Below are 53,059 nucleotides of genomic sequence, written 5' to 3' on the forward strand. Positions count from 1 at the left end.
AAGACCGATCCTGACTGGGTGGCGATGGATCTGTTCTCGCAAGCCGAGCACGATGAACTGGCGCAAGCCATCCTGTTGTCGCCGGACGGCGCATTCCTCGACCGCGTGCAAGCAAGCATCGATAAACTGATCAAGGAAATGCCGCGAGCGGAAATCATCCGCACCTCGCTGGAGAATCGCGGCGCGCTGATTCAGGTACGCGATCTCGACGAGGCGGCCGAAATCGCCAACTATATTTCGCCCGAACACCTGGAATTGTCGGTCGAGGATCCGATTACGCTGACCAGGCAGATCAAGCACGCCGGCGCCATCTTCATGGGCCGCCAGACCTGTGAATCTCTGGGCGATTACTGCGCCGGCCCCAATCATGTGCTGCCGACCTCGCGTACCGCGCGCTTCTCTTCGCCGCTTGGCGTATATGATTTCCAGAAGCGCTCCAGCCTGATCATGGTATCGGCCGAAGGCGCGCAGACACTGGGCAAGATTGCCGGCACGCTGGCATATGGCGAAGGCTTGCAGGCGCATGCCCGTTCCGCCGAATACCGACTGAAATAAGGGTCTATCTTGAGCAAGTTCTGGAGCACTACCGTCGAGCGGCTGACGCCTTATGTGCCGGGCGAACAGCCCAAACTCGCCAATCTGGTCAAGCTCAACACCAACGAGAACCCTTACGGGCCCAGCCCCAGAGTGCTGGAAGCGTTGCAAATGGAGGTTGCCGAATCGCTGCGTCTGTATCCGGACCCGGATTCCGAGCGTTTGCGCGGCGCGATTGCCGAGTACTACGGCCTGAAGCCAGCCAACGTCTTTGTCGGCAACGGTTCCGACGAGGTGCTGGCGCATATTTTTCAGGCCCTGCTGAAGCACGACCAACCCATACTGTTCCCGGATATTACCTACAGTTTTTATCCGGTGTATAGCGGGCTTTATGAGGTGGGATACCAGAGGATTCCGCTGACCGCATCCTTTGAGATCGACGTCAGCGACTATATCCAGCCCAACGGCGGCATCATTTTCCCCAACCCGAATGCGCCGACCGGACGATTGCTGGCATTGGGCGAGATAGAACGTCTGCTGCAAGCCAATCCGGATTCGGTCGTGGTGGTGGATGAGGCTTATATCGACTTTGGCGGCGAATCGGCGATTCCGCTGATCGAAAAGTACCCGCAACTGCTGGTGGTGCATACCTTGTCCAAGGCGCGCTCGCTCGCGGGCTTGCGCGTCGGTTACGCGGTCGGCCATCCCGATCTGATCGAAGCGCTGGTCCGCGTCAAGGACAGCTTCAATTCCTATCCGCTGGATCGCTTTGCGCAAGCCGGCGCCGCAGCGGCGATGGAAGACCACGCCTATTTCGAACAGACGCGCCGGCAGGTGATGGCGACCCGCGAGAAACTGGTTGCCGATCTGGAGTCGTTGGGATTTACGGTGCTGCCGTCCAGCGCCAATTTCATTTTTGCCCGATACAAGGAACGCGATGGCGCCGAACTGACCGCGGCACTGCGCGAGCGCAGCATTATCGTGCGCCATTTCAAGAATCCGGCCCGCATCGCGCCGTTCATGCGCATCACGATAGGCACTGACGAGCAGTGTCAGCAGCTGGTGTCGGCATTGCGCGAGATTTTGCGGTAGAATGAGCCCATTTTTCAGCGACTTAACCATGCGAACCGCTCAAGTCAGCCGTAACACATTGGAAACACAGATTTCCGTGTCATTGAACCTCGATGGCACCGGCGTTTCCGAATTTGCGACCGGCCTTCCTTTCCTCGATCACATGCTCGATCAGATTGCACGCCACGGCATGATGGATATTTCCGTCCAGGCCAAGGGCGATTTGCACATCGACGCGCATCACACTGTGGAAGACATCGGCATCACCCTGGGTCAGGCGTTCGCCAAGGCTGTCGGCGACAAGAAGGGAATTCGCCGCTACGGTCACGCCTACGTCCCTTTGGATGAAGCGCTGTCACGCGTGGTGCTGGATATTTCCGGCCGTCCCGGCCTGGAGTTCGGCGTCGAATTCACGCGTGCCCGTATCGGCGATTTCGATGTGGACCTGTTCCACGAATTCTTCCAGGGCTTCGTCAATCACGCCCTGGTGACGCTGCATATCGACAATTTGCGCGGCGACAACGCACACCATCAGGCCGAAACGATCTTCAAGGCGTTCGGACGCGCGCTGCGTGCGGCCGCCGAAGCCGATCCGCGCATGGCCGGCGTGATGCCTTCTACCAAGGGAACGCTATAGCCGCCTTCGCTATATTTGCAATCGAGATTGCAGATTTCGAATTCACATTTCTGAATGCTGACGCTGACAGCTGACCATCATGACTGATATTGCAGTAATCGATTACGGCATGGGCAACCTGCGCTCGGTGGCCAAGGCGCTGGAGCACGTTGCTCCTGACCGTTCCATTGTAGTCACCAGCGATCCCGCCGAGATCGCCGCTGCCGAGCGCGTGGTATTCCCCGGCCAGGGCGCGATGCCGGATTGCATGCGCGAACTCGACAGCCGCGACTTGCGCCGTGCGGTGCACGAAGCTGCGGCGAGCAAGCCCTTTCTCGGCATTTGCATTGGTCTTCAATTGCTGTTCGAGCACAGCGAGGAAGGCAACGTCGACGGCCTCGGCATTCTGCCAGGCAGGGTCAAGCGCTTTCCGCAACCGCGTATGGTCGATGCCGATGGCAACAAGCTCAAGGTTCCGCACATGGGCTGGAACGAAGTCCATCAGATGCGCAGTCACCCGATGTGGGCTGGCATCGCTCCGGATGCGCGCTTTTACTATGTCCACAGTTATTACGTGGAACCGACGGATGCGGCGTTGGAGACTGCCTATACCAACTATCCGTTTCGCTTTACCGGCGCGGTCGGGCGCGATAATATTTTTGCCGTGCAATTCCACCCGGAAAAGAGCCAACAGGCTGGATTATCCTTACTTTTCAATTTCGTCAATTGGGACGGTCGTCCCTGATTTTATTGCCCACTTATCATGCTGATTATTCCTGCGATTGATCTCAAAGACGGCCACTGCGTGCGTCTCAAACAAGGCCTCATGGAGGACGCCACGGTGTTTTCCGAAGATCCTGCCGCGATGGCGCGGCACTGGGTGGAAAAAGGCGCGCAGCGCCTGCATCTGGTGGACCTGAACGGCGCCTTCGCCGGCAAGCCGGTGAACGAAGGGGCGATCAAATCCATCGTGGCCGCAGTGGGTGGAGATATCCCGATCCAACTGGGCGGCGGCATTCGCGACCTGGATACGATAGAACGCTATCTGGATGACGGCATCAGCTACGTCATTATCGGCACCGCCGCGGTGAAGAACCCCGGCTTCCTGCATGATGCCTGCTACGCCTTCCCCGGCCACATCATGGTCGGGCTGGATGCGAAGGATGGCAAGGTGGCGGTAGACGGCTGGTCCAAGCTGACCGGTCACGACGTGATCGATCTTGGCAAAAAGTTCGAGGATTATGGCGTCGAAGCCATTGTGTATACCGATATCGGCCGCGACGGCATGCTCAACGGCGTGAATATCGAAGCCACGGTAGCACTGGCGCAAAGTCTGCGCATTCCGGTCATCGCCAGCGGCGGCATCACCAATCTGGAAGACGTCAAGCGCCTATGTGCTGTCGAGGAAGAGGGCATCATGGGCGCCATTACCGGCCGTGCGATTTACGAAGGCACGCTGGATTTCGCCGCCGCGCAAGCGCTGGCGGAAGAACTGAGTGCCTGATGGGCCTCGCCAAACGCATCATTCCTTGTCTGGATGTGACGGATGGCCGCGTGGTCAAGGGCATCAATTTCGTTGAGCTGCGCGATGCCGGCGACCCGGTGGAAATCGCCCGGCGCTATGATGAGCAGGGTGCCGACGAGCTAACCTTCCTGGATATCACCGCCAGCTCGGATAATCGCGGATTGATCCTGCACATCATCGAAGAGGTCGCTTCGCAGGTATTCATCCCGTTAACCGTCGGCGGTGGCGTGCGCGCCGTCGAAGATGTGCGTCGCCTGCTGAATGCCGGTGCCGACAAGGTCAGCATGAATACCGCAGCCGTGGTCAATCCGCAACTGGTGGCGGATGCTTCCAGCCGTTTCGGTGCGCAGTGCATCGTGGTTGCGATCGATGCGAAGCAAGTGGGTGACCACTGGGAAGTGTTCACCCACGGCGGGCGCAAACCTACCGGACTCGACGCTGTGGAATGGGCGAAAAAGATGGTCGAACTGGGGGCGGGCGAACTGTTGCTCACCAGCATGGATAGGGACGGTACCAAAAGCGGTTTCGATCTTGCGCTGACGCGTGCCATCAGCGACGCCGTGGATGTCCCCATCATCGCCTCCGGCGGGGTTGGCAATCTGGATCATCTGGTGGATGGTGTCAAAAAAGGCGGTGCGGATGCCGTGCTCGCGGCCAGCATTTTCCATTTCGGCGAGTATTCGGTGAGCCAGGCCAAGCATTACATGGCCGATCACGGCATAGAAGTGCGACTCTAAGACCCTATCTCAGCAGAAAACGAAAGATGCGTTTGAACACAAAAGGGATGAATGCAAGGCGCGGGGCGCGGCCAATGGCTATTCCATTGGCAAGCTTCGCAACGCCGCAGGCGCCCTTTTGTGTTCAAACCCTCCGGGCCGGCCATGCATTGCGCGCATGGCGTTGTTGCTCGTCGCTCATTTGGAATATCAAATTTCGCAACTCTCGCCTAGCCACGCGCGCAATGCATGGCCGGCGCACATTCGTTTCCTGCTGAGATAGGGTCTATGAGCGAAAGCTGGCTTAACAAGGTTAATTGGACGCACGACGGGCTGGTGCCGGTTGTTGTGCAAGAGGCCGGGACCGGGCAAATGCTGATGTTCGCCTGGATGGACCGCGAGGCGCTGAGGCTCACGGAGGAGACCGGTCATGCGGTCTACTGGTCGCGTTCCCGCAAGAAGCTGTGGCACAAGGGTGAAGAGTCCGGTCATGTGCAGCTCGTCAAGGAAATCCGCCTCGATTGCGATGAGGATGTGCTCCTGCTGACGGTGGAACAGATAGGCGGTATCGCCTGTCATACCGGGCGTCATAGCTGTTTTTTCCAGAAGCTGGAGAACCGGCAATGGATTTCGGATCAGCCGGTGCTGAAAGATCCGGAGGAGATTTACCGCCATGAGTGATACGCTCAATCGACTCGCCGAAGTTCTCGAGAGCCGCAAATCCGCCGACCCTCAGTCTTCCTATGTCGCCAAACTGTATGCCAAGGGCCTGGACAGCATACTCAAGAAGGTCGGGGAAGAGGCTGCGGAAACGATTATTGCCGCCAAGGATGGCGATCCGCAGAAGATCATCTACGAAACCGCCGATCTCTGGTTCCATACGCTGGTGATGCTTGCGCACGTCGGGCTGCACCCGGACGATATCCTCAACGAACTGGCGCGGCGCGAAGGCCTGTCAGGCCTTGTCGAAAAGGCCTCCCGGCCGTCCGAATAAGCATGGCGCAAGTCCTTGAACCGCCCATAAGGAGAAATGAATGAGCGATTGCATTTTCTGCAAGATCATAGCCGGGGATATTCCGAGCAAGAAAGTGTATGAAGACGACGAGGTCGTTGCGTTTCACGATATTCGCCCTATCGCGCCAGTACATTTCATGCTTGTTCCGAAGCTGCATGTCGCCAGTCTGACCGAATGCAACGAAAGCCATCGTGATTTGTTGGGCCGATTGTTGCTTTTGGCGCCCAGGCTGGCGAAAGAGCAAGGATTGGAAACCGGCTTCCGCACCATGATCAATACCGGGCATGACGGCGGCCAGGAAGTTTTCCACCTGCATATTCACGTATTCGGAGGCGGTGCTACGTTGCCTAAAACGTAGGCTGCCTCACTTTGAGGAGATAGATGATGGGTTCATTCAGTATTTGGCATTGGCTGATCGTGCTTGTGGTGGTATTGCTGATTTTTGGCACCAAGAAATTGCGCAATGTCGGCGGCGATCTCGGTGGAGCGGTAAAAGGATTCAAGGACGCCATGCGTGAAGAGCAATCCAAACCCAAGCTTGAAGACGAAACCGAACGGTCCAAAACCGTTGAAGGCGAAGTGACCGAGAAAACCAGGCATTAAGCTGTGTTCGATGTTTCCTTTGGCGAGATCCTGATCATCGCCGTCGTGGCGCTGCTCGTGATCGGCCCGGAAAAGTTGCCCAAGGTAGCGCGCACCCTGGGTCTGCTCGCTGGGCGCATGCAGCGCTATGTGGCGACCGTGAAAGGGGACATCGAGCGCGAATTGAAGGCGGACGAGTTGCGCAAGATACATAGTGACGTAACGAATGAGATGACCGCCCTGGAGTCGGAAATGACGAATGAAGTACGGAAGGCCGACAGCACCGCCAACTCCATTCTCAACGATATCGAGTCTTCAGCTGCCGACCAGAAAAAGCCGGGCGCCTAGCCGCGCTGGATCATGGATACCTCAGATACCTTCATCTCCCACCTGATCGAACTGCGCGACCGTCTGCTACGGATCGTGGCCGGGATTGTGCTGGCGTTCATTTGCCTGTTTCCGTTCGCCAACAAGATATATTCGCTGCTGGCAAACCCGTTGCTGAGTCAACTGCCGCAAGGCGGGCAGATGATTGCAACCGCAGTGACCACGCCTTTTTTCGTGCCGATGAAGGTCGCCATGCTGGCGGCCTTTGTGATTTCGCTTCCCTATACCCTGTATCAGATCTGGGCCTTCATTGCGCCCGGTCTTTATCAGCATGAAAAGCGTTTCGCCGCGCCCATGGTGGTGCTCAGCACGCTGCTGTTTCTGATAGGCATGGCGTTTGCCTATTTCCTGGTATTTCCGGTAGTTTTCGGATTTATTGCCGGTACGGCACCTGAGGGCGTGGCGGTGATGACGGATATCGGCAACTACCTCGATTTCGTCATCACTCTTTTTCTGGCTTTTGGTATCGCGTTCGAGGTTCCCGTGGCCGTGGTGATACTGGTCAGGATGGGAATGGTAAATGTAGCGACATTGAAAGAGATACGTTCTTACGTGATTGTCGGCGCATTCGTCGCCGGCGCCATCCTGACGCCGCCGGATGTGATTTCCCAGTTCATGCTGGCGGTGCCGCTTTGGCTGCTTTATGAGGCCGGCATTCTGGCTGCCGGCTTTCTGGGTTCAAAGTCGGAGAGCTACAGCTAGCTTCAACCGCAGATCGAGCCTTAATTCACCCTGGCTTGCAGTTTCGGCCGTTTGCCGATCGGAATGCTCAACTTCTGCTCTGCCTGATTGCGCACGATCTTGACCGTTGCGAGTTGCCCCGGCTTCAGGCTGGAGATCAGGTTAAGCATGTCGGAGCTATCCATTACCGCATTCCCGTTCACCTCCAGCAGAATATCGCCCGGCTTGATGCCAGCCTTGTCCGCCGGTCCTCCGCGCATTACACCCGCAATCAGGGCGCCGCGCACTTCCTTGAGTTTGAACGATTCCGCCAGTTCCGGCGTGATGTCCTGCGCTTCAATGCCGATCCAGCCACGCGTGACGCCGCCCTGGCGGATGATCTGCTCCATCACTTGCTGCGCCAGGCTGACGGGAATGGCGAAGCCTATGCCCATGGAGCCGCCGCTGCGTGAGTAAATGGCGCTATTGATGCCGATCAGGTTGCCTTCGGTGTCCACCAGGGCGCCGCCCGAGTTGCCCGGGTTGATGGGGGCATCGGTCTGAATGAAGTTCTCGAACGTATTGATGCCGAGATGGTTGCGGCCCAGCGCGCTGACGATCCCTTGCGTTACGGCTTGTCCCACGCCGAAAGGATTGCCGATAGCGAGCACCACATCGCCGATGGCGAGCTTGTCCGAGTGGCCGAACGTCACGGCGGGAAGATCCTTCATGTCGACCTTGAGTACCGCCAGGTCGGTCTCGGGGTCGCTGCCCACGACGCGCGCCGGTACAGTGCGGCCGTCTGCCAATGCCACCTCGATTTCATCGGCGGCTTCGATCACATGATGGTTGGTCAGGATCAGGCCGTCGGTGGTGACAATGACGCCGGAGCCGAGGCTGTTCTCGCGTTGCGGAATATCATTGAACTGGTCGCCGAAAAAATGCCGGAACAGGGGGTCGTCCATGAAAGGCGATTCGTTGGCCTGCGACTCCTTGCTGGTAAAAATATTGACTACCGAGGGCATCGCCTTCTTGGCGGCGGCGTTATAGGAAGTAATATTCTGACGCGATATGGCGGGTGTCGGCTCGACCTGCGTGACGGTGATTTCCGCATCGTTGCCGTTCAGCAAGTCCGGCCGAAAAGTCTGCAGAACGAACAGGGCGGCGAGACTGATCGTTACGCTTTGTGCAAAAATGAGCCAGAGTTTTTTCATGGTTTTTAAAATAGCTCCACGCGTTGTTCCATGAGGGACCAAACCGTTCAGACGAATGATTCGAAAGCAGATGGGGAAAGTTAATGAAACTATCCGAGTTGGTTGATTATACCGGACAATTATTGCAGGTTGAGCGCTACCGGGATTACTGCCCGAATGGACTACAGCTTGAGGGTCGGCCGGATATCCATGTCATCGTGAGCGGCGTCACGGCAAGCATGGCTTTACTGGAGCGCGCGGCTGGATTGGGTGCCGATCTGGTGCTAGTGCATCACGGATATTTCTGGAAAGGGGAGGACGCACGTGTAGTCGGCATCAAGCGTAAGCGATTGAAGTTTCTTCTGGAAAATGACATAAGTCTCGCCGCCTATCATTTGCCGCTGGATGCGCACCCGGAGTTCGGAAATAACGTCAGACTGGCGGATTTGCTAGAGTTCAATATCGACGGCTGGTTTGGCGAGCAATCCATCGCGGCCCATGGTGTATTGAGGCAGCCGATGACACTGGGCGAATTGGGAAGATCCATCACGGAAAAGCTGGCGCGCGAGCCCATGCTGGTCGGGGATCCACATAAAAACATACGCCGTGTCGCCTGGTGTACCGGCGCCGCTCAGGATTATCTGGAGTTGGCCGTGGCATTGGGCGTGGATGTTTTCGTGACGGGAGAGGTGTCGGAACGTACCGTGCACATCGCGCGCGAATCGGGCGTGGCTTTTATCGCCGCCGGACATCATGCGACGGAACGCTACGGTATTCAGGCGCTGGGCGAACATCTTTCGCAACGCTTTGGTATTAGTCATCATTTTGTCGATATCGATAACCCTGTTTAAGCTGTTTTGCCGTTTAAGTTTTGTTTAGAAAACTGTACAATCACGTCCTTTTAGAAAAACTCCAAGGTATTGCGATGGCTAACCAAGAAGTGGATCACAGCAAGCGGCGCTTCCTGATTGCTGCGACTGCGGTGGCGGGAGGTGCGGCGACCGTGGCCGTGGCAGCTCCATTCGTCATGAGCATGTTGCCCAGCGAACGCGCCAAGGCCGCCGGCGCTCCGGTGGAAGTGGATATCGGCAAGATCGAGCCGGGTTCGATGATTACAGTCGAATGGCGCGGCAAGCCGGTCTGGATTGTTAACCGTAATCAGGAAATGCTGGATCAACTCGGCAAGATCGACGACAAGTTGAGCGACCCCAAGCTTGAAGTTCCGCAGCAGCCTGTCTATACCAAAAACGCAACGCGCTCCATCAAGCCCAACCTGATGGTCGTCGTCGGTATCTGCACCCACCTCGGATGCTCTCCTTCCTCCAAGCTCAAGCAGGGTGAGGACGGCATGGGCAGCGATTGGCCGGGCGGTTTTTTCTGCCCTTGCCATGGATCCAAGTTTGACCTGGCCGGCCGCGTGTTCAAGGGGTCGCCTGCCCCGATCAATCTGGAAGTGCCGCCGCATCACTACCTCAGCGATGCACGCCTGTTGATCGGCGAAGATGCCAAGGGAGCGTAACGAATGAATAAATACCTGACCTGTGCGCTGAACTGGGTGGACGAGCGGTTCCCGCTGACCGCCAACTGGAAGGCACATCTTTCCGAATACTACGCGCCGAAGAATTTCAATTTCTGGTATTACTTTGGTTCCCTGGCCATGCTGGTGCTGGTGCTGCAAATCGTCACCGGCATCTTCCTGACCATGCACTACAAGCCGGATGCCGCCCTGGCCTTTGCCTCGGTTGAATACATCATGCGTGACGTGTCGTGGGGCTGGCTGATCCGCTACATGCACTCGACCGGCGCTTCGATGTTCTTCGTCGTGGTTTACCTGCATATGTTCCGCGGCCTGCTTTACGGCTCGTACCGTAATCCGCGCGAACTGATCTGGCTGTTCGGCGTGGCGATTTTCCTGTGCCTGATGGGCGAGGCATTCTTTGGCTACCTGCTGCCGTGGGGTCAGATGTCTTACTGGGGCGCGCAGGTGATCGTGAACCTGTTTGCGACCATTCCCTTTGTTGGTCCTGATGTCGCTGAATGGCTGCGCGGCGATTATCTGGTGTCCGATGCAACCCTCAACCGGTTCTTCGCATTCCACGTGATCGCGTTGCCGCTGGTGTTGCTGGGGCTCGTGGCTGCGCACATCATCGCGTTGCATGAAGTGGGTTCCAATAATCCTGACGGTATCGAGATCAAGAAGAACAAGGATCCTGTGACCGGCATTCCGCTCGACGGCATTCCTTTCCATCCGTATTACACGGTAAAGGATATTGTCGGCGTGGCTGTCTTCCTGATCGTGTTCTCGGCGATTGTGTTCTTCGCTCCCGAAATGGGCGGCTATTTCCTCGAAGCCAATAACTTCGTGCCGGCCGATCCGCTGAAGACGCCGGCTCACATTGCGCCTGTCTGGTACTTCACGCCCTATTACTCGATCCTGCGTGCGGTTCCGCCGCTCTTCAACTCGCAGTTCCCAGGTGTCGTTGCCATGGGCCTGTCGGTGATGATTTTTGCGGCCTTGCCCTGGCTGGACAAGAGCCCGGTCAAGTCCATCCGTTATCGTGGCGCCCAATACAAGGGCTGGCTGGCCGCATTCGTGGTGAGCTTCCTGATCCTGGGTTACCTGGGTACGGAACCCTCTAACGTGTGGGGGCAATTCGGTGCGAATGTGCCGTTGCTCGGCGGTGCGGATCGCGCTACGGTGGTGGCGCGAATGTTGACGGTGGTGTATTTCCTCTTTTTTGCACTGATGCCGTGGTACACCAAGAGAGACAAGACAAAACCAGTGCCGGAAAGGGTGACGGGATAATGAAAAAACTGCTATTCATGTTCGGGCTGTTGCTGTCCCTGACAGTGCAGGCCAATGAGGATGTGCATCTGGACAAGGCGCCGATCAATCCTTCCAATCTGCCTTCCTTGCAGCGCGGCGCAAAGGTGTTCGTGAATTATTGCCTCAACTGTCACAGCGCGACCTCGATGCGATATAACCGTCTCAAGGATATCGGCCTCACGGACGAGCAGATCAAGGCTAACCTGCTGTTTGCCGGCGAGAAAGTGGGAGAAACGATGCAGGTCGGCATGAAGCCGCGCGACGCTAAGGCCTGGTTCGGCGCACCGCCTCCGGATCTTTCGGTGATCGCCCGTTCGCGTACGCCTGATTGGTTGTATACGTATCTGCGTGGTTTCTACCGTGACGAGACACGTCCTACCGGATGGAATAATGTCGCGTTCGCGAATGTCGGCATGCCGCATGCGTTATGGGAATTGCAGGGCGAGCAGCACCTGCAGGTTCAGGAAACCAAGGATATCGAAGGCAATGCAGTTGTGTCGCATCACCTGGTGTTGGCAAAGCCCGGCAAGATGGCGCCGGCTGAATATGATGCCATGGTGGCCGACCTGGTGAATTACCTGACATTTATGGCGGAACCTGCCAAGTCCAAGCGCCTCCAACTCGGAATCATCGTGTTGCTGGCGCTGGCGTTCTTTTTCATGATCGCATTCGCGCTCAAGAAGGAATTCTGGAAAGACGTTCATTAATTATTTTTGACGTTACGGGAGGTTCCGGTTTTCCGGAGCCTCCCTTTTGCTTTTAATCGAGATCGGACAAAGCTTATGATGACCTTATATTCGGGCACGACCTGCCCTTACAGCCAGCGCTGCCGTATTGTGCTCTTTGAAAAGGGCATGGATTTCCAGGTGATCGACGTCGATATGACCAACAAGCCGGAAGATCTGGCGGTTATCAACCCATACAATCGCGTGCCGGTCCTGGTCGAGCGCGATCTGGTGCTGTATGAGGCGAATATCATCAATGAATACATTGACGAGCGCTTTCCTCATCCACAGCTGATGCCGGCTGATCCGGTGATGCGTGCTCGCGCTCGCCTGTTCCTGCATAACTTCGAAGATCAGCTGTTCGACCATATTGCCGATATCGAATCCGATAACGCCAAGGTGGCCGATAACGCGCGTGCCATCGTACGTGACAACCTGACGCAGATCGCACCCATCTTCAATAAGCAGGAATACATGCTGGGCGACGAGTTCTCGATGCTGGATGTGGCGATTGCGCCTTTGCTCTGGCGTCTCGGCCACTACGGCATTGAACTGCCGAAACAAGCTGCGCCATTGCTCAAGTACGCCGAGCGCATTTTCTCGCGCCCGGCTTATATCGAAGCAATGACGCCGTCCGAAAAGGCGATGCGCAAATAAATGGCGAACGAGCCAAGCTCCACGAAGCCGTATTTTCTGCGCGCCATGTATGAGTGGTGCCTGGACAACGGCTTCACGCCACATCTGGTGGTGGCCGTGAATTCGCGTACGCGCGTTCCGCAGGGATACGTCAAGGATGGAGAAATTGTCCTTAATATCAATTTCTCCGCTACCAAGGATTTGCTGATCGGTAACGAAGCGGTCACGTTCTCCGCCCGGTTCGGCGGTAACCCTTTCGATATATACGTGCCTGTCGACGCGGTGCGAGGAATCTTTGCCCGCGAAACCGGCCAGGGTATGTTTTTTGAGGCGGATGAAGCGGCAGCCCTGCTTGCGGAAGGTGAGCCGGAAGATCCGCCGGATGGCCCACCGGATGAGCCGGCGCCACCCACAGGCAATAAAAGGCCAGCGCTTAAGCTGGTAAAATAGCAATCTTCGTATGGCGGCACTTGCTGTTCGAGTGAATGTAGGTATAATCGCCGCCGCGCCGGATTAGCTCAGTTGGTAGAGCAGCGCACTTGTAATGCGAAGGTCGTCAGTTCGATTCCGACATCCGGCACCATTCAATGTTATTGGTGGATGAGTTTGACAAGTTGCGGTAAAGGCCCGATAATCTCGGGTTCGGCAGGGAGAGGTGCCCGAGTGGCTAAAGGGGGCAGACTGTAAATCTGTTGGCTTACGCCTACGCTGGTTCGAATCCAGCCCTCTCCACCAAAAGCTGTTCTGGAGCCGAATGTTTGGCTTCGAGTGCATGGCTTCTGGCCGGTTGTGCGGGTGTAGCTCAGCTGGTAGAGCACTTGCCTTCCAAGCAAGATGTCGCGAGTTCGAACCTCGTCGCCCGCTCCAGTTGCGAATTTTTTAGTATTTTAGAGCGCCCATGTGGCTCAGTGGTAGAGCACTCCCTTGGTAAGGGAGAGGTCGCGGGTCCGATTCCCGCCATGGGCACCATTTTTTTAACTTGATGAGTTAAAGGGATCGGGAATGGCAAAAGGCAAATTTGAGCGTACCAAGCCGCACGTGAACGTGGGGACGATTGGACACGTTGACCACGGCAAGACGACGCTGACGGCGGCGATCACCACGATACTGTCGAAGAAGTTTGGCGGCGAAGCCAAGGCCTACGACCAGATCGACGCAGCGCCGGAAGAAAAGGCGCGCGGCATCACCATCAACACCGCCCACGTGGAATACGAAACGGCCAACCGCCACTACGCCCACGTTGACTGCCCCGGCCACGCCGACTACGTCAAGAACATGATCACCGGCGCCGCACAAATGGACGGCGCCATCCTGGTGGTGTCCGCGGCTGACGGTCCCATGCCGCAGACCCGCGAGCACATCCTGCTCGCCCGTCAGGTGGGCGTACCGTACATCATCGTCTTCATGAACAAGGCCGACATGGTCGACGACGCCGAACTGCTCGAACTCGTCGAAATGGAAGTGCGCGAACTGCTCAGCAAGTACGACTTCCCGGGCGACGACATCCCCATCGTCAAGGGCTCCGCCCTGAAGGCGCTGGAAGGCGACCAGTCCGAGATCGGCGAACCCGCCATCCTCAAGCTGGCCGAAGCCCTGGACTCCTACATCCCCACCCCGGAACGCGCCATCGACGGCACCTTCCTGATGCCGGTGGAAGACGTATTCTCCATCTCCGGCCGCGGCACCGTGGTGACCGGTCGCGTTGAACGCGGCATCATCAAGGTCGGCGAAGAAATCGAAATCGTCGGCATCAAGCCCACCCTGAAGACCACCTGCACCGGCGTGGAAATGTTCCGCAAGCTGCTCGACCAGGGTCAGGCCGGCGACAACGTCGGCGTGCTGCTGCGCGGCACCAAGCGTGAAGAAGTCGAACGCGGCCAGGTGCTGGCCAAGCCCGGCTCCATCACCCCGCACACCAAGTTCGCCGCCGAGATCTACGTGCTGGGCAAGGACGAAGGCGGCCGCCACACCCCGTTCTTCAACGGCTACCGTCCGCAGTTCTACTTCCGTACCACCGACGTGACCGGCGCGGTTGAACTGCCGGCCGGCACCGAAATGGTGATGCCTGGCGACAACGTCTCCATTACGGTTGCGCTGATTGCGCCGATCGCGATGGAAGACGGTCTGCGCTTCGCGATCCGCGAAGGCGGCCGTACCGTCGGCGCCGGCGTCGTTGCCAAGGTCATCGAGTAATAGCAATACCCGAGGCGGCTGGTGCTTGACGTTAGTCTTGCGGCAGCCGCCGACAGCTTTAATACAGGCCAGTAGCTCAATTGGCAGAGCGTCGGTCTCCAAAACCGAAGGTTGGGGGTTCGAGACCCTCCTGGCCTGCCACATAACATAACTGCATAACGACAATATGACCGAAAAAATCAAGCTGGCGCTGGCATTGCTGCTGGTAGCAGCTGGGCTTGGCGCTTTTTATCTGCTGGCCGAGCATGCGATGGTGTTGCGCGTTTTGGCAGTGCTTGTCGGTATAGGTGCGGCAGTGGCCATCATGTTGACGACATCGATGGGTCAGGCCGCTTTTGCTTTTTCCAGGGAAGCCTTGGCTGAGGCGCGCAAGGTTGTCTGGCCGACTCGCAAGGAAACCATCCAGACCACTGCGGCGGTGTTTGCGCTGGTGGTGGTGATGGGCATCTTCCTGTGGATCGTGGATGCGGCGTTGCTGTGGGGTGTGCAATTTTTGATGGGACGGAGTTAGTAATGACGATGAAGTGGTATGCAGTACAGGTCTACTCCGGCTTCGAGAAATCGGTTCAGCGCGCTCTTGAAGAGCGCGTAAGCCGTTCTACCCTGCAAGACAAGTTTGGCCAGATTCTGGTCCCTGTCGAAGAAGTGGTCGAAATGAAGGGTGGTCAGAAGACCATCAGTGAGCGCAAGCTTTATCCGGGCTATCTGCTGGTGCAGATGGCTATGGATGATGATACCTGGCACCTGGTTCGCAGCGTGCCGCGTGTTTCTGCCTTTATTGGCGGCACTGCGCTGAAGCCAACGCCGATCAAGGATGCTGAAGTCGATATCATCCTGCATCGCATGGACGAGAGCAAAAGCAATCCGACGCAAAAGCTTACCTTCGAGAAGGGCGAGATGGTGCGTGTCATCGACGGTCCGTTCAAGGATTTTTCCGGCGCGGTCGAAGATGTCAATTACGAAAAAAACAAGCTGCGGGTATCGGTGGTCATTTTTGGCCGTGCGACACCGGTGGAGCTGGATTTCAGTCAGATCGAAAAAGAGGTCTGACGAAAGCGCGCCTTCGGGCGCTTTTTGGTCGGGGAGCGCCGGATTTTCGGTGCGTTTGAACCCATTTTAGGAGCAAGCAAATGGCAAAGAAAGTTATAGGCTATATCAAGCTGCAGATCCCTGCAGGCAAAGCCAATCCCAGCCCGCCTGTCGGTCCCGCACTGGGCCAGCGCGGTCTGAATATCATGGAATTCTGTAAGGCGTTCAACGCGGCAACCCAAGGCATGGAGCCGGGTCTGCCGGTGCCGGTGGTCATCACCGCGTTCGCCGACAAGAGCTTCACCTTCGTGATGAAGACGCCTCCGGCGACTGTACTGATCAAGAAGGCAGCCAAGATTGACAAGGGTTCTGCTCGCCCGCATACCGATAAGGTAGGCAAGATTTCCCGTGCGCAAGCCGAAGAAATCGCCAAGACCAAGATGCCCGATCTGACCGCGGCAGACATGGATGCCGCCGTGCGTACCATTGCCGGTAGCGCTCGCAGCATGGGTATTGAAGTGGAGGGCGTATAAATGGCTAACGATTCCAAGCGTCTTCAGGCACTGCGTGCCAAGATTGACCGTAACAAGGTTTACCCGCTGACCGATGCCCTGGCGCTGGTCAAGGAAACCGCAACTGCAAAATTCGACGAATCCGTGGATGCCGTGATCAACCTCGGCATCGATGCGCGTAAGTCCGACCAGCTGGTTCGCGGCGCGCTGGTGCTGCCCAAGGGTACTGGCAAGACCAAACGCGTTGCCGTGTTTGCGCAAGGCGCGGCAGCGGAAGCTGCCAAGGCTGCCGGTGCTGACATCGTCGGTTTCGAAGACTTGGCCGAACAAGTCAAGGGCGGCATGCTGGATTTCGACATTGCGATCGCAACGCCGGATGCCATGCGTATCGTCGGCCAATTGGGCCAAGTGCTCGGCCCTCGCGGCCTGATGCCTAACCCGAAGGTCGGTACCGTTACTCCCGATGTCACGACCGCTGTGAAGAATGCCAAGGCCGGTCAGGTTCAATACCGTACCGACAAGGCCGGTATTGTGCACTGCACCATCGGCCGCGCTTCATTCGAAGTCGATGCACTGAAGGAAAACCTGCTGGCACTGATCGATGCGCTGAACAAGGCCAAGCCTTCTTCCAGCAAGGGTCAGTACATGAAGAAGGTATCCGTTTCCAGCACCATGGGTGCCGGTGTGCGGGTTGACCAGGCTAACCTGGCGTAAGTAATGCAACAGGCGGGCGCTTCGGCGTCCGTAGCAAAGGGCTTTGGGCCTGCCGTTTAACCGCGGCAGGGTTATCAAAGACCGTAGGTACCCGCAAGGGTTTAATCGACCGTCAAAGGCGCATGCAGGTTGTGCGAGGAGTAGCGGAAGTCCTACGCAGATGGCGTTCCCGGAACAGGATAATCCTGATGAAAGGTCGCCGTGGGTAGGTTCCCGTACTTTATAACTGAAGTGCGGGAGCTCAATTAACGGAAGGAGGTAAGACCTTGAGTCTTAATCTTGAAGAGAAAAAGGCAGTGGTTGCCGAGGTTAGCGAGCAAGTCTCCAAGGCCCAGTCGATCATTCTCGCCGAGTATCGCGGCTTGGAAGTGGGCGACATGACCAAGCTGCGTGCGCAAGCCCGGAATTCCGGCGTGTATCTTCGCGTTCTGAAGAATACGCTGGTGCGTCGTGCCGTTGACGGCACGCCGTTCTCCGACTTGTCCGCGCAAATGGTTGGCCCGCTGGTGTTCGGTATCTCTACCGATCCGGTTGCTGCGGCAAAGGTGCTGAACGACTTTGCCAAGGGTAACGACAAGTTTGTGATCAAGGCAGGCGCGATGCCGAACCAGGTCATGGACGCCAATGGCGTCAAGGCCCTGGCATCCATGCCGAGCCGCGAAGAGCTGCTGTCCAAGCTGCTGGGTACCATGCAAGCACCGGTTGCCAAGTTCGTCCGCACCCTCAACGAAGTCCCGACTTCGTTCGTGCGTGGCCTGGCTGCCGTTCGCGACCAGAAGCAAGCCGCTTAATTCATATTTAAACTTTTATCAGGAGTAATACAAATGGCTCTGTCCAAAGCAGAAATTCTCGACGCAATCGCTAGCATGACGGTTCTGGATCTGTCCGAACTGATCAAGGAAATGGAAGAAAAGTTCGGCGTGTCCGCTGCCGCTGCCGCTGTGTCCGTCGCAGCTGCTCCGGCTGCTGCCGCTGCTGCTGTTGAAGAAAAGACCGAATTCGACGTCATCCTGACCGGTGCCGGCGACAACAAGGTCAACGTCATCAAGGCCGTTCGCGAACTGACCAGCCTGGGTCTGAAGGAAGCCAAGGATCTGGTTGACGGCGCTCCGAAGGCAATCAAGGAAGGCGTGTCCAAGGCTGATGCTGACGCTGCTGCCAAGAAGCTGATCGAAGCCGGCGCTACCGTCGAAGTCAAGTAATAGAAGTTTGCTGTAAAAGGCTGGCGGGAAACCGCCAGCCTTCACCATTTTCAGAGGCCAGAAGACAGGGAATCGCACGTTTTCTGTCTTTTGCCCTCTAAAGCCCAGTGGAGAGACCATGAGCTATTCCTTTACCGAAAAGAAACGTTTACGCAAAAGCTTCGCCAAACGTGACAGTGTGCAGGAAGTCCCGTACCTGTTGGCGATGCAGCTGGAGTCTTATGCCAGCTTCCTCCAAGCCGAAGTTCCGCAGGATAAGCGCAAGAACGATGGTTTGCAGGCGACGTTCAGTTCGGTGTTCCCGATTGTCAGCCATTCCGGCAACGCACGTCTCGACTACGTGAGCTACAACCTCGGCGATGCGCCGTTCGATGTCAAGGAATGCCAACAGCGCGGCCTGACCTTCGCTGCGCCGCTGCGCGTCAAGGTGCGTCTGACCATCATGGACAGGGAAGCTTCGAAGCCCACCGTGAAAGAAGTCAAGGAGCAGGAAGTCTACATGGGCGAACTGCCGCTGATGACCGAGAATGGCTCGTTCATCATCAACGGTACCGAGCGCGTCATCGTGTCCCAGTTGCATCGCAGCCCGGGCGTGTTCTTCGAGCACGATCGCGGCAAGACTCATTCGTCCGGCAAGCTGCTGTTCTCCGCACGCATCATTCCTTACCGCGGTTCCTGGCTGGATTTTGAATTCGATCCCAAGGACTATCTGTACTTCCGCGTCGACCGCCGCCGCAAGATGCCGGTGACGATATTGCTGAAGGCGTTGGGCTACACCCCCGACCAGATCCTCGAAACGTTCTACGATGTGGACAATTTCCACATCGCCAAGAAGGGCGTCCAGTTTGAGCTGGTGCCCGAGCGCTTACGCGGCGAAGTTGCCAAGTTCGACATCGTCGACAAGGAAGGCAAGCCTATCGTCACGAAGGATAAGCGCATCACCATCAAGCATATCCGCGACATGGAAAAGGCCGGTATCAGCAAGATAGCCGTGCCGGAAGAGTTTATGCTCGGCCGCACCATTGCCGATAACATTATCGACAAGGAAAGCGGCGAAGTCGTAGCCAACGCCAACGATGAGATCACTGAATCTCTGCTCGAGAAGCTGCGCGATGCCGGCGTGACCAAGATCACGACGCTGTATGCGAATGACCTCGACCACGGCGACTATATTTCCCAGACGCTGCGCATCGACGAAATCCCGGATCAATATGCCGCTCGCGTTGCGATCTATCGCATGATGCGTCCTGGCGAGCCGCCGACCGAAGAGGCGGTGGAGGCACTGTTCGACGGCCTGTTCTTCAATGACGAGCGTTATGACCTGTCCGATGTCGGCCGCATGAAGTTCAACCGCCGTGCCTATCCAGAAAAAATTGAGGATCGCACCGCAGGCTGGCTTAAGCGCTTCTATGAAAAGGTCGGCCCACAAGGCGCCGAGGGCAAGCCCACGCTGTCCAATGAAGACATCCTGGCCGTCATCGGCGTGCTGGTCGAACTGCGCAACGGCCGTGGTGAAATCGACGATATCGATCACCTCGGTAACCGTCGCGTGCGTTCCGTCGGCGAATTGGCGGAAAACCAGTTCCGCGCCGGTCTGGTGCGTGTTGAACGCGCCGTGAAGGAGCGCCTGTCGCAAGCGGAATCCGAAAATCTGATGCCGCATGACCTGATCAACGCCAAGCCGGTCTCCAGCGCGATCCGCGAATTCTTCGGCTCGTCGCAGCTGTCCCAGTTCATGGACCAGACCAATCCGCTGTCCGAGATCACCCACAAGCGTCGTGTTTCGGCCCTTGGCCCAGGCGGTTTGACCCGTGAGCGCGCCGGCTTCGAGGTGCGCGACGTACACCCGACGCACTACGGTCGCGTGTGCCCGATTGAAACGCCGGAAGGTCCGAACATCGGCCTGATCAACTCGCTGGCGCTGTACTCGCGCACCAACGAATACGGCTTCATGGAAACGCCGTACCGCCGTGTCGAGAACGACAAGGTCACCGACAAGATCGACTTCCTGTCCGCGATCGAGGAAAGCCAGTACGTGATCGCCCAGGCCAATTCGGACCTGGACAAGAATGGCCAGTTCACCGACGACCTGATCTCCGCACGTCACCATAACGAATTCACGATGTCCACTGCGGACCGCATCCAGTACATGGACGTGGCTCCGGGTCAGATCGTGTCCGTTGCGGCTTCGCTGATTCCATTCCTGGAACACGACGACGCGAACCGTGCCTTGATGGGCGCCAACATGCAACGTCAGGCCGTGCCTTGTCTGCGTGCCGAAAAGGCCGTGGTTGGTACCGGCATTGAGCGTACCGTGGCAGTCGACTCCGGCACCACTGTGCAAGCGCTGCGTGGCGGCTTGGTTGATTACGTCGACGCTGGCCGTATCGTGGTGCGTGTGCACGATGCCGAAGCCGCTGCTGGCGAAGTCGGTGTGGACATCTACAACCTGACCAAGTACACCCGTTCCAACCAGAACACCAATATCAATCAGCGTCCGCTGGTCAAGGTGGGCGACGTGATTGCTCGCGGCGACGTGATTGCCGACGGTGCTTCGACCGACATGGGCGAGCTGGCGCTGGGCCAGAACATGCTGGTCGCATTCATGCCGTGGAACGGTTATAACTTCGAAGACTCGATTTTGATTTCCGAGCGCGTGGTTGCCGACGACCGCTACACTTCGATCCATATCGAAGAGTTGTCCGTGGTCGCTCGCGACACCAAGCTGGGTGCCGAAGAAATCACCCGTGACATCTCCAACCTGTCCGAGCGCATGCTCGGTCGTCTGGACGAATCCGGCATCATCTACATCGGCGCTGAAGTCGAAGCGGGCGATGTGCTGGTCGGTAAGGTAACCCCCAAGGGTGAAACTCAGCTGACCCCGGAAGAAAAACTGCTCCGCGCGATTTTCGGCGAGAAGGCTTCCGACGTTAAGGACACAAGCTTGCGCGTGCCGTCCGGCATGTCCGGCACGGTGATCGACGTGCAGGTGTTCACCCGCGAAGGCATCGAGCGCGATGTGCGTGCGCAGCAGATCATCGACGACCAGCTGGGCCACTACAAGCAGGATCTGGCCGACCAGATGCGTATCGTGGAAGACGACGCATTCGGCCGTATCCGTCGCCTGCTGGAAGGCAAGGTTGCCAACGGCGGTCCGAAAAAGCTGAAGAAGGGTGAAACCCTCAACGCTGAATATCTGGACGGCGTGGCGCGCCATGACTGGTTCGATATCCGCCTGGCCGACGAAGAAGCCGCGCGCCAGCTTGAACAGCAGAAGGACAGCCTGGCTCAGGCACGCGTTGAATTCGATCATCGCTTCGAAGAGAAGAAGCGCAAGCTGACCCAGGGCGACGAATTGCCGCCGGGCGTGCAGAAGATGGTCAAGGTCTACCTGGCCGTGAAGCGTCGTATCCAGCCTGGCGATAAGATGGCCGGCCGTCACGGTAACAAGGGTGTGGTCTCCAAGATCGTGCCGGTGGAAGACATGCCGCACATGGCCGACGGTACCCCAATGGATATCGTGCTCAACCCGCTCGGCGTGCCGTCGCGGATGAATATCGGTCAGATTCTGGAGGTGCATTTGGGCTGGGCAGCCAAGGGCTTGGGCCTGCGCATCGAAGAGATGCTGGCAGCACAAACCAAGACCAATGAACTGCGCAAATTCCTGGAAAGCATCTACAACGATGCAGGAAAGGCCGAAGACATCAAGTCGTTGACGGATAGCGAAGTATTGGAATTGAGCCAAAATCTGAAGGCCGGCGTGCCGTTCGCGACACCGGTGTTTGACGGTGCAACCGAAGCTGATATTCGCGCCATGCTCGATCTGGCATTCCCGGACGATGATCCGCGTACCAAGCAACTGCAGTTCTCAGCCGGCAAGACGCAAGTCAAGCTGTTCGATGGCCGCAGTGGCGAAGCTTTTGAGCGTCCGGTTACCGTGGGTTATATGCATGTGCTGAAGCTGCACCATTTGGTCGACGACAAGATGCACGCCCGTTCCACCGGCCCGTACTCGCTGGTGACCCAGCAGCCGTTGGGCGGTAAGGCTCAGTTCGGTGGTCAGCGCTTCGGTGAAATGGAAGTGTGGGCACTGGAGGCTTATGGCGCTTCCTACACCCTGCAGGAAATGCTCACCGTCAAATCCGACGACGTTTCCGGCCGTACCAAGGTCTACGAAAACATCGTCAAGGGCGAACACAAGATCGATGCCGGCATGCCGGAATCCTTCAACGTGTTGGTGAAGGAAATCCGCTCGCTCGCTATCGACATCGACCTGGACCGTAATTAAGGAGAATCGCGTGAAAGCATTACTCGATCTATTCAAGCAAGTAACTCAGGAAGAAGAATTCGACGCGATCAAGATTGCGTTGGCTTCTCCCGAGAAGATTCGTTCCTGGTCCTACGGCGAAGTCAAAAAGCCGGAAACCATCAACTATCGTACGTTCAAGCCGGAACGCGACGGCCTGTTCTGCTCGAAGATTTTCGGGCCGATCAAGGACTACGAGTGCCTGTGCGGCAAGTACAAGCGCCTGAAGCACCGCGGCGTGATCTGCGAAAAGTGCGGCGTCGAAGTGACATTGTCCAAAGTGCGTCGCGAACGCATGGGCCATATCGAACTGGCCTCGCCGGTTGCACACATCTGGTTCCTGAAGTCCCTGCCCAGCCGTCTGGGCATGGTGCTCGATATCGCGTTGCGCGACATCGAGCGCGTACTGTACTTCGAAGCATTCATCGTCATCGATCCGGGTATGACCCCGCTCAACCGTTGCCAGCTGCTGACGGAAGACGACTACCTGGCCAAGGTGGAAGAATACGGCGACGAGTTCAGCGCTCTGATGGGTGCCGAAGGCGTACGCGAACTGCTGCGCACCATGGACCTGCACAGCGAAGTGGAAAAGCTGCGTCGCGAGCTGTCCGAAACCGGTTCTGAAGCCAAGATTAAGAAGATCGCCAAGCGCCTCAAGGTGCTGGAAGCCTTCCAGAAGTCCGGCATCAAGCCGGAATGGATGATCCTGGAAGTGCTGCCGGTGCTGCCGCCGGAACTGCGTCCGCTGGTTCCGCTGGACGGCGGCCGCTTTGCGACCTCCGACCTGAACGATCTGTATCGTCGCGTCATTAACCGTAATAACCGTTTGAAGCGCCTGCTCGAACTGAAGGCGCCGGAAATCATCGTGCGCAACGAAAAGCGCATGCTGCAGGAATCCGTGGATTCGCTGCTGGACAACGGCCGCCGCGGTAAGGCGATGACGGGCGCCAATAAGCGTCCGCTGAAGTCGCTCGCCGACATGATCAAGGGCAAGGGTGGTCGTTTCCGTCAAAACCTTCTGGGTAAGCGCGTCGACTATTCCGGCCGTTCCGTGATCGTGGTGGGTCCGACGCTCAAGCTGCACCAGTGCGGCCTGCCGAAGAAAATGGCGCTGGAGCTATTCAAGCCTTTCATCTTCCACAAGCTGGAAGTGCTGGGCCTGGCGACGACCATCAAAGCCGCCAAAAAGAAGGTGGAAGAAGAAGGGCCGGAAGTGTGGGACATCCTCGAGGATGTCATCCGCGAGCATCCGGTGCTGCTCAACCGCGCACCGACGCTGCACCGCCTCGGTATCCAGGCATTCGAGCCGGTTCTGATCGAAGGCAAGGCCATCCAGTTGCATCCGCTGGTTTGCGCGGCGTTCAACGCCGACTTCGACGGTGACCAGATGGCCGTTCACGTGCCGTTGTCGCTGGAAGCGCAGATGGAAGCCCGTACACTGATGCTGGCCTCCAACAACGTGCTGTCGCCTGCCAACGGCGAACCGATCATCGTGCCGTCGCAGGACATCGTGCTGGGTCTGTACTACATGACCCGCGAAAAGCTGCGCGCCAAGGGCGAAGGCATGCGTTTCACGAACATCGCCGAAGTGCAGCGCGCTTATCAGCTCGGCCACGTCGATATGCACGCTCGCATCACGGTGCGCATCAAGGAATTTGATGTCAGCGAAGACGGCGAAAAGACCGAGAAGATGACACGCTACGAAACGACCGTCGGTCGCTCGCTGCTGTCGGAAATTCTTCCGCCGGGCCTGCCGTTCAGCAACATCGATCGCGCGCTGAAGAAGAAGGAAATCTCCAAGCTGATCAACGCCAGCTTCCGCAAGGTCGGCATCCGCGAAACGGTGATTTTCGCCGACAAGCTGATGTACACCGGTTACAGCTATGCAACTCGTGCGGGTATCTCCATCAGCATCAACGACATGCTGGTTCCGCCCGAGAAGGAAGAGCTGATTGCCGCCGCTGAAGGCGAAGTGAAGGAAATCGAAGACCAGTATGTTTCCGGCCTGGTGACCCAGGGCGAACGCTACAACAAGGTGGTCGACATCTGGGGCCGCGCTGGCGACAAGGTGGCCGAGGCCATGATGAAGCAGCTGCGCGAAGAGCCGGTGCTGGACGATGACGGCAAGGTGATGAAGGACGAATCCGGCAAGGAACTGCGCCAGGAGTCTTTCAACGCGATTTACATGATGGCCGACTCCGGCGCCCGGGGCTCTGCTGCCCAGGTGCGTCAGCTGGCCGGTATGCGCGGCCTGATGGCAAAGCCGGATGGCTCCATTATTGAAACGCCGATTACCGCGAATTTCCGCGATGGTCTGAACGTGTTGCAGTACTTTATCTCGACCCACGGTGCTCGTAAAGGCCTGGCCGATACCGCGCTGAAGACCGCCAACTCCGGTTACCTGACCCGTCGTCTGGTCGACGTGACGCAGGATCTGGTTGTGACCGAAGACGATTGCGGCACGGTCGAAGGCCTGGTTACCAAGGCATTGGTCAAGGGCGGTGAAGTCGTTGAACCGTTGCGCGATCGCATCCTCGGCCGCGTATCCGCGCTGGACATCATCCATCCGGAAACCCAGGAAGTGGTCATTCCTGCGGCAACTCTGCTGACCGAAGACGAAGTGGATCTGATCGATTCGCTGGGCATCGACGAAGTCAAGGTGCGTACCGCACTGACCTGCGATACCCGTTACGGCATTTGCGCCAAGTGCTACGGTCGAGATCTCGGCCGCGGCAAACTGATCAGTATCGGTGAAGCGGTCGGGGTGATCGCTGCGCAGTCAATCGGCGAACCTGGTACCCAGCTGACCATGCGTACCTTCCACATTGGTGGCGCGGTATCGCGTGCAGCTTCCGTGAGCCAGGTCGAGTCCAAGTCCAACGGTGTGGTGCGTTTCACCTCCACGATGCGTTATGTGACCAATGCGCGCAACGAGCAGGTTGTCATCTCCCGCAATGGCGAAGCCATGGTGCAGGATGAAAACGGCCGCGAACGCGAGCGTCACAAGGTGCCGTACGGCGCGACGCTGCAAGTCACCGACGGCAAGCAGGTCAAGGCTGGCCAAGCGCTGGCTACATGGGATCCGCACACCCGTCCGATCATTACCGAGTACGCGGGTCGCGTGAAGTTCGAGAACGTCGAAGAAGGCGTGACCGTAGCCAAGCAGATCGACGAAGTGACCGGTCTGTCTTCGCTGGTCGTCATCGATCCGAAACAACGGGGCGGACAATCGAAGGGCCTGCGTCCTCAAGTCAAATTGCTTGACGAGAATGGTGTTGAGGTCAAGGTGGCAGGCAGCGACCTGTCGGTGAACATCACCTTCCAGATCGGCTGCATCATCACCGTGAAGGACGGTCAGGATGTGGGCGTCGGTGAAGTGCTGGCCCGTATTCCGCAGGAATCCTCCAAGACCCGCGACATTACCGGGGGTCTGCCGCGCGTGGCTGAACTGTTCGAAGCACGTTCGCCGAAGGATGCCGGCATGCTGGCGGAAATCACCGGCACGCTGTCGTTCGGCAAGGATACCAAGGGCAAGCAACGTCTGGTCATTACCGACCTTGACGGTGTTGCGCACGAGTTCCTGATTCCGAAGGACAAGCACGTGACCGTCCATGACGGTCAGGTGGTGACCAAGGGCGAAACCATTGTCGACGGTCCGGCAGAGCCGCAGGATATCCTGCGCCTGCAAGGCCGCGAAGCGCTGGCACGTTACATCATCGACGAAGTGCAGGACGTTTACCGCCTGCAAGGCGTGAAGATCAACGACAAGCACATCGAAGTGATCGTGCGTCAGATGCTGCGCCGCGTTCGCGTGACCGATGCTGGCGACACCAACTTCATCCTGGGTGAGCAGGTGGAACGTGCCGATCTGCTGGCAGAAAACGAACGCGTGCTGGCAGCAGACAAGGACAAGCGTCCGGCCAGCTTCGAGTACGTGCTGCTCGGTATTACCAAGGCTTCGCTGTCTACGGATTCCTTCATCTCCGCGGCTTCCTTCCAGGAAACCACGCGCGTGCTGACCGAAGCGGCCATCCTTGGCAAGCGCGACGATCTGCGCGGTCTGAAGGAAAACGTGATTGTCGGTCGCTTGATTCCGGCCGGTACCGGTCTGGCATATCACGACACACGCAAGCGTCAGGGTGCCGGCGTCGATGCTGGTTCCAGCGTGATCGTGGAGTCCGATGCCGTCGCGGAAACTCCGTCGCAGGAAACCGAAGGTGATGCCAAGGTTGCTTGACAACACCTTGACTAGAAAATAGAATGCTGTGTTTTTCGGGATGGCGGGATTCGCCGTCCCGTACTTTTTAGGGATTACAGAATATGCCAACGATCAATCAGTTGGTGCGCAAGCCGCGCCAAAAGGTGGTAACGAAGAGCAAAGTGCCTGCGCTGGAAGCATGTCCGCAGAAGCGCGGCGTTTGCACTCGCGTCTATACCACCACCCCGAAGAAGCCTAACTCCGCGCTGCGTAAGGTGGCCAAGGTGCGCCTGACCAACGGTTACGAGGTCATCAGCTACATCGGCGGTGAAGGCCATAACCTGCAGGAGCACTCCGTGGTACTGCTGCGCGGCGGCCGTGTGAAGGACTTGCCTGGTGTGCGTTACCACATGGTGCGCGGCAGCCTGGATACCGCCGGCGTCAAGGATCGTAAGCAGTCGCGCTCCAAGTACGGCGCAAAGCGTCCTAAAGCTGCGTAATTTTTGAGATTAGGAATCGAGATAAACCATGCCAAGACGTAGAGAAGTCCCCAAGCGCAATATTCTTCCCGACCCGAAATTCGGTAGCCAGGAAGTTTCCAAGTTCGTTAACGTGCTGATGACCGGCGGCAAGAAGTCCGTCGCGGAAAGCATTCTGTACGGCGCGCTGGCTCAAGTTGAACAAAAGAGCGGCAAGAACCCGCTGGAAGTGTTTACCACTGCCATCAGTAATCTGCGCCCTGTCGTTGAAGTCAAGAGCCGCCGTGTCGGTGGTGCGAACTATCAGGTGCCGGTCGAAGTGCGTCCGGTTCGCCGTACTGCGCTGGCCATGCGTTGGCTGCGTGATGCTGCGCGCAAGCGTGGCGAAAAGTCGATGGGCCTGCGTCTGGCTGCTGAGCTGGTCGAAGCTTCCGAAGGTCGCGGCGCCGCCATGAAGAAGCGTGAAGAAGTGCACCGTATGGCGGAAGCCAACAAAGCCTTCTCGCATTTCCGCTTCTAATTCAACAGATTTAAGTAAAAGGTATTCGCTGTGGCTCGCAAAACCCCCATTGAACGTTACCGTAACATCGGCATCAGTGCGCACATCGACGCTGGTAAAACTACCACCACCGAACGCATTCTTTTTTATACCGGTGTGAACCACAAGATCGGCGAAGTGCATGATGGCGCTGCGACGATGGACTGGATGGAGCAGGAGCAAGAACGCGGCATTACCATTACTTCTGCTGCGACCACCTGCTTCTGGAAGGGTATGGATCTGTCCTTCCCGGAACATCGCTTCAATATCATCGACACCCCGGGTCACGTGGACTTCACCATTGAGGTGGAGCGCTCCATGCGTGTGCTGGACGGTGCGTGCATGGTTTATTGTGCCGTCGGCGGTGTGCAGCCGCAGTCTGAAACGGTGTGGCGCCAGGCCAACAAGTACAAGGTGCCCCGTCTGGCATTCGTGAACAAGATGGACCGTACCGGCGCCAACTTCTTCAAGGTTGTCGACCAGATGAAGTCGCGCCTGAAGGCAAATCCGGTGCCGATCGTAATCCCAATTGGCGCTGAAGATACCTTCCAGGGCGTTGTTGATCTGCTCAAGATGAAGGCTGTCATTTGGGACGAAGCATCCCAGGGCATGAAGTTTGAGTACGGTGAAGTTCCTGCGGATCTGGTCGAGCTGGCCAAGAAGTGGCGCGAGAACATGGTTGAGGCGGCTGCGGAAGCCTCCGAATATCTGATGAACAAGTATCTGGAAAATGGCGAACTGACCGAAGAAGAAATCATTCTGGGTCTGCGCACGCGTACTATCGCGACTGAAATCCAGCCGATGCTGTGTGGTTCCGCATTCAAGAACAAGGGTGTGCAGCGCATGCTGGACGCGGTTGTGCAGCTGCTGCCTTCCCCGGTGGATATTCCCGACGTCAAGGGTGAAACCGAAGTCGGTGAGCCAACTACCCGTAAGGCGGATGACAAGGAAAACTTTTCCGCGCTGGCGTTCAAGCTGATGACCGACCCGTTCGTCGGCCAGTTGACTTTTGTACGCGTGTATTCCGGCGTGCTGAAGAAGGGCGACACCATTTACAACTCGGTCAAGGGTCGCAAGGAGCGTATCGGCCGTATCGTGCAGATGCACGCAAATGACCGTCAGGAAGTGGACGAGATTCTTGCCGGTGACATCGCTGCATGTATCGGTTTGAAGGATGTGACCACGGGCGAGACGCTGTGTGACTCCGACAAGCCCATCATCCTTGAGCGCATGGTGTTCCCTGAGCCCGTGATTCACGTCGCGGTAGAGCCGAAGACCAAGGCTGACCAGGAAAAGATGGGTATTGCGCTGGGCCGTCTGGCACAGGAAGATCCGTCTTTCCGCGTGCGTACCGATGAAGAAACCAATCAGACCATCATTTCCGGTATGGGCGAGCTGCACCTGGAAATTCTGGTAGACCGTATGCGTCGCGAATTTGGCGTCGAAGCCAACGTGGGTGCGCCGCAAGTGGCATACCGCGAAGCGATCAAGAAGAAAGTTGAAGTTGAAGGCAAGTTCGTCAAACAGTCCGGTGGTAAGGGTCAGTTCGGTCACGTGTGGATCACCATGGAGCCCAGCGAACCCGGTAAGGGCTTCGAGTTCGTTGATTCCATCAAGGGGGGTACCGTGCCGCGCGAATTTATCCCGGCAGTTGAAAAAGGTCTGCGCGAAACCATCCCGAACGGCATTCTGGCCGGCTTCCCGGTGGTGGACGTGAAGGTAACCCTGTTCGACGGTTCTTACCACGATGTTGACTCCAACGAAAACGCCTTCAAGATGGCGGCTTCGATGGCATTCAAGGATGGTATGCGCAAGGCGGATCCAATTCTGCTGGAGCCTATCATGGCGGTTGAAGTTGAAACCCCTGAAGACTACATGGGTGACGTGATGGGTGACTTGTCTTCCCGTCGTGGCGTTATCCAGGGCATGGACGATATGGCAGGCGGCGGCAAGGCAATCCGTGCCGAAGTGCCGCTGTCGGAAATGTTCGGCTACTCCACGACGGTTCGTTCGCTGTCCCAGGGCCGCGCGACCTACTCGATGGAATTCAAGCATTACTCCGAAGCCCCGCGTAACGTGGCTGACGCGATCATCAACAAGAAATAGTAAGTTATTAATAGAGGAAAACAATCATGGCAAAAGGCAAATTTGAGCGTACCAAGCCGCACGTGAACGTGGGGACGATTGGACACGTTGACCACGGCAAGACGACGCTGACGGCGGCGATCACCACGATACTGTCGAAGAAGTTTGGCGGCGAAGCCAAGGCCTACGACCAGATCGACGCAGCGCCGGAAGAAAAGGCGCGCGGCATCACCATCAACACCGCCCACGTGGAATACGAAACGGCCAACCGCCACTACGCCCACGTTGACTGCCCCGGCCACGCCGACTACGTCAAGAACATGATCACCGGCGCCGCACAAATGGACGGCGCCATCCTGGTGGTGTCCGCGGCTGACGGTCCCATGCCGCAGACCCGCGAGCACATCCTGCTCGCCCGTCAGGTGGGCGTACCGTACATCATCGTCTTCATGAACAAGGCCGACATGGTCGACGACGCCGAACTGCTCGAACTCGTCGAAATGGAAGTGCGCGAACTGCTCAGCAAGTACGACTTCCCGGGCGACGACATCCCCATCGTCAAGGGCTCCGCCCTGAAGGCGCTGGAAGGCGACCAGTCCGAGATCGGCGAACCCGCCATCCTCAAGCTGGCCGAAGCCCTGGACTCCTACATCCCCACCCCGGAACGCGCCATCGACGGCACCTTCCTGATGCCGGTGGAAGACGTATTCTCCATCTCCGGCCGCGGCACCGTGGTGACCGGTCGCGTTGAACGCGGCATCATCAAGGTCGGCGAAGAAATCGAAATCGTCGGCATCAAGCCCACCCTGAAGACCACCTGCACCGGCGTGGAAATGTTCCGCAAGCTGCTCGACCAGGGTCAGGCCGGCGACAACGTCGGCGTGCTGCTGCGCGGCACCAAGCGTGAAGAAGTCGAACGCGGCCAGGTGCTGGCCAAGCCCGGCTCCATCACCCCGCACACCAAGTTCGCCGCCGAGATCTACGTGCTGGGCAAGGACGAAGGCGGCCGCCACACCCCGTTCTTCAACGGCTACCGTCCGCAGTTCTACTTCCGTACCACCGACGTGACCGGCGCGGTTGAACTGCCGGCCGGCACCGAAATGGTGATGCCTGGCGACAACGTCTCCATTACGGTTGCGCTGATTGCGCCGATCGCGATGGAAGACGGTCTGCGCTTCGCGATCCGCGAAGGCGGCCGTACCGTCGGCGCCGGCGTCGTTGCCAAGGTCATCGAGTAATCGATAAGAACAGGGCGGCAGGTTTCGGCTTGCCGCTCTTTCGCTCTTTATGCAGTTCGCTCTTTAAGGAAATTACAATGGCAGCTCAAAAAATCCGTATCCGCCTGAAGGCATTTGACTATCGTCTGATCGATCAGTCGGCCCTGGAAATTGTTGAAACCGCCAAGCGCACCGGTGCTGTGGTCAAGGGTCCGGTACCGCTGCCGACCCGTATCGAACGTTTCGACATCCTGCGTTCGCCGCACGTCAACAAGACCTCTCGCGACCAGTTCGAAATCCGCACCCATCAGCGTCTGATGGACATCGTGGACCCGACCGACAAGACAGTCGACGCGCTGATGAAGCTGGATCTTCCGGCTGGCGTCGATGTGGAAATCAAGCTGTAACAAAAGAATTACGCTGTAAGTTGTAATTTGGTAAGGGCTCGGATATAATCCGGCCCTTTCTCACGGGCTGGTCAATTGTAATCAGCCCTTTAATTATTATAAGGAACCGATCATGAGCTTAGGGCTTGTAGGTCGCAAGGTGGGCATGACCCGCGTATTTACCGATGAAGGCGAAAGCATTCCGGTAACTGTGCTGGAAATCACGCCTAATCGTGTGACACAGATCAAATCGCCGGATACCGATGGTTATTCGGCACTTCAGGTCGCGCATGGCACTCGTCGTGCCAGCCGTGTTACCAAGGCTCTGGCTGGGCATTATGCCAAGGCTGGCGTGGTGGCAGGCAGCGGCATCAAGGAATTCACAGTAGGTCAGGACGCACTGTCCAACTACACTGTCGGCGGCGAAATCACCGTTGAAATCTTCGAGGCGGGGCAAAAGGTCGATGTGACCGGTACCTCCATCGGTAAGGGTTTCGCGGGTTCGATCAAGCGCCACAACTTCAGCTCCAATCGTGCCAGTCACGGTAACTCCCGTTCGCACAACTCTCCTGGCTCCATCGGTATGGCGCAGGATCCGGGCCGTGTGTTCCCGGGTAAGCGCATGGCCGGCCATCTGGGCGCAGTCAAGACGACCGTTCAGAATCTGGTGGTTGTTCGTGTTGACCGCGATCGCAATCTGCTGCTGATCAAGGGTGCTGTTCCCGGCTCCAAGGGTGGCGATGTCGTGGTTCGTCCGAGCGTGAAGGCAGGTGCATGATGGAACTTAAACTGATCGATAAAAACGGCAAGACTGCCAAGGGCGGTGTTGAAGTGTCCGAAGCGACCTTCGGTCGCGAATTCAATGAGGCGCTGGTACATCAGGTCGTCACGGCCTACATGGCCAACGCCCGTGTTGCAACGCGTGCCCAGAAGGGTCGCGACACTGTTAGCCACACCACGCACAAGCCCTGGAACCAAAAGGGTACCGGCCGTGCGCGTTCCGGTATGTCCTCCAGCCCGATCTGGCGCGGAGGTGGTCGTGCATTCCCGAATAGCCCGGATGAAAACTATAGCCACAAGGTCAATCGCAAGATGTACCGTGCCGGCATGCGTTCCATTCTGTCCGAGCTGGTTCGTCAGGATCGCCTGGCTGTAGTTGATGAATTCAGTATCGAAGCACCGAAGACCAAGCTGTTTGCCGAAAAGATCAAGAGCATGGGCTGCGGAGATTCCGTCATGGTGGTGACCGACGGCTTCGATGAAAACCTGTATCTGTCCTCGCGTAACCTGCCGCATGTGCTGGTCGTTGAGGCTCAATACGCAGATCCGGTCAGTCTTGTTCACTTCCCGAAGGTGATCGTGACCAAGAACGCGGTCAAGAAACTCGAGGAGATCCTGGCATGAGCGCGATCCAGAATCAAGAGCGTCTGCTGCAAGTCATTCTTGCTCCGCAGATCACCGAAAAGGCAACTCATATTGCCGACAAGAACCAGCAGATCGCATTCAAGGTGCGTACCGATGCAAGCAAGCCGGAAATCAAGGCGGCTGTCGAGCTGGTGTTCAAGGTTGAAGTGCAAGGTGTGACCGTGGTTAACGTCAAGGGCAAGACCAAGCGTGCTGGCCGTACAGTTGGCCACCGCAAGGATTGGAAGAAGGCTTATGTGAGCCTGAAGCCCGGTCAAGAAATCAACTTTGCAGCGGGCGAATAGGAGTAGAACATGGCACTGATCAAAGTCAAGCCGACTTCCCCAGGTCGACGCGCCGTCGTCAAGGTCGTTAATCCCGACCTGCACAAGGGCAAGCCCTACGCGCCGCTGCTGGAGAAGCAAAGCAAGAACGCTGGCCGTAACAACAACGGCCGTATTACGACTCGTCACCAGGGTGGCGGTCACAAGCAACATTATCGTATCGTCGATTTCCGTCGCAACAAGGACGGTATTCCGGCCAAGGTTGAGCGTCTGGAATACGATCCGAACCGTAGCGCGCATCTCGCTCTGCTGTGCTATGCGGATGGCGAACGTCGCTACATTATCGCCCCGCGTGGCGTCGTAGTCGGTACTCAGCTGATCAGTGGCTCGGAAGCCCCGATCAGGGCTGGCAACGCATTGCCGCTGCGCAACATTCCGGTCGGTAGCACGATTCACTGCATCGAGTTGCTTCCTGGCAAGGGTGCGCAAGTAGCCCGCTCAGCAGGCACTTCGGTGCAACTGCTGGCGCGTGAAGGCAGCTACGCTCAATTGCGTTTGCGTTCCGGCGAAGTTCGCCGCGTTCACGTGGATTGCAAGGCAACCATCGGTGAAGTCGGCAATGAAGAGCATTCGCTGCGCTCCATCGGCAAGGCCGGTGCGGTTCGTTGGCGTGGTGTACGCCCGACGGTTCGCGGTGTTGTGATGAATCCGGTTGATCACCCGCACGGTGGTGGTGAAGGTAAAACAGCTGCCGGTATGAACCCGGTCAGCCCGTGGGGTACACCTACCAAGGGTTACCGTACCCGTAACAACAAGCGTACCGACAACATGCGTGTCAGCCGCCGTCCGTCGAATAAGAGGTAATCAATATGGCTCGTTCAATCAAAAAGGGTCCGTTTGTCGACGGTCATCTGATGAAGAAGGTCGAGGCTGCTCACGCTGCCAAGGATCGTCGCCCGATCAAAACCTGGTCGCGTCGTTCTACCATTCTTCCGGATTTCATCGGTCTGACGATTGCGATTCACAATGGCAAGCAGCATGTTCCTGTGCTGGTTTCGGAAAACATGGTTGGCCACAAGCTCGGCGAATTCGCATTGACCCGTACGTTCAAGGGTCATGCCGCCGACAAGAAGGCTAAGAAGTAGGAGCATGACGATGCAAGTATCCGCAATGCTGAGAGGCGTGCACCTGTCGCCGCAAAAAGCCCGTCTGGTAGCCGACCTGGTGCGTGGCAAGAAAGTCGATAATGCGTTGAGCATTCTGACCTTCTGCCCGAAAAAAGGCGCAGACATCATCAAGAAGGTGGTGGAATCCGCAATCGCCAATGCCGAGCACAACGAAGGTGCCGACATCGACGAACTGAAGGTGACCTCCATCTATGTCGACAAGGGTCTGGTATTGAAGCGTATCCGCGCTCGTGCCAAGGGCCGTGCCGGCCGTATTATCAAGCCGACCTGTCACATTACCGTGACAGTGGGCAACTAAAGGAACCGCCATGGGACAGAAAATTCATCCGTTTGGATTCCGCCTGAGCGTCCAGAAGAACTGGTCTTCGCGCTGGTATTCCTCGAGCAAGAACTTCCCTTCGATGCTCAATAGCGACATCAAGGTGCGTTCCTTTTTGAAACAGAAACTGGCACATGCCGCCGTGAGCAAGATTGTGATCGAGCGTCCGGCACGCAATGCCAAGATCACCATTTATAGCGCACGTCCTGGCATCGTGATCGGCAAGAAGGGTGAGGATATCGAATCCTTGCGCTCCAGCCTGCAAGGCATGATGGGTGTTCCGGTTCACCTGAACATCGAAGAAGTTCGCAAGCCTGAGCTGGATGCGACGCTGATCGCTGAAAGCATTGCGCAGCAACTGGAAAAGCGCGTGATGTTCCGCCGCGCCATGAAGCGCGCGATGCAGAATGCAATGCGCCTTGGCGCTCAAGGCATCAAGATCATGAGCGCTGGCCGTCTGAATGGTATCGAAATCGCTCGTACCGAGTGGTATCGCGAAGGCCGCGTGCCTCTGCATACCCTTCGTGCAGACATCGATTACGGTGTTGCCGAAGCCAAAACTACCTACGGTATTATTGGCATCAAGGTATGGGTATTCAAGGGTGAGGTGCTTGGTAGCAAGGCAGAACAGCCTGCCGTGACTGCCGAGCCTGAAAAGCGAGTAAGAAAGCCGGGAGCGAAAAATGCTGCAGCCAGCTAGACAGAAATTCCGCAAACAGCAAAAAGGCCGTAACAAAGGTATCGCCACCACCGGCAACAAGGTGAGTTTCGGCGAATTCGGCCTCAAGGCAATTGGTCGTGGTCGACTGACTGCACGTCAGATTGAGGCGGCGCGTCGTGTCATGACCCGCCACATCAAGCGTGGTGGTCGCGTCTGGATCCGTATTTTCCCGGACAAGCCGATTTCCAAGAAGCCTGCTGAAGTGCGTATGGGTAACGGTAAGGGTAGTCCCGAGTACTTCGTCGCGGAAATCCAACCGGGCAAGATGTTGTACGAAATGGACGGCGTCAGCGAAGTGCTGGCCCGTGAGGCGTTCCGTCTGGCTGCTGCCAAGCTGCCGATCGAAACGACCTTCGCCACTCGCCACATGGGGAGCTGAGAATGAAAGCAGTTGAATTAAGAGCGAAGTCGGTAGACGAGCTGAATAACGAGCTGATCGAGTTGCGTCGTGCGCAGTTTTCGCTGCGCATGCAACTGGCAACCCAACAGCTGACCAAAGTAGACCAGATGGGCAAAGTGCGCCGCGACATCGCCCGCGTTCGTACCGTCCTGGCCGAAAAAGCCAGACAAGCCTAATACGGAGTGAATATGGGTACCGAAGCAAATCAAACTGACAAGGTTGTGCGTAGCATGAGCGGTCGCGTTGTCAGCGACAAGATGGATAAAACCGTCACCGTGCTCGTCGAACGCAAAGTGAAGCATCCGCTGATCGGCAAGGTTATTCGCCGTTCCAAGAAGTTTCATGCGCATGACGAAAATAACGAATGCCATGAAGGCGACCTGGTTGTGATCGAAGAAAGCCGTCCGCTCTCCAAGACCAAGACCTGGCGCGTAAGCAAGATCGTTGAGAAAGCATCACCCGTATAATTCGCTTGCTTGCAGTAACAAAGCAAGATAGAATTCTACGTTTTTCGGCGCCCATATAGCTGGCGCCCCAATACTGACCGTGGGCTTGCCGGCCGCGACGCATTGCGGCCGGTGTTGGTTTAACGGATTAAGTTGGAGATTATTTCATGATTCAAATGCAATCCCGGCTTGAAGTCGCCGACAACACTGGTGCGCGTTCTGTAATGTGCATCAAGGTGATTGGCGGTTCCAAGCGTCGTTATGCCGGCATCGGCGACATCATCAAGGTCAGCATCAAGGATGCGGCTCCGCGTGGCCGCGTCAAGAAGGGCGAGGTCTATAGCGCCGTCGTGGTTCGCACCACGAAGGGTGTTCGTCGTCCGGACGGTTCGCTGGTCAAGTTCGACGGCAATGCCGCCGTGCTGCTCAATAACAAGCTGGAGCCGATCGGCACCCGTATTTTCGGGCCCGTGACGCGTGAGCTTCGCGGCGAACGCTTCATGAAGATCGTTTCGCTGGCCCCGGAAGTGCTGTAAGGAGACTGGGATGAACAAGATTCGCAAGGGTGACGAAGTGGTCGTCACGACAGGCAAGGACAGCGGTAAGCGCGGTACCGTTCTGCGCGTGCTAAGCACCGATCAGGTGGTGGTTGAGGGTGTTGGCATCGTGAAGAAGCATGCCAAGCCCAATCCGATGAAGGGTGTGACCGGCGGTATTATCGAGAAGGAAATGCCGATTCACGTTTCCAATGTCGCGCTGTTTAATCGTGCTACGCAAAAGGGCGACCGCGTCGGTTTCAAGACGCTGGAAGACGGCCGCAAGGTGCGCGTATTCAAGTCCAACGGCGAAGTCGTTGACGCATAAGGGTGAATCATGGCTCGTTTGAAAGATTTTTATAAAGATACGGTCATCAAGGGTTTGATGGACCAGTTCGGTTACAAGTCCGTTATGGAAGTGCCGCGCATTCAGAAAATCACGCTCAACATGGGCGTAGGTGAGGCGGTTGCCGACAAGAAGGTCATGGAAAACGCAGTGGGCGACATGCAGAAGATTGCTGGCCAGAAGCCAGTGGTAACGCTGTCCCGCAAGTCCATTGCAGGTTTCAAGATTCGTGACGGTTATCCGGTCGGCTGCAAGGTAACGCTGCGCCAGGATCACATGTACGAATTTCTGGACCGCCTCATTACCGTTGCAATTCCTCGCATTCGTGACTTCCGCGGTATTTCCGGCAAGTCGTTCGATGGTCGCGGCAATTACAACATGGGTGTTCGCGAACAGATCATCTTCCCCGAAATCGATTACGACAAGGTGGATGCATTGCGCGGAATGAATATCACGATCACTACCACTGCGAAGACTGACGAAGAGGCGCGTGCGCTGCTCTCCGCATTCAGTTTTCCGTTTAGAAACTGAGGGTGCCATGGCTAAAGTAAGTCTGATTGAGCGCGAACAAAAGCGCCGCGATATGGTTAAGAAGTATGCAGCCAAGCGTGCGGATCTGCAGGCGGTCATCAATGACGCGACTGCAAGTCCGGAAGATCGTCGTGCAGCGCAGTTGAAGCTGCAGTCCCTGCCGCGTAATTCCAGCCCGGTGCGTCTGCGCAATCGTTGCGCGATGACTGGTCGTCCGCGTGGTGTTTTCAGTAAGTTCGGTTTGGCGCGCGGTAAATTGCGTGAACTGATGATGCGCGGCGAAGTGCCGGGTGTTACCAAGGCCAGCTGGTAAGGGAGATAAGCGATGAGTATGAGTGATCCGATTGCCGATATGCTGACGCGTATCCGTAACGCGCAAAGCACCAACAAGGCAAGCGTGACCATGCCGGCTTCCAAGCTGAAGGGCGCAATTGCTGGCGTGTTGAAAGATGAAGGTTATATCGATGATTTTGCTGTTCGTGAAAACGAAGGCAAGCCGTTGCTGGACATCAGCCTGAAGTACTATGCAGGCCGTCCGGTGATCGAGAAGATCGAGCGTGTGAGCCGTCCCGGCCTGCGCGTCTATCGCGGCAATGACAACATTCCGCAAGTAATGAATGGCTTGGGTGTGGCGATTGTTTCCACGTCCAAGGGTGTGATGACTGATCGTAAAGCGCGCGCTGCCGGTATCGGTGGTGAAGTGCTGTGCGTAGTGGCATAAGGGGTTTGCGATGTCTCGCGTTGCTAAAAATCCGGTTGTGATCCCTGCCAAGGTGGAAGTTGCGTTGACTGCAAGTTCGATTGACGTCAGCGGTCCTCTGGGCAAGGTCTCCCATTTTCTGACCTCCGATGTCACCATTTCGCGTGAAGGCGACTCGCTCCAGGTTGCTGCTGCCAATGACAGCCAGCAATCCCGTGCGATGTCCGGCACGATGCGTGCCTTGCTTGCAAATATGGTGCATGGCGTGTCGCAGGGTTTCTCCCGCAAGCTTAACCTTGTAGGCGTGGGTTACAAGGCCCAGGCTCAAGGCGCTGCGCTGAATCTGGATCTGGGCTATTCCCATCCGATCAGCCACAAGATGCCCGCCGGTATCACGGTTGAAACCCCGACCCAGACGGAAATCGTCATCAAGGGTGTCGACAAGCAGGTGGTTGGTCAGGTCGCTGCGCAAATCCGCGCATATCGCAAGCCGGAACCCTACAAGGGCAAGGGCGTGCGTTACTCGGATGAAGTGGTGATTATCAAAGAAACCAAGAAGAAGTAAGGTTTAGCCATGATAAATAATTTAGATGCACGTCAGCGCCGCGCACGTAAAACCCGTGCCAAGATCGCCGAACTCAAGGTTACCCGTTTGAGCGTTCATCGGACCAACAGCCATATCTACGCACAAATCATCGCTGAAACCGGCGATAAGGTGCTGGCCAGTGCTTCCAGTGTGGAAGCCGAAGTCCGGGGCTCGACCAAGAACGGTGGCAATGTTGATGCCGCTACATTGGTCGGCAAGCGCATTGCGGAAAAGGCCAAGGCCGCCGGAATCACCAAGGTGGCTTTCGACCGCTCCGGCTACAAATATCATGGCCGTATCAAGGCGCTGGCCGATGCCGCGCGTGAAAACGGCTTGTCCTTCTAATAGACGGGATTGATGATGGCTAAACAAGAAGTTGAACAGCAGACCGATGGTCTGCGCGAAAAGATGATCGGTGTAAACCGTGTCACCAAGGTGGTCAAGGGCGGCCGTATCATGAGTTTTGCCGCACTTACCGTGGTGGGCGATGGCGATGGCGCTGTCGGCATGGGCAAGGGCAAGGCGCGTGAAGTGCCGGCCGCTGTGCAGAAGGCCATGGATGAAGCGCGTCGCAACATGGTCAAGGTCAACCTGGATAACGGCACCCTGCACCACGCCGTGACCGGCACTCATGGCGCTGCGAAGGTGTTCATGCAACCCGCTTCCGAAGGTACCGGTATTATTGCCGGCGGTGCAATGCGCGCCGTTTTCGAAGTGATGGGCGTGACCAACGTTCTGGCCAAGTGCATCGGTTCCAGCAATCCTTACAACGTGGTTCGTGCCACGCTGAACGGTTTGCAATCCATGAATTCACCGTCGGAAGTTGCCGCCAAGCGTGGCAAGTCCGTGGAAGACATCAGGGGCTAAGCAATGGCAAAAGCAAAGAAAAATACCGGTTCGGTGAAGGTTACCCTCGTGAAGAGTGTAATCGGCCGCATCGAATCCCATCGCGCTTGCGTGGCTGGTCTGGGTCTGCGTCGTCTGAACCACACCGTTGAAGTGCAAGACACTCCGGCAGTGCGCGGCATGATTAACAAGGTTGGTTATCTCCTGAAAGTGGAGGGCTAAATGAAACTGAATACCCTCAAGCCTGCAGAAGGCAGCAAACACGCCAAGCGTCGCGTCGGTCGCGGTATTGGCTCGGGCCTGGGCAAGACCGCAGGTCGCGGTCACAAGGGTCAGAAGTCCCGTACCGGTGGTTTCCACAAGGTGGGCTTCGAAGGCGGTCAAATGCCGATCCAGCGTCGCCTGCCGAAGCGTGGCTTCGTCTCCTTGACCAAGGATGACACCGCCCGCGTGCGTACCAGCGAACTGGTGGCTGTGGCTGCAGATACGATAGACCTGTTGGCGCTGAAGCAGGCGAATGTCGTTCCTGCTGCCGCTCGCGCAGTCAAGGTATACCTGTCCGGCGAAGTGACCCGTGCGATTACCGTGCAAGGCCTGGTGCTGAGCAAGGGTGCGCGTGCGGCGATCGAAGCTGCCGGCGGCAAGATTGCAGAGTAAGTAAGCCTTGGCTGCGGATAATTCTCTGTTCGGTGCCGTTGGCAAGATGAGCGAGCTGAAAAGCCGTCTGCTCTTCGTGCTAGGGGCCTTGGTGGTGTTTCGGCTGGGCGCGCATATTCCCGTGCCGGGCATTGATCCTGTGAAGCTTGCTGAGTTATTCCAGCAGCAGAGCACGGGTATCCTGGGCATGTTCAACATGTTCTCGGGTGGTGCCTTGTCGCGGTTTACCGTATTTGCGCTCGGAATCATGCCGTACATCTCGGCTTCCATCATCATGCAATTGCTGACGGTGGTGTCTCCGCAGCTGGAGCAGTTGAAGAAGGAAGGCGAAAGCGGTCGCCGCAAGATCACCAAGTACACGCGATACGGGACGTTATTCCTGGCTTTGTTCCAGGCCTTCGGTATTGCGATTGCTCTTGAGGGACAGGCTGGCCTGGTGCTGGATCCGGGCGTCATGTTCCGCCTGACTACGATTGTCACTTTGGTGAGCGGCACGATGTTCCTGATGTGGCTGGGTGAGCAGATTACCGAGCGTGGTATTGGCAACGGTATTTCGATCATTATCTTTGCCGGTATCGTTGCCGGTCTGCCGCAAGCCATCGGCGGAACGCTCGAATTGGCCCGGACGGGTGCATTCTCGATCCCATTGGTGCTGTTCCTGTTCGCTGCAGCGATTCTGGTGACTGCCTTTGTCGTGTTTGTAGAGCGCGGCCAGCGCAAGATTACCGTGAATTACGCCAAGCGTCAGGTTGGACGCAAAGTGTTTGGCGGGCAGTCGACTCACTTGCCGCTGAAGCTGAACATGGCTGGCGTTATTCCGCCGATCTTTGCTTCGAGCATTATCCTGTTCCCGGCCACCTTGGCGGGATGGTTCGGCAGCGGCGAAAACATGAGCTGGCTGAAGGATATCGGCTCGACCTTGTCACCCGGACAGCCCTTGTATGTGGTTCTGTATGCAACTGCAATCGTGTTTTTCTGTTTTTTCTATACGGCGCTGGTCTTCAACCCCAAGGAAACTGCAGATAACCTGAAAAAGAGTGGTGCGTTTGTTCCGGGCATTCGTCCAGGTGAGCAAACTGCGAAATACATTGATCGAATCATGGCGCGTTTGACACTGGTGGGTGCCGTATATATCACCGCTGTGTGTCTGTTGCCGGAAATCCTGATCGTGAAGTGGAATGTGCCGTTCTATTTCGGTGGCACTTCACTGCTGATCATTGTTGTGGTCACCATGGATTTCATGGCGCAAGTGCAGTCCTACATGATGTCGCACCAGTATGAAAGCCTGCTGAAAAAGGCCAACTTCAAGGGCGGCGCAGTAGCGCCACGCTAAGTAAACGGAAAGATATGGCCAAAGAAGATACGATTGAAATGCAGGGCGAGGTGTTGGAGAACCTTCCCAACGCCACATTCAGAGTCAAGCTGGAAAATGGCCATGTAGTGCTGGGACATATCTCTGGCAAGATGCGCAAGCATTACATCCGTATCCTGCCAGGCGACAAAGTGACTGTTGAGTTGACGCCATACGATTTAACCCGCGCACGAATTACTTTCCGTGCGAAATAGTTAGAGAAGCGAGAGGTATAGGAAATGAGAGTTCGAGCATCGGTAAAGGCATTATGCCGCAACTGCAAGGTTATTCGCCGTCGCGGTGTAGTGCGTATCATTTGTACAGACCCGCGCCATAAACAGCGTCAGGGCTAATTGTCAGCGTTGATTGCATAGCCAACGGTAAGCTGCTAAAATCGCTGGCTTTTTTGAATCTGCCATTATTGGAGTAAGTGCATGGCCCGGATAGCAGGGGTAAATATCCCGAATCATAAGCATGCCGAGATCGCGTTGACCGCGATCTATGGCATTGGTCGCAACACGGCAAAGCAAATCTGTCTGGCTGCGGGTGTTTCCGCAACCACCAAGATCAAGGATCTGAACGACGCAGAAGTTGAAAAGCTGCGCGACCAGATCGCGAAGCTGAAGGTCGAGGGCGACCTGCGCCGTGAAGTTTCGATGAACATCAAGCGTTTGATGGATCTCGGCTGCTATCGTGGCGTGCGTCATCGTCGTGGTCTGCCGGTTCGTGGCCAGCGCACCAAAACTAACGCTCGGACGCGCAAGGGTCCGGTCAAGCCGATCAAGGCATCCAAGTAAGGAATAATGCGACATGGCTAAAGCTAACGTACGCGTACGCAAGAAAGTTAAGAAGAACATCGCCGAGGGCATTGCCCACGTGCATGCTTCTTTCAATAACACCATCATTACCATTACCGACCGTCAGGGCAATGCATTGTCTTGGGCGACGTCGGGTGGTGCTGGCTTCAAGGGCTCCCGTAAGAGCACCCCGTTTGCGGCACAGGTTGCAGCTGAAGCAGCTGGCAAGGCTGCGCAGGAGTGTGGCGTCAAGAATCTGGAAGTGCGCATCAAGGGCCCGGGCCCTGGTCGCGAATCTTCGGTCCGTGCGCTGAATGCGGTAGGTTTCAAGATCACCAGCATTACCGACGTAACGCCGGTTCCGCATAACGGTTGCCGTCCGCCCAAAAAGCGCCGGATCTAAAAGGAGAATACCTTGGCTAGAAATCTCGATCCCAAGTGCCGTCAGTGCCGCCGCGAAGGCGAAAAGCTCTTCCTCAAGGGAGAGAAGTGCTTCACCGACAAATGTGCTATCGAAAAACGTAACTTCCCTCCTGGCCAGCATGGTCAGAAGCGTGCTTCCCGTTTGTCCGACTATGGCGTCCAGCTGCGTGAAAAGCAGAAGGTGCGTCGTATTTATGGCATTCTGGAAGGCCAGTTCCGTGGCTATTACGCTTCTGCTGATCGCCAGAAGGGCATTACCGGCGAAAACCTGCTGCAACTGCTGGAGTGCCGTCTGGATAACGTGACCTATCGCATGGGTATCGGTGCTTCCCGCACCGAGGCTCGTCAGATCGTTCGTCACAACAGCATCAAGGTGAATGGCAAGCGCGTCAACATTCCGTCCTACCAGGTCAAACCGGGTGACGTGATTGAAGTGGCTGACCGTTCCAAGCAGCAGCTGCGCATCAAGGGTGCTGTTGAGGCTGCGGAACAACGCGGCTTCCCCGAGTGGCTGGAAATGGACGTCAAGGCGCTCAAGGGCACCTTCAAGGCCAAGCCGCAACGCGATGAGCTGCCGTCCACCATCAATGAACACTTGGTGGTTGAGCTCTACTCCAAGTAATAGCTAGGACCGTAAGGATTAAGTCATGCAAAACAGTCCGACTGAATATCTGAAGCCGCGCGTCGTTGACGTCGAGGTGATCTCGCCTGTGCGTGCACGGGTGACTCTGGAGCCGATGGAACGTGGCTTCGGCTACACGCTGGGTAATGCCTTGCGTCGTGTGTTGCTGTCTTCGATCCCTGGCTTTGCCATTACCGAAGTCCAGATCGACGGCGTGGTGCATGAATACTCCACCATCGACGGCGTGCAGGAAGACGTGGTCGATATCCTGCTGAATCTTAAAGGCGTTGCCCTTAAGCTGCACAGCAAGAGCGAAGTGGTGTTGACTCTGAACAAGTCTGAAGAGGGTGTGGTTACCGCTGGTGATTTCGACACCGGTCACGATGCCGAAATCATCAATCCGGGTCACGTGATTGCTCACCTCACCAAGGGCGGCAAGCTGAGCCTGCAAGCCAAGATCGAGATGGGCCGTGGTTACCAGCCCGTCCCGGCGCGTCAGAAGGCTAACGATGAGGACCACGCGATTGGTTTCATCATGGTGGATGCTCTGTTCAGCCCGATCACCAAGGTCAGCTATCACGTCGAAAGCGCTCGTGTCGAGCAGCGTACCGACCTGGACAAGCTGGTCATGGATGTCGAGACCAATGGCGTGATTGATCCTGAACAAGCAATTCGTGATGCTGCTCGCATCCTGATGGGTCAACTGGCAGTGTTCGCGGATCTGGAAGGCGCGCCGGCTGAAGTTGAAGTCAAGCATGCACCTCAGGTCGATCCGACTCTGCTGCGTCCGGTGGATGATCTGGAACTGACCGTGCGTTCGGCGAACTGCCTGAAAGCAGAAAATATTTATTACATTGGTGACCTGATCCAGCGCACCGAAAACGAATTGTTGAAGGCACCTAACCTGGGCCGCAAGTCGCTGAACGAGATCAAGGATGTTTTGGCATCCAAGGGTCTGACGTTGGGCATGAAACTGGAAAACTGGCCGCCGGTTGGCCTGGAAAGAGTGTGAGGATAATATCATGCGTCATCGCGTAAGCAATCGTAAACTGAACCGTACCAGCAGCCACCGCAAGGCCATGTTGCAAAACATGACCAACTCCCTGCTGAAGCACGAGATCATCAAGACCACACTGCCGAAAGCCAAGGAACTGCGCAAGATCGCCGAACCGCTCATCACCTTGAGCAAGAAGGCAACTGTGGCTAATCGTCGCCTGGCTTTCGACCGTCTGCGTGATCGTGACATCGTCGTCAAGTTGTTCGATGAACTGGGCCCGCGTTATCAGACCCGCAACGGTGGTTACCTGCGTATCCTGAAGTGCGGCTTCCGTCAGGGCGACAATGCGCCGATGGCACTGGTTGAACTGGTGGATCGTCCGGATGTTGCAGCAGAGGCAGTCGCTGCGGAGTAATCCGAGGTTCTAGCTCTTATGCAAAAAAGCCAGTCGCATGACTGGCTTTTTTGTTTTCTGGGAGGCGATCGTGATTCTGTTGTTTACGGATTTTGGTTCCAGCGATATTTACGTCGGCCAGGTCAAGGCCAAGCTGACCAGCCTTGTTCCGACAGCATGTGTGATCGATCTTTTGCATGATGTGCCGAATTTCGATGCGTGCGCAGGCGCGTATCTTCTGGCGGCATTGCATGAAAGCCTGCCATTGAATTCCGTCACGATGGCAGTCGTGGACCCGGGTGTCGGCAGCGCTCGCCAGCCGGTAGTCGTTGAAGCTGATGGTCGCTGGTATGTCGGGCCTGATAACGGATTACTTTCAGTTGTCGCCGGGCGTGCAGAGACTGCTCGGGTGTGGCGTATCAACTGGCTGAATCCGCATGTGAGTGACTCGTTTCATGGGCGGGATATATTTGCGCCTGTCGCCGCGATGCTCGAACGGCAGGAGTGGTCGCCGGAAGTGTTGAATCCAATAGAGTGTCTGGACGTGATACTGGATACGCATGGGGTTGAGAAAGTCATCTATATCGATCACTACGGCAATGCGATGACCGGTATCTCCGGAAAAAACATTAATGATGCAGCCGTGCTGAATCTGGAGGATCAATCCTTCCGCTACGCACGCGTGTTCTCGGAGGTGCCGGCGGGGGATGCATTCTGGTATCGAAACAGTATTGGCCTGGTAGAAATTGCCATGAATTGCAGGAGTGCAGCCCGGGCGCTGAACATCACGGTGGGCGATGCTGTACGATGGAGCTGATGCGGTTATAGCTTGATGAAGCGCTGCACGCTTGCATCGTCGAAAGGCCAATCGAGTTCGGCATTGTTGTCATCACGTCTCAGAACGGGAATGCGCGTGCCATAGCGCTGCAGAAGCGCGTCCTCATCGGCAATCTCAATGCCATGCCATGACAGATGTGCCCGTGTGAGTATCGACTCTGCTTCTTCGCATAAGTGACAGTATTCAGTTCCGTACAAAATCAGGTTGTGTGTCATGGATATTAAATAGTAAACGATAAAGAAAATTTTACCCTTGCTCCCCGCTGAACACGGTATTTTCTTAAAATGGCGTTTTGCCAGGATATGGCTGCAGAGTTATGGCTGAGAACGAACAATCCAAGGAAAGCTTGCAGGAGAACCTGCAGCAGGTCATCCATCTGCTGAATAAGCACAGGCTTGTGGAGGAGCTCGTCCATAAGCAGGACATGCCCAAGCATTCCCTCGTCGAGTCGCTGGTACACAAGCAAAACCTGGTAGAGCTGCAAAAGAGGCTGGATGAGCTGCACCCCGCCGACGTGGCTTACATCCTCGAAGCCTTGCCGATTGAAGAGCGCTTGCAGGTCTGGGATCTGGTCAAGGCTGAGCGCGACGGTGAAATTCTGCTGGAAGTATCGGATGCCGTCCGTCAGACGCTGATCGCCGACATGGACAGCGATGAGCTGCTGGCCGCCGCCGAGCAGCTCGATACCGACGAAATCGCCGACCTCGCGCCCGACTTGCCGCAGGATGTGTTGCAGGAGCTGATGGTCACGCTGGATTTCCAGAACCGGCAGCGGCTGCAGTCGGCGATGTCCTATCCCGAATACACGGTTGGGGCATTGATGGACTTCGATATTGTCACGATCCGTGAGGATATTTCGCTCGAAGTCGTGCTGCGCTACCTGCGTCGCATCGGAAAGCTGCCAGACCATACCGACAAGCTGTTCGTCGTGGATCGTGAAAATCGCCTGCGCGGCGTGCTGCCTCTGAAACGCTTGGTGGTGAACGATCCCGAGATGAGTGTGGAAGAGGTCATGGCGGACGACGCCGTAGTTTTTCACCCGCAGGAAGAGGCCAGCGACGCGGCTCAGGCATTCGAACGGTATGACCTGGTGACGGCACCCGTGGTGGACGACAACAACAAGCTGGTCGGCCGGCTGACGGTGGATGCGGTGATGGACTTCATTCGTGAGGAATCGGAAAGCGAAGTCCTGTCGCTGGCCGGCTTGCGCGAGGAAGAAGATATATTCGCTTCAGTCTGGAAGTCGCTGCAAAACCGCTGGACATGGCTGGCGATCAATCTGATTACCGCTTTCATCGCTTCGCGCGTAATTGGGTTGTTCGAAGGTTCCATTGAGAAAATCGTCGCGCTGGCGGCGCTTATGCCTATCGTGGCAGGTATCGGCGGCAATTCCGGCAATCAAACCACGACGATGATCGTGCGCGGTCTGGCGCTGGGGCAGATCAGCGCACACAATATGCGCAATCTCTTCATGAAGGAAATGGGCGTCGGACTGCTGAATGGACTGGTTTGGGGCAGCGTGCTCGGTTTGGCGGCTTTCGCGCTTTACCATAATGCTGCATTGGGTCTGGTAATGACCGGTGCGATGACGCTCAATCTGCTGCTGGCTGCCGTGATGGGCGTGGGCATTCCCTTGGTGATGACCAAGCTCGGGCGCGATCCGGCTGTCGGCTCCAGCGTGATGATTACCGCGGTGACGGACAGCGGCGGCTTCTTTATTTTCCTTGGTCTGGCGACCCTGTTCCTGCTCTGATCGGAAAACTATGCGTGAAATATGGACTGAAGTTGCCTCCGACCTGAGCAGCGATGCCGCCTATTGGCAACTGGCAATTGTAGGCGCAAGCCTGCTGCTTGCCTGGGCAATAAACAAACTGGTGCAGATGCAGTTGATGCAGAAGGCGCCTGAAACCTGGAAGGTGGGCGTCGGCGGGCTCAAACGCGTACTGTTCCCCCTGACTTCACTGGCGTTCGTCTATCTCGGCAAGCTTGTGCTCCAGCACTGGCAGCATACGAGCATCCTGGCGCTGGCCAGTACCTTGCTCGTGGCCATGGCTCTGGTGCGGCTGGCGGTCTATACGCTGCGTTATATCTTCTCGCCCAGCGCATGGCTCAAGACAACGGAGAACGCGATCGCCAGCGTCATCTGGCTGGGTGTGGCGCTGCATCTGATCGGTTTTCTGCCGGAAATACTGCGTGCACTGGACGACATCAGTTTTACGGCGGGTAAAAACCGTGTCAGCCTGCTGCTCATTCTTCAGGCGATGACCACGGTCGTCGTGACAGTAGTCATCGCGCTGTGGCTGAGCCGTCTGCTTGAAAACCGGGTCATGCGTGCCGAGCGCATCAATATGAACATGCGCGTTGTGCTGACCAAGCTGCTGCGTGTCGTGCTGACCCTGGTGGGTGTGCTGGCAGCCTTGTCTGCGATAGGGTTCGATATCACGTTGTTATCCGTATTTGGTGGCGCGCTTGGCGTGGGCTTGGGATTCGGCTTGCAGAAGATCGCAAGCAACTACGTGAGCGGATTCATCATTCTGCTCGACGAATCGGTGCATCTGGGCGATGTGATGACGATCGACGGCCATTACGGCGTGGTCAACCAGATACGTTCGCGTTATCTCGTGCTGCGCAAGCTGGACGGGACCGAGGTCGTCATTCCGAATGAAACGCTGATCGGTTCGGCGGTTATCAACCATTCGTTCAGCGATCGCAAGGCGCGTATCAATCTGCCGCTACAGATCAGTTATGAAAGCGGGCTGGAGGAGGCCATGAACCTCATGCGCGAAGTTGCGGGACAGCATCCTCGCGTGATGAAGGATCCAGGGCCGGAAACGCAGATACTGGGGTTTGGCGAGAGCGGTATCGACCTTCAACTGGTATTGTGGATTCCCGATCCGGAAGAAGGATCCGCCAGCCTGAAATCGTCGCTTTATCTCGAAATCTGGCATGCCTTTCAGAAACACGGCATAGGCATCCCATACCCGCAACGTGATATTCGTATCGTAGGCAGTTCTCTAAAAGAGGCACTGCCCACGCCAGACAACAAAAAACCCGCATAAGCGGGTTTTTTTGTAGGTCAACCTGGCTGTTTATTTCAGCTTGGTTTCCTTGTACATCACGTGCTTGCGGACAACCGGATCGAACTTCTTGATTTCCATCTTTTCCGGCATGGTGCGCTTGTTCTTGGTCGTGGTGTAGAAGTGACCGGTACCTGCGCTGGATTCCAGCTTGATCTTTTCACGCATGATGAGCTCCTGTTAGATCTTTTCGCCGTTGGCGCGCATCTCGGCCAGAACTGCATCGATGCCGTTCTTGTCGATGGTACGCAGCGCGGCGTTGGTGATGCGCATGCTGACCCAGCGGTTTTCGCTTTCAACCCAGAACTTGCGATTTTGCAGGTTCGGCAGGAAGCGGCGCTTGGTCTTGTTGTTGGCGTGGGAAACGTTGTTGCCCACCATCGGCTTTTTGCCGGTTACCTGACAGACGCGTGCCATGGATGTCTCCGAATTTCGAAAAACCGCTTTTATACCATAAAAGCGCTAAAAGATTCAAGGAAAATCAATGCTTCCCTGTGCTGCCGAAGCCGTTCTCCCCGCGTTCGCTGCTGGGGAATTCCTCGACCACGTTGAAATCGGCATGCATTACCGGAACGATGACCAGCTGCGCGATGCGCTCCATCGGGCTCAGCATGAAAGGGGTGCGGCCGCGATTCCAGCAAGAAATGAACAACTGGCCCTGATAATCCGAATCGATCAATCCGACCAGATTGCCGAGGACGATGCCGTGTTTGTGCCCGAGTCCGGAGCGCGGCAGTATCATCGCCGCATAACCGGGGTCGCCGATATGGATTGCCATGCCGGTCGGAATCAGTTCGGTTTCGCCTGGATGCAGTGTCATGACATGCTCGATGCAGGCGCGCAGGTCCAGGCCGGCGGAACCGGGCGAGGCGTATGCGGGCATATGGGTATGAAGACGCGGATCGAGTAGTTTGAGATCGACTTTGATGGTCATGACTGTTCCGTAATGGGTTGGGCGGTGGCCGATTTCTGCTCCTTGAGCATACCGGCCACATGTTTCAATAATTGTCGCGCCAGGGTCAGTTTGGGTGCACGCGGCAAGGGATGCGCTCCCTTGTCGTCCAGCAGGATGAGTTCGCTTTCATCGCCCCCGAAGGCATCCTGAATCAGGTTGGCGGCGAGCAGCGGCAGATTTTTGCGGCGCCGTTTGTGTTCGGCGAATTCGTACAGGTTTTCGCTTTCGGCGGCAAAGCCGACGCAAAACGGCGGGTCGGGAAGACTGACCACATTGGCCAGGATGTCGGGGTTGGGCGCCAGTTCCAGCGTCAGAATGTGCGCATCCTTCTTGATCTTCTGTTCGCTCGGGTTGAGCACATAATAGTCGGCCACGGCAGCGACGCCGATGAATATGTCCCGATCTTGCAGGTTTTCCATCACCGCGCTCAGCATCTGCTGGGTGGTGGTGACCTTGACCAGATTGGCGCCGTGGGGTGATTTCAAGGAAGTTTGTCCGCTGACCAGCGTGACCTCTGCGCCCATTTCAATGGCGGCGCGGGCGATGGCGTAGCCCATCTTGCCGGAACTCAGGTTGGTGATGCCGCGCACGGCGTCGATGGCTTCGAAGGTCGGGCCGGCGGTGATGAGGACTTTTTTGCCGGCCAGAAGCTTGGGTTGCTGGCTGGCATCGATGGCATCCAGCAGCGTTTCCGGCTCCAGCATGCGGCCCATGCCGGTATCGCCGCAGGCCTGGTCGCCGCTATCCGGGCCCAGCACGATCACGCCGTCGCGCTTCAGTTGCGCGACATTGCGCCTGGTGGCCGGGTTCTCCCACATCTGCACGTTCATCGCCGGTGCTACCATCAGCGGGCAGGAGCGCGCGAGGCAGATATTGGAGAGCAGGTCGTCCGCCATGCCGTGGGTAATTTTGGCCAGGAAATCCGCGCTGGCGGGGGCGATCAGGATGGCGTCGGCATCGCGCGAAAACTCGATGTGCGCCATGCCGTTGTCGATGCGGTCATCCCACAGATCGGTGAATACCGGTTTGCCGGAGAGGGCCTGCAATGTCACGGGGGTGATGAAATGGCAAGCGGCTTGCGTCATCACTACTTGCACGTCGATGCCTTGCCTGACCAGCAGGCGAACCAGTTCGGCCGCCTTGTATGCCGCGATGCCGCCGGTAATGCCGACCAGAATGCGTTTGATGGATGAGAGCGCCATGGATTTATCGGTAACTAATTGATTCAATTCTATACGAATGGGGGGGCAAAGGCGATGACCGATTGGCTCGCCGCAACAGGCTAGGTATGATGCATCAACAATAATAACGAGGCCCGTAATGATGTGGCGCAAATTGCGTATCGTGATTCTTCTGTTCGTCCTCGCCACGGTGGCGCAGCAAGCCTGGCTCAGCGACCGCGACCTGGATTGGGGCGATAACCTCTATGTTGCGCTGTATCCCGTTAATGTCGATGGCAGCGCCAAGGTTGCCGCTTACATCCGGACGCTGACTCCGCAGCAGTTCGAGCCGCTAACGGAATACTTTTCCGCGCAAGCCCAGCGTTACGGACTCGCGGTATACCATCCCTTCGCAATCCGCCTGGGCGATACAGTCCAAGGCAATCCTCCTTTGCCGCCAAGAGCAGCGTCGGCCGTGCAAGCGATGTGGTGGAGCCTGAAATTCCGCTGGTGGGCCTGGCGGCATAGTCCGGCAATGCAGGTGAAGCCGAAAATCCGGCTTTATCTGCTTTATCACGACCCCGGCAAGGTCAAGGCATTGTCGCATTCGACGGCCTTGAGCAAAGGCCGTGTCGGGCTCGTGAATCTCTTTGGCGATCCGGCGGCTGATGAGCAGAACATGGTGATTGTTGCCCATGAATTGCTGCACACCGTGGGCGCCACCGACAAATACGATCTCGCGATGAATCGGCCACTCTTCCCGGACGGTTATGCCGAACCCGAGAGGACGCCAAGGCATCCGCAGAAACTGGCCGAATTGATGGCCGGTCGTATCCCGGTTTCGGAGTCCGAAGCCGAAATTCCACAAAACCTGCAACACACTGTTATTGGCCCCGCAACGGCGCGCGAAATCCAGTGGGTAAAGACGAGGTAGCGGATTATGGCGATTACCGATTGGCCGGAAGGCGAGCGCCCGCGCGAAAAGCTGTTGAGTCAGGGGCCACAGGCGTTATCGGATGCCGAGTTGCTGGCGATTTTTCTGCGCGTTGGAGTCGTCGGGAAAAGCGCAGTTGATCTGGCGCGCGATCTGCTGACGGAGTTCGGCAGTCTCAATGGCATTTTCAACGCTGGCCGCGATGCGCTTACCGCGGTGAATGGCATGGGCGACAGCAAGTATGTGCAAGTCCAGGCAATATTCGAGATGGCGCGCCGCGCGTTGACCGAGCAGATGCGGCAGCGCGACGCGCTGACTTCGCCGCAGCAGGTGCGGGATTATCTTTGCCTGAAACTGGGCGGCATGACGCGCGAGGTCTTCGTGGTGTTATTCCTGGATGCGCAGAATCGGGTGACGGCGCAGGAAGAACTGTTTGCAGGCACGCTGACGCAGACCAGCGTCTACCCGCGCGAAGTGGTCAAGCGTGCCTTGCATCACAATGCGGCAGCGATGATTTTTGCACACAATCATCCGTCTGGCGTAGCCGAGCCCAGCCGGGCGGATGAGTTGCTAACCAAGGCATTAAAAGAGGCGTTGGGCCTGGTGGATGTGCGGGTGCTGGATCATTTTGTGATCGCGGGGAATGTGGCGTTGTCGTTTGCGGAGCGAGGGCTGCTCTGAATTCCCCGATTGCCGGGCTTTACGGAAATTCGAACCCGAAGCTGAATCTGACCAGCTTGTCTTGCTTGAAATGGTATTGCCCGTAATAAGCCGGTGCGCTGTTGTTTTGCAGAAATCCGGATTCGTTTTTGTTGTCGATGCGGTAGCTGATGACCACTTCGTCGAGTTGCGGCTGTTCGTTGTAGTCATTGCCGAAGATGTGCGTGATGTCGCTGCGCGTCATGCCCAGCTGGATGCCTTTGCCGGAAACAAAGCGATCGATTTGCCCGGGAGGCTGCACGCAGTCGACGTAGCGTGTTTCGACGCGCTCGACCTGAAACTCGCTAATGATGTACGAGGTATCGCCTTCGTAATACACCAGCGTCAGTCTCTCGGTTCGGTCTGCATTGCAAATGTAAGCCTTGGGACGATCGCTGTCGGGGTCGTCCAGTTGCATTTGCGCGCCAAAAGGGAGCCTGGCGCTGGAGCCGTCATTCAGCTGTATTCCGGAGACCGTTAGATCGACTTCGCGGGGCAGCTCG

At 56.9% G+C, this 53,059-nt stretch carries 72 protein-coding genes and 5 tRNA genes (2 of these 77 cut by a window edge); 70 read left to right on the forward strand and 7 right to left on the reverse strand.

Annotated elements, in window-relative coordinates:
* From hisD to tatC, 12 genes are all read left to right on the forward strand, one after another.
* On the forward strand, positions 1-555 hold the end of the coding sequence (gene hisD, locus A7976_RS08240; RefSeq protein WP_067110277.1) for a histidinol dehydrogenase. The gene continues 741 nt to the left of window position 1, outside the view; only the last 555 of its 1,296 coding nucleotides appear in the window; the start codon falls outside the window, past its left edge; it ends in the stop codon at positions 553-555.
* A gap of 9 nt (positions 556-564) precedes the next feature.
* The gene (hisC, locus tag A7976_RS08245; RefSeq protein ID WP_067109942.1) at positions 565-1,626 is read left to right on the forward strand and encodes a histidinol-phosphate transaminase; all 1,062 of its coding nucleotides are present in this window, start codon (positions 565-567) and stop codon (positions 1,624-1,626) included.
* Positions 1,627-1,654: 28 nt separating this feature from the next.
* Positions 1,655-2,242: an imidazoleglycerol-phosphate dehydratase HisB gene (hisB, locus tag A7976_RS08250; protein ID WP_067110280.1), complete on the forward strand. Its 588-nt coding sequence runs from the start codon at positions 1,655-1,657 to the stop codon at positions 2,240-2,242.
* A gap of 79 nt (positions 2,243-2,321) precedes the next feature.
* Positions 2,322-2,966 carry an imidazole glycerol phosphate synthase subunit HisH gene (gene hisH / locus A7976_RS08255; RefSeq protein ID WP_067109945.1) on the forward strand — a complete coding sequence of 215 codons (645 nt, stop codon included), beginning with the start codon at positions 2,322-2,324 and terminating at the stop codon, positions 2,964-2,966.
* Between the two features lie 18 nt (positions 2,967-2,984).
* Positions 2,985-3,725 (forward strand): 1-(5-phosphoribosyl)-5-[(5-phosphoribosylamino)methylideneamino]imidazole-4-carboxamide isomerase, encoded by a 741-nt coding sequence (hisA, locus tag A7976_RS08260; RefSeq protein ID WP_067109948.1) that lies wholly within the window; start codon positions 2,985-2,987, stop codon positions 3,723-3,725.
* Positions 3,725-4,483 carry an imidazole glycerol phosphate synthase subunit HisF gene (hisF, locus tag A7976_RS08265; RefSeq protein WP_067109951.1) on the forward strand — a complete coding sequence of 253 codons (759 nt, stop codon included), beginning with the start codon at positions 3,725-3,727 and terminating at the stop codon, positions 4,481-4,483. The genes hisA and hisF overlap by 1 nt, the downstream gene beginning before the upstream one ends.
* A gap of 267 nt (positions 4,484-4,750) precedes the next feature.
* Positions 4,751-5,143 (forward strand): phosphoribosyl-AMP cyclohydrolase, encoded by a 393-nt coding sequence (gene hisI, locus A7976_RS08270; RefSeq protein WP_067109954.1) that lies wholly within the window; start codon positions 4,751-4,753, stop codon positions 5,141-5,143.
* Positions 5,136-5,456: a phosphoribosyl-ATP diphosphatase gene (locus A7976_RS08275; RefSeq protein ID WP_067109957.1), complete on the forward strand. Its 321-nt coding sequence runs from the start codon at positions 5,136-5,138 to the stop codon at positions 5,454-5,456. The genes hisI and A7976_RS08275 overlap by 8 nt, the downstream gene beginning before the upstream one ends.
* Before the next feature lie 40 nt (positions 5,457-5,496).
* Complete coding sequence (locus tag A7976_RS08280; RefSeq protein WP_067109960.1) at positions 5,497-5,835, forward strand: histidine triad nucleotide-binding protein; 339 nt, start codon at positions 5,497-5,499, stop codon at positions 5,833-5,835.
* 26 nt (positions 5,836-5,861) lie between these two features.
* The gene (tatA, locus tag A7976_RS08285; RefSeq protein ID WP_067109965.1) at positions 5,862-6,080 is read left to right on the forward strand and encodes a Sec-independent protein translocase subunit TatA; all 219 of its coding nucleotides are present in this window, start codon (positions 5,862-5,864) and stop codon (positions 6,078-6,080) included.
* A gap of 3 nt (positions 6,081-6,083) precedes the next feature.
* Positions 6,084-6,407, forward strand: coding sequence for a Sec-independent protein translocase protein TatB (gene tatB / locus A7976_RS08290; protein WP_067109968.1), 324 nt, complete (start codon positions 6,084-6,086; stop codon positions 6,405-6,407).
* A gap of 12 nt (positions 6,408-6,419) precedes the next feature.
* On the forward strand, positions 6,420-7,148 hold the full coding sequence (gene tatC / locus A7976_RS08295) for a twin-arginine translocase subunit TatC (protein ID WP_067109971.1): 729 nt from the start codon (positions 6,420-6,422) through the stop codon (positions 7,146-7,148).
* Between the two features lie 20 nt (positions 7,149-7,168).
* On the opposite strand, the gene A7976_RS08300 is transcribed toward tatC, so the two are convergent.
* Complete coding sequence (locus tag A7976_RS08300) at positions 7,169-8,320, reverse strand: Do family serine endopeptidase (RefSeq protein WP_067109974.1); 1,152 nt, start codon at positions 8,318-8,320, stop codon at positions 7,169-7,171.
* Between the two features lie 83 nt (positions 8,321-8,403).
* Between A7976_RS08300 and A7976_RS08305 the strand changes: the two genes are divergently transcribed.
* The 54 genes from A7976_RS08305 to A7976_RS08565 all read left to right on the forward strand — a co-directional run bounded on the left by A7976_RS08305 (position 8,404) and on the right by A7976_RS08565 (position 45,710).
* On the forward strand, positions 8,404-9,150 hold the full coding sequence (locus A7976_RS08305; protein ID WP_067109977.1) for a Nif3-like dinuclear metal center hexameric protein: 747 nt from the start codon (positions 8,404-8,406) through the stop codon (positions 9,148-9,150).
* Positions 9,151-9,224: 74 nt separating this feature from the next.
* On the forward strand, positions 9,225-9,818 hold the full coding sequence (gene petA, locus A7976_RS08310; RefSeq protein ID WP_067109980.1) for a ubiquinol-cytochrome c reductase iron-sulfur subunit: 594 nt from the start codon (positions 9,225-9,227) through the stop codon (positions 9,816-9,818).
* A 3-nt stretch (positions 9,819-9,821) separates the two neighbouring features.
* A complete protein-coding gene (locus A7976_RS08315; RefSeq protein ID WP_067109983.1) occupies positions 9,822-11,105 on the forward strand; it encodes a cytochrome bc complex cytochrome b subunit in 1,284 nt (427 codons plus the stop codon).
* Entirely contained in the window at positions 11,105-11,833 is a 729-nt protein-coding gene (locus A7976_RS08320) for a cytochrome c1 (RefSeq protein WP_067109985.1), read from the forward strand. Before A7976_RS08315 ends, A7976_RS08320 begins: the two co-directional genes overlap by 1 nt.
* A 75-nt stretch (positions 11,834-11,908) precedes the next feature.
* Entirely contained in the window at positions 11,909-12,508 is a 600-nt protein-coding gene (locus A7976_RS08325) for a glutathione S-transferase N-terminal domain-containing protein (protein WP_067109988.1), read from the forward strand.
* Positions 12,509-12,937 carry a ClpXP protease specificity-enhancing factor gene (locus A7976_RS08330; RefSeq protein WP_067109991.1) on the forward strand — a complete coding sequence of 143 codons (429 nt, stop codon included), beginning with the start codon at positions 12,509-12,511 and terminating at the stop codon, positions 12,935-12,937. It abuts the gene before it with no gap.
* Between the two features lie 57 nt (positions 12,938-12,994).
* Positions 12,995-13,070: transfer RNA gene (locus A7976_RS08335), tRNA-Thr, on the forward strand.
* A gap of 66 nt (positions 13,071-13,136) precedes the next feature.
* A tRNA-Tyr gene (locus tag A7976_RS08340) sits at positions 13,137-13,222 on the forward strand.
* 56 nt (positions 13,223-13,278) lie between these two features.
* Positions 13,279-13,354, forward strand: a tRNA-Gly gene (locus A7976_RS08345).
* 27 nt (positions 13,355-13,381) lie between these two features.
* Positions 13,382-13,456, forward strand: a tRNA-Thr gene (locus A7976_RS08350).
* 33 nt (positions 13,457-13,489) lie between these two features.
* Positions 13,490-14,680 (forward strand): elongation factor Tu, encoded by a 1,191-nt coding sequence (tuf, locus tag A7976_RS08355; protein ID WP_067109995.1) that lies wholly within the window; start codon positions 13,490-13,492, stop codon positions 14,678-14,680.
* 65 nt (positions 14,681-14,745) lie between these two features.
* Positions 14,746-14,821: transfer RNA gene (locus tag A7976_RS08360), tRNA-Trp, on the forward strand.
* 25 nt (positions 14,822-14,846) lie between these two features.
* Positions 14,847-15,191: a preprotein translocase subunit SecE gene (gene secE / locus A7976_RS08365; RefSeq protein ID WP_067109998.1), complete on the forward strand. Its 345-nt coding sequence runs from the start codon at positions 14,847-14,849 to the stop codon at positions 15,189-15,191.
* Positions 15,192-15,193: 2 nt separating this feature from the next.
* Positions 15,194-15,730 (forward strand): transcription termination/antitermination protein NusG, encoded by a 537-nt coding sequence (nusG, locus tag A7976_RS08370; protein WP_067110001.1) that lies wholly within the window; start codon positions 15,194-15,196, stop codon positions 15,728-15,730.
* Between the two features lie 80 nt (positions 15,731-15,810).
* Entirely contained in the window at positions 15,811-16,242 is a 432-nt protein-coding gene (gene rplK / locus A7976_RS08375) for a 50S ribosomal protein L11 (RefSeq protein WP_067110004.1), read from the forward strand.
* Positions 16,243-16,935 (forward strand): 50S ribosomal protein L1, encoded by a 693-nt coding sequence (gene rplA / locus A7976_RS08380; protein ID WP_067110007.1) that lies wholly within the window; start codon positions 16,243-16,245, stop codon positions 16,933-16,935.
* Between the two features lie 266 nt (positions 16,936-17,201).
* Positions 17,202-17,726, forward strand: coding sequence for a 50S ribosomal protein L10 (gene rplJ / locus A7976_RS08385; RefSeq protein ID WP_067110010.1), 525 nt, complete (start codon positions 17,202-17,204; stop codon positions 17,724-17,726).
* Positions 17,727-17,759: 33 nt separating this feature from the next.
* A complete protein-coding gene (gene rplL / locus A7976_RS08390; protein WP_067110013.1) occupies positions 17,760-18,137 on the forward strand; it encodes a 50S ribosomal protein L7/L12 in 378 nt (125 codons plus the stop codon).
* Between the two features lie 118 nt (positions 18,138-18,255).
* Positions 18,256-22,425, forward strand: coding sequence for a DNA-directed RNA polymerase subunit beta (gene rpoB / locus A7976_RS08395; RefSeq protein ID WP_067110016.1), 4,170 nt, complete (start codon positions 18,256-18,258; stop codon positions 22,423-22,425).
* 10 nt (positions 22,426-22,435) lie between these two features.
* Positions 22,436-26,680 carry a DNA-directed RNA polymerase subunit beta' gene (gene rpoC / locus A7976_RS08400; RefSeq protein ID WP_067110018.1) on the forward strand — a complete coding sequence of 1,415 codons (4,245 nt, stop codon included), beginning with the start codon at positions 22,436-22,438 and terminating at the stop codon, positions 26,678-26,680.
* 83 nt (positions 26,681-26,763) lie between these two features.
* Positions 26,764-27,141, forward strand: coding sequence for a 30S ribosomal protein S12 (gene rpsL / locus A7976_RS08405; protein ID WP_067110021.1), 378 nt, complete (start codon positions 26,764-26,766; stop codon positions 27,139-27,141).
* 28 nt (positions 27,142-27,169) lie between these two features.
* Positions 27,170-27,640 carry a 30S ribosomal protein S7 gene (rpsG, locus tag A7976_RS08410; RefSeq protein WP_067110024.1) on the forward strand — a complete coding sequence of 157 codons (471 nt, stop codon included), beginning with the start codon at positions 27,170-27,172 and terminating at the stop codon, positions 27,638-27,640.
* Between the two features lie 30 nt (positions 27,641-27,670).
* Positions 27,671-29,764 (forward strand): elongation factor G, encoded by a 2,094-nt coding sequence (fusA, locus tag A7976_RS08415; RefSeq protein WP_067110027.1) that lies wholly within the window; start codon positions 27,671-27,673, stop codon positions 29,762-29,764.
* 26 nt (positions 29,765-29,790) lie between these two features.
* Positions 29,791-30,981, forward strand: a complete 1,191-nt coding sequence (tuf, locus tag A7976_RS08420; RefSeq protein ID WP_067109995.1) for an elongation factor Tu — start codon at positions 29,791-29,793, stop codon at positions 30,979-30,981.
* A gap of 77 nt (positions 30,982-31,058) precedes the next feature.
* Positions 31,059-31,367 (forward strand): 30S ribosomal protein S10, encoded by a 309-nt coding sequence (gene rpsJ, locus A7976_RS08425; protein ID WP_011478646.1) that lies wholly within the window; start codon positions 31,059-31,061, stop codon positions 31,365-31,367.
* Positions 31,368-31,479: 112 nt separating this feature from the next.
* Positions 31,480-32,124, forward strand: a complete 645-nt coding sequence (gene rplC, locus A7976_RS08430) for a 50S ribosomal protein L3 (protein WP_067110030.1) — start codon at positions 31,480-31,482, stop codon at positions 32,122-32,124.
* Positions 32,124-32,750: a 50S ribosomal protein L4 gene (gene rplD / locus A7976_RS08435; protein WP_067110283.1), complete on the forward strand. Its 627-nt coding sequence runs from the start codon at positions 32,124-32,126 to the stop codon at positions 32,748-32,750. Before rplC ends, rplD begins: the two co-directional genes overlap by 1 nt.
* Entirely contained in the window at positions 32,747-33,055 is a 309-nt protein-coding gene (rplW, locus tag A7976_RS08440; protein ID WP_067110033.1) for a 50S ribosomal protein L23, read from the forward strand. The genes rplD and rplW overlap by 4 nt, the downstream gene beginning before the upstream one ends.
* Before the next feature lie 9 nt (positions 33,056-33,064).
* A complete protein-coding gene (rplB, locus tag A7976_RS08445) occupies positions 33,065-33,898 on the forward strand; it encodes a 50S ribosomal protein L2 (RefSeq protein ID WP_067110036.1) in 834 nt (277 codons plus the stop codon).
* A 5-nt stretch (positions 33,899-33,903) separates the two neighbouring features.
* Entirely contained in the window at positions 33,904-34,179 is a 276-nt protein-coding gene (rpsS, locus tag A7976_RS08450) for a 30S ribosomal protein S19 (protein ID WP_067110039.1), read from the forward strand.
* Between the two features lie 10 nt (positions 34,180-34,189).
* Positions 34,190-34,519, forward strand: a complete 330-nt coding sequence (gene rplV, locus A7976_RS08455; RefSeq protein ID WP_067110042.1) for a 50S ribosomal protein L22 — start codon at positions 34,190-34,192, stop codon at positions 34,517-34,519.
* Between the two features lie 10 nt (positions 34,520-34,529).
* On the forward strand, positions 34,530-35,240 hold the full coding sequence (gene rpsC / locus A7976_RS08460) for a 30S ribosomal protein S3 (protein WP_067110046.1): 711 nt from the start codon (positions 34,530-34,532) through the stop codon (positions 35,238-35,240).
* The gene (gene rplP, locus A7976_RS08465) at positions 35,224-35,640 is read left to right on the forward strand and encodes a 50S ribosomal protein L16 (RefSeq protein WP_067110049.1); all 417 of its coding nucleotides are present in this window, start codon (positions 35,224-35,226) and stop codon (positions 35,638-35,640) included. Before rpsC ends, rplP begins: the two co-directional genes overlap by 17 nt.
* A gap of 2 nt (positions 35,641-35,642) precedes the next feature.
* Positions 35,643-35,837 carry a 50S ribosomal protein L29 gene (gene rpmC / locus A7976_RS08470; protein ID WP_067110052.1) on the forward strand — a complete coding sequence of 65 codons (195 nt, stop codon included), beginning with the start codon at positions 35,643-35,645 and terminating at the stop codon, positions 35,835-35,837.
* 12 nt (positions 35,838-35,849) lie between these two features.
* Positions 35,850-36,128, forward strand: a complete 279-nt coding sequence (gene rpsQ / locus A7976_RS08475; RefSeq protein ID WP_067110055.1) for a 30S ribosomal protein S17 — start codon at positions 35,850-35,852, stop codon at positions 36,126-36,128.
* A 146-nt stretch (positions 36,129-36,274) separates the two neighbouring features.
* Positions 36,275-36,643: a 50S ribosomal protein L14 gene (gene rplN, locus A7976_RS08480; RefSeq protein ID WP_067110058.1), complete on the forward strand. Its 369-nt coding sequence runs from the start codon at positions 36,275-36,277 to the stop codon at positions 36,641-36,643.
* A 10-nt stretch (positions 36,644-36,653) separates the two neighbouring features.
* Positions 36,654-36,971, forward strand: coding sequence for a 50S ribosomal protein L24 (gene rplX / locus A7976_RS08485; protein WP_067110061.1), 318 nt, complete (start codon positions 36,654-36,656; stop codon positions 36,969-36,971).
* Positions 36,972-36,980: 9 nt separating this feature from the next.
* A complete protein-coding gene (gene rplE / locus A7976_RS08490) occupies positions 36,981-37,520 on the forward strand; it encodes a 50S ribosomal protein L5 (RefSeq protein WP_067110063.1) in 540 nt (179 codons plus the stop codon).
* A 7-nt stretch (positions 37,521-37,527) separates the two neighbouring features.
* Entirely contained in the window at positions 37,528-37,833 is a 306-nt protein-coding gene (rpsN, locus tag A7976_RS08495) for a 30S ribosomal protein S14 (protein ID WP_067110066.1), read from the forward strand.
* Between the two features lie 12 nt (positions 37,834-37,845).
* The gene (rpsH, locus tag A7976_RS08500) at positions 37,846-38,241 is read left to right on the forward strand and encodes a 30S ribosomal protein S8 (RefSeq protein ID WP_067110069.1); all 396 of its coding nucleotides are present in this window, start codon (positions 37,846-37,848) and stop codon (positions 38,239-38,241) included.
* 10 nt (positions 38,242-38,251) lie between these two features.
* The gene (gene rplF, locus A7976_RS08505; RefSeq protein WP_067110072.1) at positions 38,252-38,785 is read left to right on the forward strand and encodes a 50S ribosomal protein L6; all 534 of its coding nucleotides are present in this window, start codon (positions 38,252-38,254) and stop codon (positions 38,783-38,785) included.
* Positions 38,786-38,794: 9 nt separating this feature from the next.
* On the forward strand, positions 38,795-39,151 hold the full coding sequence (rplR, locus tag A7976_RS08510) for a 50S ribosomal protein L18 (RefSeq protein WP_067110075.1): 357 nt from the start codon (positions 38,795-38,797) through the stop codon (positions 39,149-39,151).
* Positions 39,152-39,166: 15 nt separating this feature from the next.
* Positions 39,167-39,673 (forward strand): 30S ribosomal protein S5, encoded by a 507-nt coding sequence (gene rpsE / locus A7976_RS08515; RefSeq protein ID WP_067110078.1) that lies wholly within the window; start codon positions 39,167-39,169, stop codon positions 39,671-39,673.
* 3 nt (positions 39,674-39,676) lie between these two features.
* Positions 39,677-39,874 carry a 50S ribosomal protein L30 gene (gene rpmD / locus A7976_RS08520; RefSeq protein ID WP_067110082.1) on the forward strand — a complete coding sequence of 66 codons (198 nt, stop codon included), beginning with the start codon at positions 39,677-39,679 and terminating at the stop codon, positions 39,872-39,874.
* The gene (gene rplO / locus A7976_RS08525) at positions 39,875-40,309 is read left to right on the forward strand and encodes a 50S ribosomal protein L15 (RefSeq protein WP_067110084.1); all 435 of its coding nucleotides are present in this window, start codon (positions 39,875-39,877) and stop codon (positions 40,307-40,309) included.
* 46 nt (positions 40,310-40,355) lie between these two features.
* Positions 40,356-41,642 carry a preprotein translocase subunit SecY gene (secY, locus tag A7976_RS08530; protein WP_240483842.1) on the forward strand — a complete coding sequence of 429 codons (1,287 nt, stop codon included), beginning with the start codon at positions 40,356-40,358 and terminating at the stop codon, positions 41,640-41,642.
* 14 nt (positions 41,643-41,656) lie between these two features.
* Positions 41,657-41,875 carry a translation initiation factor IF-1 gene (infA, locus tag A7976_RS08535; RefSeq protein ID WP_067110090.1) on the forward strand — a complete coding sequence of 73 codons (219 nt, stop codon included), beginning with the start codon at positions 41,657-41,659 and terminating at the stop codon, positions 41,873-41,875.
* Positions 41,876-41,899: 24 nt separating this feature from the next.
* The gene (gene rpmJ / locus A7976_RS14825; protein ID WP_082878049.1) at positions 41,900-42,013 is read left to right on the forward strand and encodes a 50S ribosomal protein L36; all 114 of its coding nucleotides are present in this window, start codon (positions 41,900-41,902) and stop codon (positions 42,011-42,013) included.
* A gap of 81 nt (positions 42,014-42,094) precedes the next feature.
* Positions 42,095-42,457 (forward strand): 30S ribosomal protein S13, encoded by a 363-nt coding sequence (gene rpsM / locus A7976_RS08540; protein ID WP_067110092.1) that lies wholly within the window; start codon positions 42,095-42,097, stop codon positions 42,455-42,457.
* A gap of 13 nt (positions 42,458-42,470) precedes the next feature.
* Positions 42,471-42,860 (forward strand): 30S ribosomal protein S11, encoded by a 390-nt coding sequence (rpsK, locus tag A7976_RS08545; protein WP_067110095.1) that lies wholly within the window; start codon positions 42,471-42,473, stop codon positions 42,858-42,860.
* Positions 42,861-42,872: 12 nt separating this feature from the next.
* Positions 42,873-43,502, forward strand: coding sequence for a 30S ribosomal protein S4 (gene rpsD, locus A7976_RS08550; protein ID WP_067110098.1), 630 nt, complete (start codon positions 42,873-42,875; stop codon positions 43,500-43,502).
* A 25-nt stretch (positions 43,503-43,527) separates the two neighbouring features.
* Positions 43,528-44,514: a DNA-directed RNA polymerase subunit alpha gene (gene rpoA, locus A7976_RS08555; protein WP_067110102.1), complete on the forward strand. Its 987-nt coding sequence runs from the start codon at positions 43,528-43,530 to the stop codon at positions 44,512-44,514.
* A gap of 10 nt (positions 44,515-44,524) precedes the next feature.
* Complete coding sequence (rplQ, locus tag A7976_RS08560) at positions 44,525-44,914, forward strand: 50S ribosomal protein L17 (protein WP_067110104.1); 390 nt, start codon at positions 44,525-44,527, stop codon at positions 44,912-44,914.
* Between the two features lie 37 nt (positions 44,915-44,951).
* Entirely contained in the window at positions 44,952-45,710 is a 759-nt protein-coding gene (locus A7976_RS08565) for an S-adenosyl-l-methionine hydroxide adenosyltransferase family protein (protein WP_240483838.1), read from the forward strand.
* Positions 45,711-45,715: 5 nt separating this feature from the next.
* On the opposite strand, the gene A7976_RS08570 is transcribed toward A7976_RS08565, so the two are convergent.
* A complete protein-coding gene (locus A7976_RS08570; RefSeq protein ID WP_067110107.1) occupies positions 45,716-45,946 on the reverse strand; it encodes a glutaredoxin family protein in 231 nt (76 codons plus the stop codon).
* Between the two features lie 101 nt (positions 45,947-46,047).
* On the opposite strand from A7976_RS08570, the gene mgtE reads away from it, so the two are divergent.
* Positions 46,048-47,484: a magnesium transporter gene (gene mgtE / locus A7976_RS08575; RefSeq protein WP_067110110.1), complete on the forward strand. Its 1,437-nt coding sequence runs from the start codon at positions 46,048-46,050 to the stop codon at positions 47,482-47,484.
* Between the two features lie 10 nt (positions 47,485-47,494).
* The gene (locus A7976_RS08580; RefSeq protein ID WP_067110113.1) at positions 47,495-48,790 is read left to right on the forward strand and encodes a mechanosensitive ion channel family protein; all 1,296 of its coding nucleotides are present in this window, start codon (positions 47,495-47,497) and stop codon (positions 48,788-48,790) included.
* 30 nt (positions 48,791-48,820) lie between these two features.
* Here A7976_RS08580 and rpmG read toward each other — a convergent pair whose 3' ends face one another.
* The 4 genes from rpmG to coaBC all read right to left on the reverse strand — a co-directional run bounded on the left by rpmG (position 48,821) and on the right by coaBC (position 50,965).
* Entirely contained in the window at positions 48,821-48,976 is a 156-nt protein-coding gene (rpmG, locus tag A7976_RS08585) for a 50S ribosomal protein L33 (RefSeq protein WP_067110116.1), read from the reverse strand.
* A 12-nt stretch (positions 48,977-48,988) separates the two neighbouring features.
* Positions 48,989-49,225, reverse strand: coding sequence for a 50S ribosomal protein L28 (gene rpmB / locus A7976_RS08590; RefSeq protein ID WP_067110119.1), 237 nt, complete (start codon positions 49,223-49,225; stop codon positions 48,989-48,991).
* A gap of 64 nt (positions 49,226-49,289) precedes the next feature.
* Positions 49,290-49,742 carry a dUTP diphosphatase gene (gene dut / locus A7976_RS08595; protein WP_067110121.1) on the reverse strand — a complete coding sequence of 151 codons (453 nt, stop codon included), beginning with the start codon at positions 49,740-49,742 and terminating at the stop codon, positions 49,290-49,292.
* Positions 49,739-50,965 (reverse strand): bifunctional phosphopantothenoylcysteine decarboxylase/phosphopantothenate--cysteine ligase CoaBC, encoded by a 1,227-nt coding sequence (gene coaBC, locus A7976_RS08600; protein WP_067110125.1) that lies wholly within the window; start codon positions 50,963-50,965, stop codon positions 49,739-49,741. The genes dut and coaBC overlap by 4 nt, the downstream gene beginning before the upstream one ends.
* 118 nt (positions 50,966-51,083) lie before the next feature.
* Here coaBC and A7976_RS08605 point away from each other — a divergent pair, with 118 nt between their 5' ends.
* On the forward strand, positions 51,084-51,857 hold the full coding sequence (locus A7976_RS08605) for a hypothetical protein (RefSeq protein ID WP_240483839.1): 774 nt from the start codon (positions 51,084-51,086) through the stop codon (positions 51,855-51,857).
* Between the two features lie 6 nt (positions 51,858-51,863).
* Positions 51,864-52,538, forward strand: a complete 675-nt coding sequence (gene radC / locus A7976_RS08610) for a DNA repair protein RadC (protein ID WP_067110128.1) — start codon at positions 51,864-51,866, stop codon at positions 52,536-52,538.
* Between the two features lie 19 nt (positions 52,539-52,557).
* Here radC and A7976_RS08615 read toward each other — a convergent pair whose 3' ends face one another.
* Positions 52,558-53,059, reverse strand: the 3' portion of a protein-coding gene (locus A7976_RS08615) for a hypothetical protein (RefSeq protein WP_067110131.1). Its footprint extends 83 nt past the window's final position; only the last 502 of its 585 coding nucleotides appear in the window; its start codon lies beyond the right edge, outside the window; it ends in the stop codon at positions 52,558-52,560.

This window comes from Methylobacillus sp. MM3 (assembly GCF_001645185.1).
Lineage (GTDB): Bacteria > Pseudomonadota > Gammaproteobacteria > Burkholderiales > Methylophilaceae > MM2.

Bases quoted from the DNA above. Each gene is read 5' to 3' on its own strand.
- hisB (WP_067110280.1), top strand. From the start codon at position 1,655: ATGCGAACCGCTCAAGTCAGCCGTAACACATTGGAAACACAGATTTCC.
- hisH (WP_067109945.1), top strand. From the start codon at position 2,322: ATGACTGATATTGCAGTAATCGATTACGGCATGGGCAACCTGCGCTCG.
- hisA (WP_067109948.1), top strand. From the start codon at position 2,985: ATGCTGATTATTCCTGCGATTGATCTCAAAGACGGCCACTGCGTGCGT.
- hisF (WP_067109951.1), top strand. From the start codon at position 3,725: ATGGGCCTCGCCAAACGCATCATTCCTTGTCTGGATGTGACGGATGGC.
- hisI (WP_067109954.1), top strand. From the start codon at position 4,751: ATGAGCGAAAGCTGGCTTAACAAGGTTAATTGGACGCACGACGGGCTG.
- A7976_RS08275 (WP_067109957.1), top strand. From the start codon at position 5,136: ATGAGTGATACGCTCAATCGACTCGCCGAAGTTCTCGAGAGCCGCAAA.
- A7976_RS08280 (WP_067109960.1), top strand. From the start codon at position 5,497: ATGAGCGATTGCATTTTCTGCAAGATCATAGCCGGGGATATTCCGAGC.
- tatA (WP_067109965.1), top strand. From the start codon at position 5,862: ATGGGTTCATTCAGTATTTGGCATTGGCTGATCGTGCTTGTGGTGGTA.
- tatC (WP_067109971.1), top strand. From the start codon at position 6,420: ATGGATACCTCAGATACCTTCATCTCCCACCTGATCGAACTGCGCGAC.
- A7976_RS08300 (WP_067109974.1), bottom strand. From the start codon at position 8,320: ATGAAAAAACTCTGGCTCATTTTTGCACAAAGCGTAACGATCAGTCTC.
- A7976_RS08305 (WP_067109977.1), top strand. From the start codon at position 8,404: ATGAAACTATCCGAGTTGGTTGATTATACCGGACAATTATTGCAGGTT.
- petA (WP_067109980.1), top strand. From the start codon at position 9,225: ATGGCTAACCAAGAAGTGGATCACAGCAAGCGGCGCTTCCTGATTGCT.
- A7976_RS08315 (WP_067109983.1), top strand. From the start codon at position 9,822: ATGAATAAATACCTGACCTGTGCGCTGAACTGGGTGGACGAGCGGTTC.
- A7976_RS08320 (WP_067109985.1), top strand. From the start codon at position 11,105: ATGAAAAAACTGCTATTCATGTTCGGGCTGTTGCTGTCCCTGACAGTG.
- A7976_RS08325 (WP_067109988.1), top strand. From the start codon at position 11,909: ATGATGACCTTATATTCGGGCACGACCTGCCCTTACAGCCAGCGCTGC.
- A7976_RS08330 (WP_067109991.1), top strand. From the start codon at position 12,509: ATGGCGAACGAGCCAAGCTCCACGAAGCCGTATTTTCTGCGCGCCATG.
- tuf (WP_067109995.1), top strand. From the start codon at position 13,490: ATGGCAAAAGGCAAATTTGAGCGTACCAAGCCGCACGTGAACGTGGGG.
- secE (WP_067109998.1), top strand. From the start codon at position 14,847: ATGACCGAAAAAATCAAGCTGGCGCTGGCATTGCTGCTGGTAGCAGCT.
- nusG (WP_067110001.1), top strand. From the start codon at position 15,194: ATGACGATGAAGTGGTATGCAGTACAGGTCTACTCCGGCTTCGAGAAA.
- rplK (WP_067110004.1), top strand. From the start codon at position 15,811: ATGGCAAAGAAAGTTATAGGCTATATCAAGCTGCAGATCCCTGCAGGC.
- rplA (WP_067110007.1), top strand. From the start codon at position 16,243: ATGGCTAACGATTCCAAGCGTCTTCAGGCACTGCGTGCCAAGATTGAC.
- rplL (WP_067110013.1), top strand. From the start codon at position 17,760: ATGGCTCTGTCCAAAGCAGAAATTCTCGACGCAATCGCTAGCATGACG.
- rpoB (WP_067110016.1), top strand. From the start codon at position 18,256: ATGAGCTATTCCTTTACCGAAAAGAAACGTTTACGCAAAAGCTTCGCC.
- rpsL (WP_067110021.1), top strand. From the start codon at position 26,764: ATGCCAACGATCAATCAGTTGGTGCGCAAGCCGCGCCAAAAGGTGGTA.
- rpsG (WP_067110024.1), top strand. From the start codon at position 27,170: ATGCCAAGACGTAGAGAAGTCCCCAAGCGCAATATTCTTCCCGACCCG.
- tuf (WP_067109995.1), top strand. From the start codon at position 29,791: ATGGCAAAAGGCAAATTTGAGCGTACCAAGCCGCACGTGAACGTGGGG.
- rpsJ (WP_011478646.1), top strand. From the start codon at position 31,059: ATGGCAGCTCAAAAAATCCGTATCCGCCTGAAGGCATTTGACTATCGT.
- rplC (WP_067110030.1), top strand. From the start codon at position 31,480: ATGAGCTTAGGGCTTGTAGGTCGCAAGGTGGGCATGACCCGCGTATTT.
- rplD (WP_067110283.1), top strand. From the start codon at position 32,124: ATGGAACTTAAACTGATCGATAAAAACGGCAAGACTGCCAAGGGCGGT.
- rplW (WP_067110033.1), top strand. From the start codon at position 32,747: ATGAGCGCGATCCAGAATCAAGAGCGTCTGCTGCAAGTCATTCTTGCT.
- rplB (WP_067110036.1), top strand. From the start codon at position 33,065: ATGGCACTGATCAAAGTCAAGCCGACTTCCCCAGGTCGACGCGCCGTC.
- rpsS (WP_067110039.1), top strand. From the start codon at position 33,904: ATGGCTCGTTCAATCAAAAAGGGTCCGTTTGTCGACGGTCATCTGATG.
- rplV (WP_067110042.1), top strand. From the start codon at position 34,190: ATGCAAGTATCCGCAATGCTGAGAGGCGTGCACCTGTCGCCGCAAAAA.
- rpsC (WP_067110046.1), top strand. From the start codon at position 34,530: ATGGGACAGAAAATTCATCCGTTTGGATTCCGCCTGAGCGTCCAGAAG.
- rplP (WP_067110049.1), top strand. From the start codon at position 35,224: ATGCTGCAGCCAGCTAGACAGAAATTCCGCAAACAGCAAAAAGGCCGT.
- rpmC (WP_067110052.1), top strand. From the start codon at position 35,643: ATGAAAGCAGTTGAATTAAGAGCGAAGTCGGTAGACGAGCTGAATAAC.
- rpsQ (WP_067110055.1), top strand. From the start codon at position 35,850: ATGGGTACCGAAGCAAATCAAACTGACAAGGTTGTGCGTAGCATGAGC.
- rplN (WP_067110058.1), top strand. From the start codon at position 36,275: ATGATTCAAATGCAATCCCGGCTTGAAGTCGCCGACAACACTGGTGCG.
- rplX (WP_067110061.1), top strand. From the start codon at position 36,654: ATGAACAAGATTCGCAAGGGTGACGAAGTGGTCGTCACGACAGGCAAG.
- rplE (WP_067110063.1), top strand. From the start codon at position 36,981: ATGGCTCGTTTGAAAGATTTTTATAAAGATACGGTCATCAAGGGTTTG.
- rpsN (WP_067110066.1), top strand. From the start codon at position 37,528: ATGGCTAAAGTAAGTCTGATTGAGCGCGAACAAAAGCGCCGCGATATG.
- rpsH (WP_067110069.1), top strand. From the start codon at position 37,846: ATGAGTATGAGTGATCCGATTGCCGATATGCTGACGCGTATCCGTAAC.
- rplF (WP_067110072.1), top strand. From the start codon at position 38,252: ATGTCTCGCGTTGCTAAAAATCCGGTTGTGATCCCTGCCAAGGTGGAA.
- rplR (WP_067110075.1), top strand. From the start codon at position 38,795: ATGATAAATAATTTAGATGCACGTCAGCGCCGCGCACGTAAAACCCGT.
- rpsE (WP_067110078.1), top strand. From the start codon at position 39,167: ATGGCTAAACAAGAAGTTGAACAGCAGACCGATGGTCTGCGCGAAAAG.
- rpmD (WP_067110082.1), top strand. From the start codon at position 39,677: ATGGCAAAAGCAAAGAAAAATACCGGTTCGGTGAAGGTTACCCTCGTG.
- rplO (WP_067110084.1), top strand. From the start codon at position 39,875: ATGAAACTGAATACCCTCAAGCCTGCAGAAGGCAGCAAACACGCCAAG.
- secY (WP_240483842.1), top strand. From the start codon at position 40,356: ATGAGCGAGCTGAAAAGCCGTCTGCTCTTCGTGCTAGGGGCCTTGGTG.
- infA (WP_067110090.1), top strand. From the start codon at position 41,657: ATGGCCAAAGAAGATACGATTGAAATGCAGGGCGAGGTGTTGGAGAAC.
- rpmJ (WP_082878049.1), top strand. From the start codon at position 41,900: ATGAGAGTTCGAGCATCGGTAAAGGCATTATGCCGCAACTGCAAGGTT.
- rpsM (WP_067110092.1), top strand. From the start codon at position 42,095: ATGGCCCGGATAGCAGGGGTAAATATCCCGAATCATAAGCATGCCGAG.
- rpsK (WP_067110095.1), top strand. From the start codon at position 42,471: ATGGCTAAAGCTAACGTACGCGTACGCAAGAAAGTTAAGAAGAACATC.
- rpoA (WP_067110102.1), top strand. From the start codon at position 43,528: ATGCAAAACAGTCCGACTGAATATCTGAAGCCGCGCGTCGTTGACGTC.
- rplQ (WP_067110104.1), top strand. From the start codon at position 44,525: ATGCGTCATCGCGTAAGCAATCGTAAACTGAACCGTACCAGCAGCCAC.
- A7976_RS08565 (WP_240483838.1), top strand. From the start codon at position 44,952: ATGACTGGCTTTTTTGTTTTCTGGGAGGCGATCGTGATTCTGTTGTTT.
- A7976_RS08570 (WP_067110107.1), bottom strand. From the start codon at position 45,946: ATGACACACAACCTGATTTTGTACGGAACTGAATACTGTCACTTATGC.
- mgtE (WP_067110110.1), top strand. From the start codon at position 46,048: ATGGCTGAGAACGAACAATCCAAGGAAAGCTTGCAGGAGAACCTGCAG.
- A7976_RS08580 (WP_067110113.1), top strand. From the start codon at position 47,495: ATGCGTGAAATATGGACTGAAGTTGCCTCCGACCTGAGCAGCGATGCC.
- rpmG (WP_067110116.1), bottom strand. From the start codon at position 48,976: ATGCGTGAAAAGATCAAGCTGGAATCCAGCGCAGGTACCGGTCACTTC.
- rpmB (WP_067110119.1), bottom strand. From the start codon at position 49,225: ATGGCACGCGTCTGTCAGGTAACCGGCAAAAAGCCGATGGTGGGCAAC.
- dut (WP_067110121.1), bottom strand. From the start codon at position 49,742: ATGACCATCAAAGTCGATCTCAAACTACTCGATCCGCGTCTTCATACC.
- coaBC (WP_067110125.1), bottom strand. From the start codon at position 50,965: ATGGCGCTCTCATCCATCAAACGCATTCTGGTCGGCATTACCGGCGGC.
- A7976_RS08605 (WP_240483839.1), top strand. From the start codon at position 51,084: ATGATGTGGCGCAAATTGCGTATCGTGATTCTTCTGTTCGTCCTCGCC.
- radC (WP_067110128.1), top strand. From the start codon at position 51,864: ATGGCGATTACCGATTGGCCGGAAGGCGAGCGCCCGCGCGAAAAGCTG.